The sequence below is a fragment of the SAR202 cluster bacterium genome (assembly GCA_009392515.1).
Taxonomy (GTDB): domain Bacteria; phylum Chloroflexota; class Dehalococcoidia; order Lucifugimonadales; family UBA6952; genus UBA6952.
In genome coordinates this window covers 1-43,568 of sequence record VFGE01000021.1, presented here as the reverse complement: position 1 = coordinate 43,568, position 43,568 = coordinate 1, and the positions used below count along the sequence as shown (strand labels likewise).

At 34.4% G+C, this 43,568-nt stretch carries 43 protein-coding genes and 2 tRNA genes; 20 read left to right on the top strand and 25 right to left on the bottom strand.

Features of this window, described 5'->3' with window-relative positions; genetic code table 11:
- Window positions 1-147 precede the first annotated feature (147 nt).
- The 5 genes from FI695_02440 to FI695_02420 are packed head-to-tail and all read left to right on the top strand — an operon-like array spanning window position 148 to window position 3,498.
- The gene (locus FI695_02440) at window positions 148-1,170 is read left to right on the top strand and encodes a hypothetical protein (GenBank protein MQG50822.1); all 1,023 of its coding nucleotides are present in this window, start codon (window positions 148-150) and stop codon (window positions 1,168-1,170) included.
- A gap of 14 nt (window positions 1,171-1,184) precedes the next feature.
- Window positions 1,185-1,526 (top strand): hypothetical protein, encoded by a 342-nt coding sequence (locus tag FI695_02435; protein MQG50821.1) that lies wholly within the window; start codon window positions 1,185-1,187, stop codon window positions 1,524-1,526.
- On the top strand, window positions 1,516-1,914 hold the full coding sequence (locus tag FI695_02430; GenBank protein ID MQG50820.1) for a HEPN domain-containing protein: 399 nt from the start codon (window positions 1,516-1,518) through the stop codon (window positions 1,912-1,914). Before FI695_02435 ends, FI695_02430 begins: the two co-directional genes overlap by 11 nt.
- Window positions 1,915-1,931: 17 nt before the next feature.
- Window positions 1,932-2,714, top strand: coding sequence for an enoyl-CoA hydratase/isomerase family protein (locus FI695_02425; GenBank protein ID MQG50819.1), 783 nt, complete (start codon window positions 1,932-1,934; stop codon window positions 2,712-2,714).
- Between the two features lie 22 nt (window positions 2,715-2,736).
- The gene (locus tag FI695_02420; GenBank protein ID MQG50818.1) at window positions 2,737-3,498 is read left to right on the top strand and encodes a hypothetical protein; all 762 of its coding nucleotides are present in this window, start codon (window positions 2,737-2,739) and stop codon (window positions 3,496-3,498) included.
- A gap of 17 nt (window positions 3,499-3,515) precedes the next feature.
- On the opposite strand, the gene FI695_02415 is transcribed toward FI695_02420, so the two are convergent.
- From FI695_02415 to FI695_02390, 6 genes are all read right to left on the bottom strand, one after another.
- Window positions 3,516-4,763, bottom strand: a complete 1,248-nt coding sequence (locus FI695_02415) for an MFS transporter (protein MQG50817.1) — start codon at window positions 4,761-4,763, stop codon at window positions 3,516-3,518.
- A 107-nt stretch (window positions 4,764-4,870) separates the two neighbouring features.
- Window positions 4,871-5,992 carry a hypothetical protein gene (locus tag FI695_02410; protein MQG50816.1) on the bottom strand — a complete coding sequence of 374 codons (1,122 nt, stop codon included), beginning with the start codon at window positions 5,990-5,992 and terminating at the stop codon, window positions 4,871-4,873.
- Between the two features lie 279 nt (window positions 5,993-6,271).
- Complete coding sequence (locus FI695_02405) at window positions 6,272-6,973, bottom strand: DUF445 domain-containing protein (GenBank protein ID MQG50815.1); 702 nt, start codon at window positions 6,971-6,973, stop codon at window positions 6,272-6,274.
- 10 nt (window positions 6,974-6,983) lie between these two features.
- Window positions 6,984-7,418 carry an acyl dehydratase gene (locus FI695_02400; protein MQG50814.1) on the bottom strand — a complete coding sequence of 145 codons (435 nt, stop codon included), beginning with the start codon at window positions 7,416-7,418 and terminating at the stop codon, window positions 6,984-6,986.
- A gap of 57 nt (window positions 7,419-7,475) precedes the next feature.
- A complete protein-coding gene (locus tag FI695_02395; GenBank protein ID MQG50813.1) occupies window positions 7,476-8,015 on the bottom strand; it encodes a MaoC family dehydratase in 540 nt (179 codons plus the stop codon).
- A gap of 91 nt (window positions 8,016-8,106) precedes the next feature.
- Window positions 8,107-9,306 carry an MFS transporter gene (locus tag FI695_02390; GenBank protein ID MQG50812.1) on the bottom strand — a complete coding sequence of 400 codons (1,200 nt, stop codon included), beginning with the start codon at window positions 9,304-9,306 and terminating at the stop codon, window positions 8,107-8,109.
- Between the two features lie 285 nt (window positions 9,307-9,591).
- Here FI695_02390 and FI695_02385 point away from each other — a divergent pair, with 285 nt between their 5' ends.
- Entirely contained in the window at window positions 9,592-10,992 is a 1,401-nt protein-coding gene (locus FI695_02385) for a deoxyribodipyrimidine photo-lyase (protein ID MQG50811.1), read from the top strand.
- A gap of 9 nt (window positions 10,993-11,001) precedes the next feature.
- Here FI695_02385 and FI695_02380 read toward each other — a convergent pair.
- Window positions 11,002-11,091, bottom strand: a tRNA-Ser gene (locus tag FI695_02380).
- A gap of 98 nt (window positions 11,092-11,189) precedes the next feature.
- Between FI695_02380 and FI695_02375 the strand changes: the two genes are divergently transcribed.
- Together FI695_02375 and FI695_02370 are read left to right on the top strand one after the other, a co-directional pair.
- Window positions 11,190-11,801: a hypothetical protein gene (locus FI695_02375; GenBank protein ID MQG50810.1), complete on the top strand. Its 612-nt coding sequence runs from the start codon at window positions 11,190-11,192 to the stop codon at window positions 11,799-11,801.
- A 120-nt stretch (window positions 11,802-11,921) separates the two neighbouring features.
- Window positions 11,922-12,128, top strand: a complete 207-nt coding sequence (locus FI695_02370; protein ID MQG50809.1) for a hypothetical protein — start codon at window positions 11,922-11,924, stop codon at window positions 12,126-12,128.
- A gap of 1 nt (window position 12,129) precedes the next feature.
- On the opposite strand, the gene FI695_02365 is transcribed toward FI695_02370, so the two are convergent.
- From FI695_02365 to FI695_02355, 3 genes are read right to left on the bottom strand one after another with little or no spacing between them, the layout of a single operon-like run.
- Window positions 12,130-13,560 (bottom strand): hypothetical protein, encoded by a 1,431-nt coding sequence (locus FI695_02365; GenBank protein ID MQG50808.1) that lies wholly within the window; start codon window positions 13,558-13,560, stop codon window positions 12,130-12,132.
- A gap of 46 nt (window positions 13,561-13,606) precedes the next feature.
- On the bottom strand, window positions 13,607-14,401 hold the full coding sequence (locus FI695_02360) for a hypothetical protein (GenBank protein ID MQG50807.1): 795 nt from the start codon (window positions 14,399-14,401) through the stop codon (window positions 13,607-13,609).
- An 11-nt stretch (window positions 14,402-14,412) separates the two neighbouring features.
- Window positions 14,413-15,660 (bottom strand): glutamate dehydrogenase, encoded by a 1,248-nt coding sequence (locus FI695_02355; protein ID MQG50806.1) that lies wholly within the window; start codon window positions 15,658-15,660, stop codon window positions 14,413-14,415.
- Window positions 15,661-15,779: 119 nt separating this feature from the next.
- On the opposite strand from FI695_02355, the gene FI695_02350 reads away from it, so the two are divergent.
- The gene (locus FI695_02350) at window positions 15,780-17,021 is read left to right on the top strand and encodes an MFS transporter (protein ID MQG50805.1); all 1,242 of its coding nucleotides are present in this window, start codon (window positions 15,780-15,782) and stop codon (window positions 17,019-17,021) included.
- Between the two features lies 1 nt (window position 17,022).
- Here the strand turns inward: FI695_02350 and FI695_02345 are convergent, their stop codons facing one another.
- Window positions 17,023-17,928: an AEC family transporter gene (locus FI695_02345; protein MQG50804.1), complete on the bottom strand. Its 906-nt coding sequence runs from the start codon at window positions 17,926-17,928 to the stop codon at window positions 17,023-17,025.
- A gap of 237 nt (window positions 17,929-18,165) precedes the next feature.
- On the opposite strand from FI695_02345, the gene FI695_02340 reads away from it, so the two are divergent.
- A complete protein-coding gene (locus FI695_02340) occupies window positions 18,166-19,512 on the top strand; it encodes an MmgE/PrpD family protein (protein MQG50803.1) in 1,347 nt (448 codons plus the stop codon).
- Between the two features lie 47 nt (window positions 19,513-19,559).
- On the opposite strand, the gene FI695_02335 is transcribed toward FI695_02340, so the two are convergent.
- On the bottom strand, window positions 19,560-20,555 hold the full coding sequence (locus FI695_02335) for a D-2-hydroxyacid dehydrogenase family protein (GenBank protein ID MQG50802.1): 996 nt from the start codon (window positions 20,553-20,555) through the stop codon (window positions 19,560-19,562).
- A gap of 98 nt (window positions 20,556-20,653) precedes the next feature.
- Between FI695_02335 and FI695_02330 the strand changes: the two genes are divergently transcribed.
- From FI695_02330 to FI695_02315, 4 genes are all read left to right on the top strand, one after another.
- The gene (locus tag FI695_02330; GenBank protein MQG50801.1) at window positions 20,654-22,606 is read left to right on the top strand and encodes a hypothetical protein; all 1,953 of its coding nucleotides are present in this window, start codon (window positions 20,654-20,656) and stop codon (window positions 22,604-22,606) included.
- A gap of 12 nt (window positions 22,607-22,618) precedes the next feature.
- Window positions 22,619-23,143 (top strand): hypothetical protein, encoded by a 525-nt coding sequence (locus tag FI695_02325; protein ID MQG50800.1) that lies wholly within the window; start codon window positions 22,619-22,621, stop codon window positions 23,141-23,143.
- A 23-nt stretch (window positions 23,144-23,166) separates the two neighbouring features.
- Window positions 23,167-23,661 carry a hypothetical protein gene (locus FI695_02320; GenBank protein MQG50799.1) on the top strand — a complete coding sequence of 165 codons (495 nt, stop codon included), beginning with the start codon at window positions 23,167-23,169 and terminating at the stop codon, window positions 23,659-23,661.
- A gap of 101 nt (window positions 23,662-23,762) precedes the next feature.
- A complete protein-coding gene (locus FI695_02315; GenBank protein MQG50798.1) occupies window positions 23,763-24,014 on the top strand; it encodes an RNA-binding protein in 252 nt (83 codons plus the stop codon).
- A gap of 20 nt (window positions 24,015-24,034) precedes the next feature.
- On the opposite strand, the gene FI695_02310 is transcribed toward FI695_02315, so the two are convergent.
- The 5 genes from FI695_02310 to FI695_02290 all read right to left on the bottom strand — a co-directional run bounded on the left by FI695_02310 (window position 24,035) and on the right by FI695_02290 (window position 29,099).
- Window positions 24,035-26,221: a malate synthase G gene (locus tag FI695_02310; protein MQG50797.1), complete on the bottom strand. Its 2,187-nt coding sequence runs from the start codon at window positions 26,219-26,221 to the stop codon at window positions 24,035-24,037.
- A gap of 74 nt (window positions 26,222-26,295) precedes the next feature.
- Window positions 26,296-26,481, bottom strand: coding sequence for a hypothetical protein (locus FI695_02305; GenBank protein ID MQG50796.1), 186 nt, complete (start codon window positions 26,479-26,481; stop codon window positions 26,296-26,298).
- A gap of 5 nt (window positions 26,482-26,486) precedes the next feature.
- A complete protein-coding gene (locus tag FI695_02300; protein ID MQG50795.1) occupies window positions 26,487-26,927 on the bottom strand; it encodes a VOC family protein in 441 nt (146 codons plus the stop codon).
- A gap of 9 nt (window positions 26,928-26,936) precedes the next feature.
- A complete protein-coding gene (locus FI695_02295; GenBank protein ID MQG50794.1) occupies window positions 26,937-27,968 on the bottom strand; it encodes a hypothetical protein in 1,032 nt (343 codons plus the stop codon).
- 18 nt (window positions 27,969-27,986) lie between these two features.
- A complete protein-coding gene (locus FI695_02290) occupies window positions 27,987-29,099 on the bottom strand; it encodes a Gfo/Idh/MocA family oxidoreductase (protein ID MQG50793.1) in 1,113 nt (370 codons plus the stop codon).
- 401 nt (window positions 29,100-29,500) lie between these two features.
- Between FI695_02290 and FI695_02285 the strand changes: the two genes are divergently transcribed.
- Together FI695_02285 and FI695_02280 are read left to right on the top strand one after the other, a co-directional pair.
- Window positions 29,501-30,241 carry an ABC transporter ATP-binding protein gene (locus tag FI695_02285; GenBank protein MQG50792.1) on the top strand — a complete coding sequence of 247 codons (741 nt, stop codon included), beginning with the start codon at window positions 29,501-29,503 and terminating at the stop codon, window positions 30,239-30,241.
- Entirely contained in the window at window positions 30,228-30,956 is a 729-nt protein-coding gene (locus FI695_02280; protein MQG50791.1) for an ABC transporter permease, read from the top strand. Before FI695_02285 ends, FI695_02280 begins: the two co-directional genes overlap by 14 nt.
- 105 nt (window positions 30,957-31,061) lie before the next feature.
- Here the strand turns inward: FI695_02280 and FI695_02275 are convergent, their stop codons facing one another.
- Together FI695_02275 and FI695_02270 are read right to left on the bottom strand one after the other, a co-directional pair.
- Window positions 31,062-31,586 carry a DinB family protein gene (locus tag FI695_02275; GenBank protein ID MQG50790.1) on the bottom strand — a complete coding sequence of 175 codons (525 nt, stop codon included), beginning with the start codon at window positions 31,584-31,586 and terminating at the stop codon, window positions 31,062-31,064.
- A 41-nt stretch (window positions 31,587-31,627) separates the two neighbouring features.
- Window positions 31,628-32,830, bottom strand: a complete 1,203-nt coding sequence (locus FI695_02270) for a PLP-dependent aminotransferase family protein (protein MQG50789.1) — start codon at window positions 32,828-32,830, stop codon at window positions 31,628-31,630.
- A 556-nt stretch (window positions 32,831-33,386) separates the two neighbouring features.
- Between FI695_02270 and FI695_02265 the strand changes: the two genes are divergently transcribed.
- Complete coding sequence (locus FI695_02265) at window positions 33,387-34,205, top strand: hypothetical protein (protein ID MQG50788.1); 819 nt, start codon at window positions 33,387-33,389, stop codon at window positions 34,203-34,205.
- Here the strand turns inward: FI695_02265 and FI695_02260 are convergent.
- From FI695_02260 to FI695_02250, 3 genes are all read right to left on the bottom strand, one after another.
- Window positions 34,189-35,169: a homocysteine S-methyltransferase family protein gene (locus FI695_02260; protein ID MQG50787.1), complete on the bottom strand. Its 981-nt coding sequence runs from the start codon at window positions 35,167-35,169 to the stop codon at window positions 34,189-34,191. The two genes, FI695_02265 and FI695_02260, sit on opposite strands and share 17 nt — an antisense overlap.
- Before the next feature lie 20 nt (window positions 35,170-35,189).
- The gene (locus FI695_02255; GenBank protein ID MQG50786.1) at window positions 35,190-35,465 is read right to left on the bottom strand and encodes a hypothetical protein; all 276 of its coding nucleotides are present in this window, start codon (window positions 35,463-35,465) and stop codon (window positions 35,190-35,192) included.
- Between the two features lie 67 nt (window positions 35,466-35,532).
- A complete protein-coding gene (locus tag FI695_02250) occupies window positions 35,533-35,805 on the bottom strand; it encodes a hypothetical protein (protein MQG50785.1) in 273 nt (90 codons plus the stop codon).
- 662 nt (window positions 35,806-36,467) lie between these two features.
- Between FI695_02250 and FI695_02245 the strand changes: the two genes are divergently transcribed.
- From FI695_02245 to FI695_02235, 3 genes are all read left to right on the top strand, one after another.
- Window positions 36,468-37,445 carry a D-2-hydroxyacid dehydrogenase gene (locus FI695_02245; GenBank protein ID MQG50784.1) on the top strand — a complete coding sequence of 326 codons (978 nt, stop codon included), beginning with the start codon at window positions 36,468-36,470 and terminating at the stop codon, window positions 37,443-37,445.
- 350 nt (window positions 37,446-37,795) lie between these two features.
- Window positions 37,796-38,518, top strand: coding sequence for an SDR family oxidoreductase (locus FI695_02240; protein MQG50783.1), 723 nt, complete (start codon window positions 37,796-37,798; stop codon window positions 38,516-38,518).
- 121 nt (window positions 38,519-38,639) lie between these two features.
- Window positions 38,640-38,714, top strand: a tRNA-Thr gene (locus FI695_02235).
- A gap of 182 nt (window positions 38,715-38,896) precedes the next feature.
- Here FI695_02235 and FI695_02230 read toward each other — a convergent pair.
- From FI695_02230 to FI695_02220, 3 genes are all read right to left on the bottom strand, one after another.
- Entirely contained in the window at window positions 38,897-41,560 is a 2,664-nt protein-coding gene (locus FI695_02230; GenBank protein ID MQG50782.1) for a hypothetical protein, read from the bottom strand.
- 346 nt (window positions 41,561-41,906) lie between these two features.
- Window positions 41,907-42,668, bottom strand: coding sequence for an NAD(P)-dependent oxidoreductase (locus FI695_02225; GenBank protein MQG50781.1), 762 nt, complete (start codon window positions 42,666-42,668; stop codon window positions 41,907-41,909).
- 109 nt (window positions 42,669-42,777) lie between these two features.
- Window positions 42,778-43,137 (bottom strand): hypothetical protein, encoded by a 360-nt coding sequence (locus FI695_02220; protein ID MQG50780.1) that lies wholly within the window; start codon window positions 43,135-43,137, stop codon window positions 42,778-42,780.
- Between the last annotated feature and the right edge of the window lie 431 nt (window positions 43,138-43,568).

Below are 43,568 nucleotides of genomic sequence, written 5' to 3'. Positions count from 1 at the left end.
AATGGAGAGGACTTGGGATATAACATTGATTTTCGAAGTGTATATTCTACTTTATTAGATCAATGGTTGGGCGTGGAGGCAAATCCAATTGTTAATGGATCCTATGAACAACTTAAGCCATTTATTGAATAGCATTTGAGGTGAAATATGGCAATTGCTGATGCTTTATTTAGATGTGGATTTCCTTATATTAAAACTTTAGGTATGAGAAGGGTTACTTCTGGTGTTGTAGATGTTGCCCCAGGTTCGGATAATCTTGTGTATGTTTTACTACGAGCAGATATACCAATCGGTGGGTGTTGTGTTCGTATTCTCAATTGGGAAGATGAAGATTTAGGTACCATAGGATCAACCGGAGTTGGAGACGGTAATTTTCAATGGCCTACGAAATTATTAATTGATAGTGATCAAAATTTGATTATTTCAGATGAAGGTTTAAATCGTATTACTGTAATGAATAAAGATGGTTCTTTTATATCTAAGTGGGGTGAATATGGTTGTGAACAGGGGCAGTTAAATCGACCTTCTGGTATGGCCTTTGATAAAGATGAAAATATTTATGTTGTTGATAGCTTTAATCAGCGAATTCAAAAATTTACAAAAAATGGAGATTTTATTTTGACTTGGGGTGAATATGGTTGTGAACCCGGACAATTAAATCATCCTTGGGGAATAACAGTTCGAGAAGATGGAGATGTTTTTGTATCTGACTGGGGTAATAATCGTATACAACACTTTACAGCTGAAGGAGATTTTATAAAACAGTTTGGTAATTCTAATGATAATGAAGCACAGTTAAATAAACCTGCTGGGATAGCTGTTGACTCTGATGGTGACGTTTATGTTGCTGACAGACAAAATAATCGAGTAGTTATTTTTGATGCCCATGGAAGATATGTACAAAAACTTCTCGGAGATTCTCAGCTTATGGGTATGGCTCGTCAATATGTACGGACTAACCCTGTTGTGTTGAGACTACGCGAAATGACTAGATTAGATGATCAAAAACTTTTTAGGTTTCCAGTTTCGGTAACTTTTGATAATGAGAACAAACTCTGGATTGGTGATTATGGATCACATAGAGTCCAGGTATATCAAAAAGATGCTGAAAGGCTTCAACCAAATGAGTTAGAGCCACCAAGAAATTCACCAAAATTAGTTATAAATTAATACAGCGAGGTATTATGCCTGTCAGGATTGGGTTTGCAGAATATAGGTCGCAACTTTTACGGCAGGAGCTAGAACGTGTGTTAGAAGAACTCCCTGGACTTGGTGCCTTAAAAGTTATTTTATTAGGGGATGTTTTGACAGGAGATGTTAAACCCTCGAGTATTCTTGAATTAATAATTGTTCAAGAAACTGAGGACTGTTATCTTGATAGAATTGATTTTTTTCTTTCGCATCTTCGACCAACTGTTGGGATTGATATATCCGTATATACACCAAATGAGTTTGCTAATATTGAAGGGAAAAACTTATTTCTATCAAAAGCATTAAAAGATGAAGGTTTATTATATGAAGTTTGAACAGGATCGTTGGATAAGACAAGCACAAGCAGATTTAGATTGCGCAAAATCAAATCACCAATCTGGTTTTTATAACTGGGGATGTTTTATATCTCAACAATCAGGAGAAAAAATTTTGACAGCATATCTTTATGGTAAAGGAGCAGAAGATGTTTGGGGTCATTCTCTTGCGGATTTATGCGAAGATGCTACAAATTTTGATACTACATTTGAAATGATAAAATCTGTAGCGGTATTACTTGATAAATATTACTTTCTTACTAGATATCCTTCACAGATACCTAGTGGTATTTCTTCAGATATTTTCACCCAAGATGAGTCTTCTAAGGCAATAGAAATAGCTGAAGAAGTTATTAAGTTTGTAATTGAAAGAATTGAAAATAGTTAAAACATAGGAGGAATTATATGTCAGATGAAGTCTTATATGAAATTGATGGACATGTAGCAATTATTACCTTGAATCGCCCAGAAAAACATAATGCGATGAATCCAGATTTAATTAAATTATTGAGAGAAACATTTAATAAAGCGAATCGTGATCGAAATATACGATCAGTAGTTTTAACTGGTGCAGGAGATAGAGCTTTTTCTGCAGGTGCAGATTTAATTCACATGGCAACTAGAGAATCTGAGGATTTTGGTGAATCTTTTTGGTGGCCTGAACAACCAAGGGGCTGGGCTCCCGAATTTTATAAGCCAGTCGTTGCAGCAATTAATGGATATTGTTATGCAGCAGCTATGAATCTTATGTGCGAGGCAACAGATATACGTATTTGTGCTGATTCCGCTACATTTTGTTATGCTGAAGTGTTGAGGGGGTTTAGTGGTGCTGGACCAGCTTTAGGTTTATTACCAAGGCAAGTACCTTATGCTAAGGCTATGGAATGGTTGATGATGGGTAAAGTTTTTGGGTCAGAAGAGGCTCATTTAGCAGGTTTAATTAATGAAGTCGTACCATTAGATCAGGTTAAAGCACGAGCACTCGAAGTTGCTAAAGAACTTGCCAAATTAGCACCAATTGCTGTGCGGGCTATAAAAGAATCTGTAGTAAATGGTATTTCTATGGATACGCCAAACGCTGTGAAATATGCAAGTACTGTAGGTGTTTTAACTAAATATACAAAAGATGCAATAGAGGGACCAAAGGCTTTTGCCGAAAAAAGAGAGCCTAAATATGAAGGAAGATAAATAATTTTTAAGGGTGGCATTTATGAATATATTTAGAATATTACCAATAACTGTACTTTCGTTATTTGTAATGGGTTGTGGACTCACTACTACTAGTGATTCAGATGGTAATGCCACATTGCCAGCTAGTAATGAAAACAAACAGAATTTTGAAGATCGTGAATATGATAATAGAAGAGGAAATGATCACGAAAAAGCAATAGAAGAAATGCGAGAAGATATTCATCATATATTTGAGAGAATGAATGAATTACATATGCGTTTGGATGAAATGAATCATGGAATGTTTCCGGTAGTACAAGATATGGGACCAATGCCTAATGTTATGCCTCCTATGGGTAATCCTCAAATGAATCGGCCTAATAATATGAATAGAGGACCTAGAGGAGATAATGCTAATAATCTCGAAATGACTATGAAGCAAAGATATGAAAGAGGGATTAGCGCATACAAAGGGAAAAATTATAAAGAGGTTGTAAGTTTGTTTTCGGGTATTATAAATGGTACTGATTTTGATACAACTGAATTTGGCCACACGAGCAAAAAAGCATATTTATATCGTGGATTGGCATATTATGAACGACAAGAATATACAAAAGCATTAGAGGATTTGACAACTTATATAGATTCCAAACCAACAGAAGATATTTGTCTATCTGAAGCACATAAAGGTCGATCATTAGTATATTTAAGTACTGGAAAAGAAACTGAAGCAACTGATGATTTTTCTCAAGCAACTACTCTTTCGAGTGGATTAACAAAAAACCCTTGTTTACTATATTAATTTGATTTTTACTGCAATTATTTTTTAGGCTCTTTAGTAAACAGTAAGGAAATAGCTGAAATAACAGCTATTATGGTAAGTAATGGAAAGACAAGATCGTAACTTTGGGTTAGATCATATATTATGCCTGAACTTAATCCTCCTAATGCCATTCCTGCATTCATAAACAGGTCTCCTACACCTCTGATAGAACCTATTGCGACTCTTCCGAAGTAATTTGGCAGGGTAATAAGTGCTATTGTCCAGGTACCTCCAAGTCCAAATCCAAATATAAGAGCTGCAGAAAATGCCATAGCTGTATTATCAGCAAATAGAAATATTAATGCACCTGTACCAGTAAAAACTGCAGTTAAGCTACCTCGAATGTTTGATTTCATTTTTTCAGAAATAATCCCCCATAATAATCCGCCTAAACCTGTACCTATAGCTAAAACTGTAATTGCAAAAGCAGCTGTCATAGGTTGTAATCCATTGGCGACTAATAATGCAGAAATATGAAAATTTACACTTGTATGTACAAATGATAACAGCAACATATTAGTACATAGGATCCACAGTATCGGTGAAGACAACGATTCTTTTAAGGTCCATGATCCTGAGGTTTCAATATCATTGTATTGTTCATTAGTTGTATTAATAGGATCTGGGTTTATATCGAAGTTTTCGGGTTTAGATATAATAAACAAAAGGGAAGGGATCGCTCCTATTATCCATACTGATATCCCTAACCATAACCATGCTTCTCTCCATCCTACCGTATCAATTAAAAATTGTGAGTATACTGGAATTAATCCCATACCTATAGATGTTGTAAGTATAGATATACCGTTCGCTCTGCCTCTTCTTCGTATAAACCAGCGCGAAATCACTGTTGTACCAGAATTCATAATTGGCGCTACAAAGAGTAAACGAGCGATTCCGAATAAAATATAAAAACTTAGTGGTGTAATCCAATAATTTAAGAATATAAGTGATATACCCATTATTAGTAATGATATAGATAAGACAAATTTGTCACCTTTACGATCAATTATCCATCCACTAATTGGTGCAACTGCAATGGCTATTAATCCAGCTATTGTTGGTGCACCTATAATCAATGTTCTACTCCAACCGAGTTCATTAGCCATTGGTGTCACAAAAACAGATAAAGTTAATGCAGCAGCAGCACATGCTGCAATTGTTGCAAAACCGGATGATAAAAGTATTATCCATCCGTAGTAAAACGGGGTTATCTTAATTAAAAAAGTGCTAAATTGATTCATAAAATAAATGCAATATAATTTTATATTTAATGTATTAATTATTTATATAAATGCAGTAATTTGGTATGAATATTGAAATATAATGCAATATTATATTTTGGAAAATATTAAAACATTCTTCCTTGGGGTTCTAACCCTAGAAAGAATTGTCCTACCGTTTCATAATGAGATAAACGACCTTGAATTTGTTGAGTTATAGCATGTGCGTCTTGAAATTTTCTTTGAATTGGATTCCCTTCAAATATGGAACTTGCTCCACAGATTGTGTACGCCATATTTACAACTTCTGCTGATTGTCTTATAGCGTGTGTACTTGCTAGTCTTAATTCTATACGATCTTTTGTTTCAAGTTTCCCATGCTTTTGTGCATGGCTCCATACATGTTCTGCTTTTTGTAAAACAAAAGCATTTGAAGCCCCCCATAATGCCTCTGCTTGTCCTATCTCACGCTGTGTTGCTGATTGCTCTTGCAGTAATTTTTGTTCTTGAGGAACTTTTGTTTTTGATATTTCAATTGCTTTGTCTAAAGCACCTCTTGCAACACCTAGAGCTACAGATGCAAACCCCGAAGCAAAGAGTAAATTCTTTGGTATTACATAAAGGCCACCTTTTTCTTCAGTTTCATTAAATTCGGGAAATGTATATTTTTCAGGTACAAAGAAGTCGTTAACTTCAAAACTAAAACTTCCTGTTCCTTTTAGTCCATTTACCTGCCAAACATCAAAAAAATTCACATCTTTTTGAGGTATCATCATATTAAGTTTTTTTGTCGGGTCTTTATTTTCAATTGTTGAAATCGCAATAACCCATGTAGCGTGTTGAGACCCACTACTGAAATTCCATCTTCCTGTTAATCTATATCCACCTTCAGTTGGAATTGCATTAGCATATTGTGTTGGGCCATTACATAAAATCGCTCTTTGATCACTCCAAATTTCTTCAGCTAATGTTTTCGGCATAATAGCGGCATTTGTTGATAGAATATTATTCTGATTAAAGCACCACCCCATACTACCATCAGCTTTAGATATTTCTTGTACAAGAGCTAGGTAGTCTAGGTAATCAATTTCTTCACCTTTATATGTTTTTGGTATAAGAAGTCTGAAAAATCCTTTTTGTGCCATTTCATCGATCAATTGATCTGGGATTTTTCTATCTGCATTTATATTCGGGGATTGTTCAGCAATTTTTTGAGTTATTTCATCTACATTTAAATTCGTATTTATCATATTTTACTATCCTGTTTTATTAGTATTTTGTAGCATACTCTTAATTAGATATTTTTCAAGTAGTGTATAATAGAGACTATAAACCACACATCAAATATTAAGATAAATGAATAATCGATCAAAAGATAATAACAAAGATAAGAAAGAAAAGAACAAGGATGAGTTATATGATCCAAATTCAATGGGTTATGAGTCTGCTGAAGTTGGACACTTAATGATTGATCCTGCAAATTATCATGAAGTAAAACCTAAAAGCAAAAATGTTAAATAAATTATTTTTTAAAATAATGAAATAGATGTGTTTAACACACTCGTTATTAAGCCGATAAGGCCCCCAAAAACACCACCCCATACTACAAGCCAACCAAGATGATGTCTTATCATATCTTGTACAATTTGTTTAACCATTTCTGGCGTAAGTTCGTTTAACCGTGTATCAATAATACTTTCGATTTTTTCTAACAAGTTGGTAGTTATATTATCAGTTATGGCATCAGTTTTAAGATTATCTATTACATCGCTGACGACAAGTTTAAGTTTTTCTATGATAGGTTCTTTAAGGACATCTAAAGCACTTTTTCCACCCACTAAAGCGAGCATTCCACCAAATGAAGATTCTACGATTCCATCTTTTAAATGTTCAAATATTTGTTCATAATCAACTTTATTGGCAATATTGTCTGGCGATAAGAGATTTTCATATTCTGCAAAAAAATTATTTACTCTTTCTTCAGTAAAAAACTCTTGTACAATTAATTTTTTTATACCAATTTTAAAATCTTCGAATCGATTTGGTATTACTCCTGATCCATAAATTAGTGGGATCTTTTCAAATAACATATACACAGCAAGCCAATTAGTTATCCCACCAGCTAGTGAAAATAAACCAGTAGTAAATATAATATTGCTATAAAATGGTGAATAATATCCACCCACCATTAGAAGTAAAGCAATTATATTTGTAGATCTATTTTTATTCATATATCAAAATTTAGGATGGGCGTTGAAATGGATAAGGAATTTTATTACCGCCCTTAATTGGTAAAACTGCGGTAGCTTTACCTGGACATGCTTCTACATTATCTTGATTTCTTAACCCTATTTCTAATTCTACAATTCCCATACCGTCTTTTTCGTATTTATCTGTGACTTTCCCCCAAGTTGTAATCAAGTCTCCAGGAACATTCATAGATCTATGCTGAAAACTAATTTTCCACAACCAACCTTCTAAACCTACCCAGTCTTTGACTAATTGGCACATAATTTGTTGCTTCCAACTGCCATTAATTAATACATTTGGAAGTTTTTCATGGTCTAAAGAAAAGGGATGATCATAATGTATACGGTGCCAGTTTTCCTGAGAGGCGCTCCACCTCATTATATGAGCTTGCGTCATTGGACCCTTAATAAGATTTGGAATATCCATACCTACTTCTACGTCATCAAAATAAACCTGTTTATTTGCTGTAGTCACTGTTTTCTCCTATCTTCTAATAGCAGTACTTCGAGAAATTAATAATAACTCTCCCTTATTATTTCGTACTTCTGTTTCACTAATTATAAATACCATTGGGCCTGAGCGCCCTTCTTTTTCAAGTATGTCTACAACTTTTGTTACAGAGGATGTTTTTTCACCTATTTTCATATATTTGAAAAATTCAATTTCATTTCCTCCGTTTAACATACGTGGTATATGTGATAAATCCATTTTTGCTCCAGTGCCGTCAACAGCACTCATAAGTGCATCAAATTCAGGGTTTTTTCTAAAGCCTTCACTTAAATTATCACTAGATCCAAGAGGTCTGCGATTTACACTTAGTGGGAATAATGGAGGACATACTATTCCTTCGTATCGAGTTGTTTTTGCAAACTCTTCATCGTAATATATCGGATCTTCATCCATAATTGCATGAACAAATCTTCTGTGCTCAGATATATTAGCTTCCATGTTTGATTCAACAGGAGTACTTGCCACACCAATATGTGATTTCATTTCGGGTGTAATATTACTTTTTTCAGACATAGTTACTTCTCCTTATATTTTTATTCATGAATCTTACTTATTTGTGTTCCAGAATCATAGACAAGAAAGATTCAAAAAACAAGTAAATTTATTATTTTACATACCATAATTTTCTTAGAAAAAGGGTAACTATTGCTGTAATACATAATCCTATGATTACTTGTATTAACATTGCCGTTGGGGCGCCAAATGTGTTTGAGATAAAACCAGCTGTTAATAACCCTAGGGGCAATCCATAAATTGCTAAAGATCGAACTCCCATTACTCTTCCTCTCATTTTTGCTGGTGTTATTTTTATCAATAAAGTTGCCATAGTTACCATAACATACGATTGAAATATACCTATACTGAAGAGAATCATCATAAATATAGTTACATTAGTCGTAAATAATAACAAAATACCTAATGAATGCCAGAGAAAAGATGATATTAATAAAAATCGTCCACCTCGTTGAAATGTTGTAAATGCAGCTATACTTAGTGATCCTATAAATGCCCCAGTAAAAAGACTTGCAATTAAAGTCCCTAGCCCATCAGGGCCAATATATAGTATTTCTTTAGCAAATACTGTTAGTAATACATCTTTCATAGATAACATTGTGAAGTTTACAATAAAAGCCATAATTAAAAGTCCGCATATAACTTGATTCATTTTTATATACTTACTGACTTTTTTTAAATTTTCCCACATGGAAATTTGATTTGCGCGAGAGTTTGATTTTGGTAAAGTCAGCATATATCCAGATATCATAGAACCTATATACACAGATAAGATTAAAATATATGAAGCAGAAATCCCATAATATTTTAAAAGAAATCCTCCCATGAGTGGACCAAGTATATTCATTAAATCAGTTGTTGATCGAGTTAATCCAATTGCATTAGCATAGAGGTTTGGTTGTATAACATCGGCAGTTAGGACCTCTCTCATAATATTTCTAAATGATCTCGCAAGTCCTGATATAGTGATAATTATGAATAAATGCCATATTTCTAATAGATTAGTGAGCGCAAGAACAAGAAGGATGAACGACATTAAAGCAAATACAAAACGACCAATTAGTAATAAAGCTTTATGATTATACTTGTCCACCCACACTCCATAAAATGGAGATGCAAGTGTGCCTAAAAACCTTAGTGCCGCAAATATACCAAGAAGGGCTGGATTTTCCGTTCGTTCTAGGACTACCCATGCGAGTACAAGCATTTCTGCAATGTCTCCAATTTGAAGAAATGATTCACCAAATAGGAAATAACGAAAGTTTTTTTGTTTGAAAGATTTAAAAAGCATATAAGTAGTTTTATACGATAATTGTGTTCTTGGCTAGTATAAACTAATTTACTCTACAACTTTTTCGGACATTATATTAATATTTTTACTTACTTTTAATGCTACCATAATCATTGTTTTTCAAAATTTCAATTATATTGAAAAGTACTATATAATAAAAGATACAGTGTTATTGGTTTACTTTGATCGTAAAAAGTGGCAAAAATCATAAATATTTACTTTGTTTTTATTAAACCTGTAACCCTTTTCATGCTAACAGTTAATTAATAACCTTTCTTTTTATATATGAGCAAAACAGTTTTATTTTGGTTCAGGAATGATTTACGATTGAATGATAATCCTGGATTATATGAAGCTTCACTTACTGGGTCTGTACTTCCTATTTATATTTATGATTCAAATATCAGTATTGGTGCTGCGAGTAAGTGGTGGTTATATAATTCTCTTCATAAATTGAATCAAAGTCTTAATAATAAGTTATATGTTGTTTCCGGAAATTCTGAATCAATTATACCAGCAGTATGCAAAACACATAATATAGAAAGTGTATATTGGAATCGATCTTATGAACCTTATAGAATTCTCCAAGATGATAAAATACAGAAAACACTCGCAAAATACAATATTTCTACCAATACATACAATGGATCGTTACTATGGGAGCCACAACATATAACAAAGTCTGATGGAACACCATATAAGGTATTTACACCGTATTATAGAAAAGGTTGTTTAGAAAGCGAAATTCCAAGGTACCCATTTCTAATGCCTAACAATTTTGAATTGTTCAAAATAGAAAAAAAATATGATATAGAAGATCTAGGTCTATTACCTTTGGAAAATTGGTATAAAAAATTAGATAATCACTGGGAGATAGGTGAAGTCGCTGCTAAAAATAAAATGCATAATTTTATAAATACAGGTTTAAATGGATATAAAGACCAAAGGAATTATCCATTCAAAAAAAATGTATCACGTTTATCTCCTCATTTACATTTTGGAGAAATTTCTCCAAATCAAATATGGTATGAAGTAGTTGAAAATATTCCTAATAAGGATGTTGATCACTTTTTAAGTGAGTTAGGTTGGAGAGAATTTTCAAATTATCTCCTTTTCCACTTTCCGAATTTGAATGAGATAAATTTCCAGAGAAAATTTGATGATTTTCCTTGGAAATTTAATAATGAATTATTTTCAGCGTGGACCAAAGGAGAAACAGGTTACCCAATTGTTGATGCCGGTATGAGAGAATTATGGCAAACAGGCTATATTCATAACAGAGTAAGAATGATTGTTGCCTCTTTTTTAGTAAAAAATCTTTTAATTCATTGGCATTATGGTCGAGACTGGTTTTGGGATTGTTTAGTTGATGCCGATTTAGCAAATAATAGCGCAAGCTGGCAATGGGTCGCAGGTTCTGGAGCTGATGCTGCTCCATATTTCAGAATATTTAATCCCGTCATACAGGGAGAAAAATTTGATATAAATGGTGAATATACACGTAGATTTGTTCCTGAATTATCATTATTACCAAACAATTATTTGTTTAAACCCTGGGAAGCATCTAAAGAAATTCTAAATAGATCTTCAGTTGAATTAGGTAAAACATATCCTTTTCCAATTGTGGATTTGAGAGAGACTCGAGAAATTGCTTTAAACTCTTACAACGTAATAAGGGGAGTGTAGATAGTCTTATGGCGGAGGGAGTGGGATTCGAACCCACGATACCGTTGCCGATATAACAGTTTTCAAGACTGTCGCATTCGTCCACTCTGCCATCCCTCCAAGACTTAGAGATTGTATCATTTTAAAATGTATTTTCAATAGACAACTTGAAAATCTTTAGTATAATTGCCAAAACATTAATCTATTTAGGTAAAAAAATGAAATCAATAATAATAATAATTACCGCAACTATTTTTTCTTTTGGAGTAGGTTGTAGTCAAGTGGAATCATTAAATTCAGATTCTTCAGACGGTAATTCCGAAACAATAATTGAATTACAAGATCAAGTGAATCAATTACAAAAAGAAAATACACTATTGATGGAAAAATATGAAGAATTGGAGAATAAACTTAATAATTATAATCTTGTAAAAAAACCACCCATTGTAAATCCTAAGCCTGATGAAAAAAATCCTAATCCAGAAAATGGAGAAAAATGTCAACTTACTGGTGGGGAGGTGGTACCTAATGGATGGTCAGGAAAGGATACAGGTTCAAACTATTGCAACCAATGTACTTGTATGAATGGAGCACTAGCTTGTACAAAAATGGCATGTATTCCCGATGGAAATGCAAATAATGAATTTGCTTTTAATGATTTTTGGCAATGGTATAAATCACCAGAAATGGAAGCTCAAGTGATAGTTCGAGGATTTAATGTTCCTTCTCGGGCAGAATATGCATCTATTTTAACTGGAATAGAAAATATCACCTTTGGTGAAGCAAAGAAATGGACTCCTTCATCGAATTGGAACAACCCCTACATATAGTATTTTTGTCCTGAGTAATACAATAAGTTGTATGTTTTCTCAATTAATGTTAGAATCTTCAAAATTCATAATTCAATGTTTCTGTTACTAATTCTATATATAAGGATTTAGGTGGATAGGATGTTAGAACTAAATGAAGAACATGAAATAGTTGATAAAAGTGAAAATGAAGATGAGGACTATATGTCCAAAATTCCAGTTAATGGAATACCGGGATGGGATTTTCCTGAGCTCCATGGTGTAAGTTCTCCAATATTGATCGCCACTACAATTCTACTTGTGATTCTCTCTATAATTTTGGTAGTTATTTCTAACCAAATCACTTAGTCTATGGACGCATCATCCCGCTATTAGTGCCGCCCATCATACTGCCCCCCATCATCATTCCACCCATTCCATTTTTCATCTGCCGAACCATATCGAGAGGCATTCCTATCATGATATTCCAGGAATTACTTTTCATATATTGATTTTCTTCGACAACAAATCCTGCAATACAATTACCGCTTTTATCTCTGACAATCCAAGTGTGAAGAGGAGATGTGCCTTGTACATGATCGCCCGGATTCATACTATTAGCTGGAATTGTTTGATAGAACGTTTCTTGTCCGTTTTGGTCTTTCCAAAATAAATCCGCTTCGATACCCATAGTGCCAATAAATAAATTAACTGGACCACTGCCTGGTAAATCTTGCGATGGTCTATTTACTACATTGTTACAATTTCGAGGTTCTAACATGAATTTCGTTGGATCATCCATGAATGCTTGATCTGGAATAACTGCCGGCATTGCGCGCCCCATCATGCTGCCCCCCATCATACTGCCTCCCATCATGTTCCCACTCATATTAGGCATAGGTTGATTAGGCATTCCTGAGTTAGAGGGCATTCCTGAGTTAGAGGGCATTCTGTTTACATTTGAATTTGTTCTATTGTTTTGTGAAGAATATCCCTGTTGGCTATTTGAAGATTGCATACTGGAGCCTTTGTTTTGTTGCTCGGATTCATGTAAGTCAAATACTTCTTTTATAAAGCCTTTTTTAACTGGAGTCGTTACGAAAGTGTTTTTCCCGGCATTCATAACAATGCCTATCATTCTGCCACAAATATCGACTACTGGGCTTCCTTCAAAAGAAGGTGAAACGCGACCGTCCATAATCCAGTCTTTGGATCCAGTCATTTTCCTTTCCCCTTCTTCAATAAATATAGCTTCTTCAAGTTCAAATCTATTAATTGTTTCGTATGCTGCTGTATAAATTACTTCATTTTGCTCTAATGGAATTGTATCAGTATCTCTGAGAACTAAGGGTTTTATTTGGGTGTCACTTGATTGAAAAACCAAACCTGCTCTACCTTCGTTATCATTTACATGAAGATAATGTGGTTGTTCTACAGCTCCACCAAAAAACATTCCTTGAACTCCAGTACCTGGACCAAAACGTCTTGAGCTTGTTACAACTATTTTCTTGTCATCTTCAACATCAATATTTACCACTGCACCAGATAGAGGCTTAGGTGGTGAGTTTGGGTCTTCTTGGGGGTTTTTCTTTAAATTTCCATCAAGAATTGAAATACCGGCTTGAAGAAATTCGTCTGGGTTTTGAAGCTCATTACCTTCGCATCCTTCAGGAATAGGTGTAACAAATTCTTCTTCTTCTTCATCTCCTCCTCCACCGCATGCAGCAGAAAATACGAGGAGAGTAGAAAGAAAAGCAACAATTACAAAAATATTTTTATTTCGTATTTCTGATAAGAACATGCCTTACTTTATCATTTATCTGTAAGGTGATGCAAGATAGAAAGAATTAATACCAAAGTATTCCGGTAAAATCTGTTTGGAATAAGATATCAGATCCTAGCGCACAACCAAGGGCAATGCTAAGCACTCCAGCAATAGAAATTATCACATTGCTAGTTGTTTCAGACTTTGTTGATGCAACAAAAGGTGCTGATACAATTATTGTGAATATCGCCATAGAAATCATCGTTCCTATAGAAAATAACAACAGAAATGTAATACCTGTCATAAAATCAGGAGTTGTAGGTAGAATAGCAAGCATTACTGCAGCACTTCCTGCTAATCCATGAATAAATCCTATAACATATGATTTGAGCCTAAAAAAAGGAATGAATATAGGGAAAGGTCCGTGTGCATTCGCATCATGTGCATCATTTATTTGTTCATTATGAGTATGTGAACCATGGATGTGTTTATGTTCTTCTTGATCGTGCTCATTATAGTGGTCATGTACATGAAATTCTCCTTTGGAAATTTTCCAAAAGACTTGTAAGCCAAGAAAAATTAACATTATTGCCACGCCAAATTCAAAATAGGTCGCAACAGATTCATATAAATCTAATGCTGCTTCTTTTACAAGTAATATAATAATTCCTAGTATGAGAAGAGGGGTAGAATGACCAAGTCCCCATGAAACACCTACCCATAAGCCTTTAACAAGACTTTGATAATCGCGAGCCATAGTTGAGACAGCTACTATATGATCTCCGTCAGTAGAGTGTCTTAATCCTATTATTAAACCTAATAATAACGCAGAACCTAAACCAGTAAGCGGTACAGTGTCTGCAATAAATTGAAACATATTAATAATTGTTATTTATCTAAGAACCCTCTCAGTTTACTAGCTTCTACAACTTTTGCAATACCTAAAATAAAAGCTGCTTTTCTGTAAGGTATATTTTCTTTATACGATAATTCTTTTACTTGTGTGAAGGCATTAATTATTATAGTTTGTAATTCATTCGATATTCTTTCTTCAGTCCATTTGTGTTGGTATAAATTTTGAGTCCATTCGAAATAAGAGACTATTACTCCACCTGCATTTGCTAAGATGTCAGGGACAATGGTCACATTTTTATCTAAAAGGATTTTGTCTGCTTCCGGGGTAATCGGATGATTTGCTGCTTCAATAATATAATTGGTTTTAATATTTGCAACATTTTTTTCGTTGATGACTCGATCAATTGCAGCAGGTATTAAAAAGTCGCATTCTAACTCCAATAAATCAGCATTTGTTATAGGGTCTGAATCAGGGAAATTTTGAATAGATTTATTCTCGTTGAGATAGTTTTTTAATTCGTCAATATTAATACCTGAACTTGAATAAATTCCCCCATTTACATCACTAATTGCAATAATTTTAAATCCACGCTTAAATGCAAAAAATGCAGTCCATAAACCAACATTTCCTGAACCTTGGATAGCGAGTGTTGTTTTAGAAACATCAATATTTAAATCTGTGGCAATCTGGTCTAAGAGGAGAAATACTCCTAATCCTGTAGCGGATTCTCGTCCAACTGATCCTCCAAGTTGAACCGGTTTCCCTGTAACAATCCCTGGAGTATATCCATAAGTTTGACCATAAGCGTCCATCATCCATGCCATAGTTTGAGCATTGGTTCCTAAATCTGGAGCCGGTATATCTCTGTTTACACCAAGGATGTGGCTAATATTATGAGTATATCGTCGTGTGATTCTGTTTAGTTCAGTATTACTGAGTTCTAGAGGATTACATTGAACACCACCTTTAGCACCACCAAATGGAATTTCTACTAAAGCAGTTTTCCATGTCATTAGGCTTGCCAAAGATTCAACTTCATTAATATCCGCTTCAGGATGATATCTTACACCACCTTTGTATGGGCCTCTAGCAGCGTTATGTTGCACACGGTACCCTGAGAAAACTTTAAGCTCTCCAGAGTCCATAGTTATTGGTATAGAAACTTTGAGCTCTCTCCACGGGTTTTTTAATAAGTCTCTTGTTCCTGAGTCAAGTTTGAGGAAGGTAGCAGCAGAATCAAAAAATTCATTAACTTCATCTATTGTCGTTAGTTCAGACATGATTATTACCTTTGCAATATCATATACTATTTCAATTTTCTTGTATATTTTGAAAACTTAATCTATGGTTGATGAGTTAATATTCAAAGAAATTAAGATTTATGGAACCGTGAAAATTTATGATACTACTAGTTCACCTAAAAAATCGTTCAACAATCTTATTTTCAGCCTTAAATAATAGAAATTATCGATGGTATTGGTTTGCTGCTTTTTTTTCTTCTATGAGCACGGGTGTAAATTTAATTACCCAAGGTTGGCTAGTTTTAGAGATGACAAATGATCCATTATGGGTAGGAATATTAGCAGGTATAAATGGTATAGCTCAAATCTCTTTTGGTACTTTGGGCGGTGTAATTGTTGATAGGTGGAATAAAAGAATAACAATTATAATTCTTCAAATCTTTTCAGGAATAATAGGTTTAATCCTCTCTCTATTGTTAATATATAACCATTTAGATTTATGGCATTTAGCCATTGCGGCAATGTTTAATGGTATTTTGCAATCAGTTCGTATTCCTACAGGAAATTCGATAGTTTTTTCAATAGTAGGCTCCAAATCCATTTTAAATGCTCTTGCTTCCCAATTAATTGGATTTAATACTTCAAGAATGATTGGGTCTATTCTAGCTGGTACAGTTATATCTGTATTTGGTACTGAGTATTCTTATTTACTAGTAATGTTGAGTAGTTTAACTGCTGCTATACTTTTTTTCTTTATGGGAGGTAGTTACGAATCTATAGTTACGAAAGATTCTTTTTGGAAATCTCTTATTGAGGGGATTAAATTTTCTTGGAATGATAAAACCATTTTATTATTACTATTAATTAGTGCTTTAATTGAGCTTTTCGGATTTTCATTTTTTATAATGTTGCCGATTATTGCTAAAGAAATTTTAGGCTTGAATGCTCAAGGATTAGGTTATTTATCAGCAGCAAATGCTTTAGGTTCTACTATAAGTACGATATTGGTTGCATCTCTTGGTGATTTTAAATATAAACCGCATTTATTATTAGTTAGTGCGCTTTGTGTAGGTGTGTCACTTACTGTATTTGCATTTACAGAATTTATAATTCTATCTTTTATACTTTCGTTTATTATTGGAGCGTTTTTAATGTCTTACGATGCATCGATGGGCTCTTTATTGCAGTTGTTGTGTACAAATGAAATTCGTGGTCGTGTATTAGGAATATATGGTTTAACTTTTGGTTTTACCACATTAGGGGGATTTTTCTTAGGTGCTATTTCGAGTTTATTTTCTCCAGCAATGGCATTGGGAATTTCTGGGATATCGATTGTAACGACTATTCCATTTGTTCAGTCTAGAATCAGAAAAAACACGAGATTTTATACTGAATCATAATTTAATTCGTTAGATAATAAATAAGTATAGTAAGACTGATCATACTCAATAATGTGCTAGTAATAACTGAGTTGGCGACATACTGGCCTTTTGTTCCAAATTCTGTAGCAAGTAATACAGTAAAGACAGCAGTTGGCATTGCAGCCATAACTATTAATGTGTTTTGGGCGGTACCAGTTACGTTAAATGCAATGGTGATTATTGCTACAATTGGGATAGAAAAAATCAATCTTGTTATATTTACAAGTACCAAGTCTTTTATATTTATTTCTTTTAACCCATTAGATAATTGATATCCCAGTAATAATAGCATGCATGGTATTGCTGCATCAGCCATCATATCAATAGGACGATATAAATTTGATGGTATTGAAAAATTTATGAATCGTATAAATAATGCTATCGGTACGGCATATAATGTTGGTAACTTTAGTACCTGTATTAGAGGCTCTTTCCAACCAATAGTTTGACCTCTAGCAACTATTAATGTTCCTAATGGCCAGCTTATAATTCCTTGAGCAACAAAGATTATTAAAGCTACACTTAATCCTTCTTCTCCAAATGCTAAAAAAGATATAGGAATACCCATATTTCCGGCATTTGGAAAAGTAGAGGCTAGAACAAAGCTACTTTTTGCATCTTTTGCCATTTTAGATATGTTTGCGATTACAAAACCTAAAACTAGCATAACTAAACTACAGGTTATTGAAATCGTTACAATTTTTATTGAGACATTTGTTGGAAGATCTGCATTTATTATTCCGTCTATAACAAGACATGGACTTAGTATGTAAAGCAAAGCTGGAGAAAGAAAACCTAGTGGACTAGGTCGAAGTTTTTGTAGGGCAACCCCAAAAGATGCAACTAATAATATTGGCAATATTATGTTATAGAAAACTGAGATCATAATTTGTTTGGTAATTTACATAAATAAACACACATGTTAAATGCTTTATGACTCAATATCAAATTACATATTAATTATATAAGAAAATACTTTTTTTATTTATTCTGTTTTATTGTTACGTTAAGTGATAATTAGAAGTAATAATTTTACGAATAATTAATATTGACTTTCCATTGCAATAGGTTTATGTTCATCAAACAAAATCGTTGATGGATATTTATTTTATTAGGAGGGATTATGGGTACTACACAAAGTTTGGCAAATTGGGTTGTTTCTGCTCAATCAGGCGATATTCCTGAAAAGGCTTATGAACAAGCTAAAAAATCAATTTTAGATTACTTAGGGACTACAATACAGGGTTCAACTACTCCTTTAGGTAGAATTATGGTTGATTATTCTCGAGAGCAAGGCGGTAATTCTCAAGCAAGGATTATTGCAACTGACATTGTAACTACGAGTGCAAATGCAGCATTTGCAAATGGTGCAATGGGGCATGCGGAAGATTTTGACGATCTAGGCGGAGTTGGTGGCCATCCAGCAGTAGCTTTAACACCTACTGTTTTGGCACTAGGAGAAGAATTAAACAAATCTGGTAAGGAGATGTTGTCTGCATGGGCGGTAGGATATGAAGTTGGTACAAGATTAAGTGCAAATTTACATCCAGATAGAGACTGGCATCCAACTGCAATTTTTGGAACAATGGCATCTGCTGTAGCTGCAAGTAAATTATTAGGTCTTGATGAATGGAAAACACGTATGGCGTTAGGTATTGCAGGTTCAGAAGCAGCAGGTTTGAGACGAAATTTTGGAACTATGACAAAGCCGTTTCATCCAGGTAATGCAGGAAGAAGTGGTGTTGTTGCGGCTAAACTAGCTTCAAGAGGATATACTTCTGATCCAGATATTATTGAAGGCCGACAAGGATATGCTGATAATTTTGGGGGACCTAAGTGTAATCTTCCAGCTGTTTCACAATTTTTGGGAGATTTCTACTTCTTGGCATCACAAGGTACAAGAATTAAACCATGGCCATGTTGCGGTGGTAATCATCAGACTTTGACTGGATTACTTGACTTGATTCATAAGTATGAAATCAATCCAGATGATATTAATACAGTAGAACATATTGGACCTGGAGTCCCAGGTTTAGGTGCACTTATTAGAAGTGAAGTAGGTGAAGGTCTGGAAGGAAAATTCTGTTTAGAATACAACATTGGAGCAGCAATTATTGATAAAAAAGTCGATTTGAATACTTTTACAGATGCTAGGTCGGATGAAGGTGATATTCAAGAATTTATGAAAAAGGTAACTCGTTCCCAAAATCCAGATGTTACCCTAAGACATACACACATTGAAGATGGTGACCCTACTGCAAGAATCCGAATAAAGATGAAAAATGGCCAAGATCATGATGTAGAACTTGGTGTAGCACATCATCTTACTGGTTCTGAAGTTACGGATAAATTCAAAATTACTGCCGGTCATATATTTGGCGACTCTGAAATAAATCAAGTAATAGATATAGTTGGTTCTTTGGAGACCTTAGATAGTGCTCGCACATTGATGGATTTAGTAACTTTATAGTTGAGCTAAGATTATTTATAAAAATACCCTCTTTATAGAGGGTATTTTTATTTACTAAAGTATTCCTTTAAAACAGTAGGATTCAGTACTCTTTTGGGGTTATGGTTTAGAAAAGCTAATACATTTTCAATAATACCTTCAGTATAAATTTCATAAGCTTCTTTGGTTACATAGCCTATATGGGGTGTAATTAGAGTATTAGGTGTTGAAAATAAAGGGTGATTAGTTGGTAGTGGCTCAATATCAAAGGTATCAATAGCAGCACCTGAAATTTTCTTTTTATTTAAGGCATTAATTAACGATTTTTCATCAATTATTGGTCCACGGGAGGTATTAATAAGATATGAAGATGGTTTCATAAGAGATATTTCTTTTTCGCCAATAAGCCCTCTAGTTCGCTCGCTTAGTTTGAGATGTACAGATATTACATCAGAGTCTGTAAATAAGGTTTTTTTATCTACATATTTTACACCATGCTGCCTTGCTATTTGTTGTGTAAGATTTTCACTCCATGCAATGATATTCATACCAAAAGCAGTACCTACTTGAGCGACAAGTTTTCCAATATGTCCTAAACCTAATAAACCAAGTGTTTTACCAGTTAATGCTGGGCCTACTATTGTTCCCCACATACCGTTACGTGCTAATCTGTCTTCAGTATGGATACCTCTCATTAAACTGATTATAAGCCCCCACGTTAGGTCAACTGGACCTTCGCCAGCACCTAGTGTACCTGATACAACAATATTATTATTGGTAGCAGTATCAAGGTCAAATGAAGCGTTACGACCTCCAGTAGTGATTAATAATTTAAGATTTGGTAATGAATTTAGTACTGTTTTTGGAAATGCTGTTCTTTCTCTTATACCTACAATTATATGGTAATCATACATAGCGTTAATGAGTTCTTGTTCATCTACAATATGTTTAGTAAGAATAGTAAGTTTAACGAATGAAGGAAGTCTTTTATCAATTTCCATCTTGCTAAAAAAATCATGGTAGTCGTCAAGTATTACCATATTTAATTGTTCATTAGTTTGCATATCTACAATATAAATGAGTAATTCTATTGTATCAATATTTGTGCATATGTATTATGTAGATAAATTTTCAATCGTGAAGGAAGGGTAGGATTTTTACTATGGTAGCCACTAGATTTGAAATCATTTCTCGTAAACCAATTGGAGATGATTCTTCTTATAAGGATATAGGTCAATACGAATTTATTACTGGTCGATTATATTATTCAGTGGACCCAAAGCATCCAGACAGTCAGTTAATAACTGATATTGACTTAATTCCTACAAATAATGAAGGAAAAGTCGAATTTTCATCCGATATACAGTTGTTAAAACCAATAACTATGAAATCAGATTCAAATTTATTCTTTGATGTTGTGAACAGGGGAAATCGCACTGTTTTAGCATTTAACAATGCCGAACAAAGAGTTTCAAATGAGGACCCTCATTTAGGAAATGGTTTTCTTATGAAAAAAGGTACTGTGGTAGTATTCTGCGGCTGGCAAACAGACGTACCGGAAGGAAGAATTAGGCTTCATGTACCAGAAGCATTAGACGAAAATGGTGGTCAGTTAATTGGTCAAACTTATCAACAGTTTGATCTTGGTGAAGACTCTTATGAATTATTGCTTTCTGATAGACAACATAACCCCTTACCTACAGCAAATCTAGATGATGAAAATGCTATTTTGATTGAACGTGATTGGCCAGATGGTCCGATTACAAATATACCAAGAAATGAATGGTCTTTTGCAAGATGGGCAGATGGAGAAGAGGTACGGGATGCCAATTATATATGTTTGCCTAATGGGTTTAAGTCAGGAAAAGTTTACGAGATTATATATAATACTGTTGGTGCTCCTGTTATTGGTTTAGGATTTTTAGCAATGAGAGACTGTTCTAGTTTTTTTCGATATGCTACAACAGAACAAGGCAATCCTTGTGCCAGTAATATTACCAAAGCTTATGCTTTTGGAGCCTCACAAAGTGGAAGATTCGTTAGAGAGTTTGCATACTTAGGGTTGAACTTAGATGAGGAAAATAGAATTGTATATGATGGTTTGCTGCCTCACACAGGAAGCTCACGTTTGGGCGAATTTAACATGAGGTTTGGTCAACCTTCAAGTAACCATATGAGAAATGTTGGCAATGTAAAAGCTCTTGCATATGTAGAAACTCTAGACCCCATTTCTAATATAAGAGATAGTTTATTATCGAGGTTAGAATCTAAAAATGCGATGCCCAAGATAATAGCAACAAATTCGGATGTTGAATACTGGTGGAGTGGAGCCTCATTATCTCATACCGATGCTACAGGATCTATTGATGTAGACCCTCCAGAAAATGTTCGAGTGTATTTATTTTCAGGAACGAAACACGGTGCTGGTTCTCTCCCACTTACTACTACTCCAGCACCTGAAGCATTAAGACAAAAACATTTTTCCAATACAATTGATTATCGACCTTTGCAAAGAGCAGTGTATGATAATTTAGATAAATGGGTAAGAGAAGGGACCCAACCACCTGACAGTAAATACCCCAGAATTGATGAAAAGACTGCAGTTACTAGAGAAAGTCTTATGGAATCTTTTGAAAGAGTACCTAAGATAGGTTTTTTAAAGGCCTTACCAGTAAGACAACGATTATCATATGGAGACAATGTTGATAAAGGTATACATGTATATCCTGCAGTAGAAGGAGAACCGTTCGGAACTTTAGTATCAGCACTAGATGACGACTGTAATGAAATTTCTGGAGTCAGACTTCCTGATTTAGAGGTGCCATTAGGAACTCATACTGGTTGGGCACTACGACATGCAGATATAGGTGGAGAGGGGCATTTTATGCCACTCCAGGGTTCTGTCATTCCGTTTCCAAGAACAGACACCGAGAAAGAACAAGATGGAGATCCGAGAATTTCTATAGAAAAAAGATATTTATCAAAAAATGATTATTTAGCAAAGATAAGAAGTTCTGCTGAGTCTTTAGCTAATGAAAGATATATATTGCCCGAAGACATCGAAGGTATAGTAAATGGTGCTAGCGAAAGATGGGAAGCGATACAGTCTCAATAGTAAAAATTCATTATGACAATTGAAGAAATAATCATTGTAATATTTCGAACACTTGGTGCCTTTCCTGTCCTAATTAATCCTTTTTGGGGAGCATTGCTAGTAATCATTATAGATTTTTCTGATCTTTTTTTGATGAACTACCTAGATTTAGGTGGTGTAAGTAATTATCAACTATTAGATAAATTTCTCGATTTCATCTATATGATGACCTTTTTATTAGTTTTGTTTCGATTTAATACTCAGGTCAAAAAAATAGGTATTATCTTATTTTCATATCGCATAATTGGTATGATTCTGTTTGAGATTTTTCATAAACGATGGATTTTATTTCTATTTCCCAACTTTTTTGAATTTTGGATTATTGTCATTGCTTTTTTTCGTTTATATAAGAACGATTTACAAATAACTAAGAAAAATGTAGGGTTCATAATAATTCCTATTATGAGTATTAAATTACTGCAAGAGTATGTATTACATGTGAATAAGATTTTAGACAATTATACTTTGATAGAGGTTATTGAAAAGATAACTTTGTAAAGATAAACGAAAGGTTTTTATATATGGATAATTCTTTGATAGGTATTCAGGGTTTAGTGGAGACATATTTAAAAGATTATAATATTGCACATGAAATTATAGAAATAGATCCAGATTTCGCGGATACAGCAGCGTTTTGTGATAAATATAATTATCCTATTGAAAATAGCGGGAACACCATTATTGTCGCTTCTAAAAAAGAACCCAAATCTTATGTTGCATGTCTAGTGCTCGCTTCATATAAACTTGATGTTAATAAAAGAGTTAAAAAATTAATGGAGGTTTCTAAAGTATCTTTTGCTTCTGCTGAAGATACAAAAAACTTGACAGGGATGATGATTGGAGGAGTTACAATTTTTGGGTTACCGGACAATTTACCCATTTATTTGGATGATAAATTGTTTGGATTAGATTATTTGATTGTTGGATCAGGGAGTCGTTCAACAAAAGTTAAAATAAATCCAGAAGAGTTGAAGAAAATTCCTAATACAATAGTAATTTCTGATCTATCTTATTAAAAGCTTAACTTGAATCTAATTGAATTATTATGCATATCTGTTATAGTAGTTAAGATATATTTGGAAGACTGGATTTGAAAAGATCCAAATTAGGAGAAAGAATGAATATTTATTGCGCTAATCTACCATATAGAAGTCGAGATGAGGATTTAGCCTCTCTTTTCAGCGAATATGGTGAAGTTGTTTCAGCTAAAATTATTTTAGATCGAGAAACAAATCGGTCACGTGGTTTTGGTTTTGTTGAGATGAGTTCAGATGAAGACGCTAAGAAAGCCATCGAAGAACTTAATGGTCATGAATTTGATGGCAGATCACTTGTCGTTAACGAAGCTCGTCCTAGAGCACAACAGTAATACGTATTAATTAATAGTAATTAATTTCTATTTTTTACCTCAGCCCTTTTCGAATGGAGAACAGGTTCTGTGTATCCGTTTGTCGTTTCTCTACCCAAAAAGACTAAATCTAACGCTGCTTGGAATTCAATACTTGAATCATAGTCATTGGACATTGGAATATAGTTACTATCGTCTTTGTTTTGTTCATCAACGATTTTTGCCATTTTCTTAAATACTGTCACTACTTCTTCTTGGCTTGTAATATTGTGATATAACCAGTTCGAAATGTGTTGGCTAGAAATTCTAAGTGTGGCTCTGTCTTCCATTAAGCCAATATTATTTATGTCAGGAATTTTTGAACAACCAATTCCTTGGCCGACCCATCTTGAGACATAACCTAGTATTCCTTGAGCATTATTTTCTAATTCTTGAAGGATTTCTTGTTCAGAAAGTTTCTTATCCATAAGGGGTGGAGTTAATATATCATTCAAATTGATAGAATCTCTTGTTGAAATATCTTTTTGAATTTGATTTACATTAACCATATGATAATGAATTGCATGGAGTGCTGCAGCAGTAGGAGAAGGTACCCATGCTGTATTAGCACCAGATTCAGGATGAGATATTTTTGCTGACATCATTGCTTTCATTTCATCGGGCATAGCCCACATGCCTTTACCAATTTGAGCTGTGCCAACAAGGCCTGATTCAATCCCTATGTCAACGTTTTGATCTTCGTAAGCTTTTATCCAGGGTTGATTTCGTATTTCACCTTTTGGCAAAACTGGTCCTGCTTCCATACTAGTATGTATTTCATCACCTGTACGGTCTAAAAATCCAGTATTAATAAATATTACTCGTTCTCGTGCTTCATATATACATTGCTTAAGGTTAACCGTTGTTCTTCTTTCTTCATCCATAATTCCAATTTTGAGGGTATTTTTTTGTAACCCTAGTGCTTCTTCTATTCTTTCAAACAATTTTACTGTAAAGGCAACTTCTTCAGGGCCATGCATTTTAGGTTTAACGATATACATACTTTTAGTTCTACTGTTGGAATATTTCGTTTTACCTTGTATATCATGGAGAGCTGCAAGAGATGTGATCATTGCATCAAGAAAGCCTTCGGGTATTTCTTCTCCACTTTGATTTATAACAGCATTAGTATACATATGAATACCAACGTTTCTTACTAGTAATAAACTTCTACCATGGAGAGTTAAATCTTTACCATTGGGTGTTTTAAAATTCTTGTCAGGATTAAGAGTACGGTTAATAATTTTGCCGTCTTTTTCTAAAGTTGAAGTGCAAGTGCCTTTCATTAATTCAGTCCAATTTCTATAAGCTACAACTTTATCATAAACATCTACAGCAGCAACTGAGTCTTCAAAATCTTGTATTGTAGTTATTGCAGATTCAATCAGCACATCTTTGATTCCTGCTGAATGTTGTATCCCGATAGGGTGGCTTCGATCAATTTGAATTTCTATATGTAGATTGTTGTTTTTGAGTAATATACTAGTCAATTTTCCTTGATCGTTTTGTATATAACCAACAAAGTTTGAAGGATTTAATAAACTTGTTTCTTGTTCATTGCTAAGTGTTATAACAAGTTCTTTGGATGTATCATTACCTTTTAGAGAAAAGTTTGAAACATGTGCAAAACTTGAATTTTTTAAACCAAATATTGTGTCAAGAAAAATTGAACAATAAGCAACAACTTTTGCACCTCTATGAGGGTTATAGTTTGCACCTTTTTGACCATTATTTTCTTCTGAGATAATGTCTGTACCATATAACGAGTCATACAAACTCCACCATCTAGCATTGGCAGCATTGATTGCAAATCTAGCATTATCAACAGGTACCACAAGTTGTGGTCCTGCAATAGATGAAATTTCTTCATCCACATCAGTTGTCGTGATTTGAAAATCGGGAGCATCTGGAGCTAAATAACCAATAGTTTTCAAAAATGCTTTATATTCTTCAACATCGAATTTTTTTGTTTTTTGATCTTCATGCCAAGAATTAATATTATTTTGTATGTCTGTTCGTTTATTTAGCAAGGAACGATTATTAGGTTCTAAATCATTAATGATAGATGCGAAGGAAGACCAAAAATGATTTGTATTTATTCCTGTTTCTGGAATAATTTCTTGCTCAACTAAATCATACAACGGCTTTGCTATTTTTATATTTTCGATATCAATATATTGCAAGTTCATAGCTTTCTCTTTTTATTTATTTGGGACAATTAATTTCTTAGACTATACCAGTCTTATTTCTTAAGCTCAATCATTTAGATAAGTTTTTTATTACAATCTATACATTGTGTAATTATATTCACATCGTACTTATTGGCTTTTAGTTCTGATAGGAAAACACCTTGGGGAAATTTTGTTATGTCAGAACTATATGCTTTTTCAGCACATTGTCGGCAAAGTATCCCTCCACCTGGTTTGCTCCAAACTAAAGTTTCTTCCATATATATTACTGATCTTCTCCAATGAATTCTAACCAGTTGCCTTCAGGGTCTTGCGCATAACATACTCCACGTTTTTTCCCTTCAGCATTAAAAGTATATTTAGGTTCGGTTACAAATTTTATATTTTTTTTAGATAGGGCTTGGTATATTTCAGATATACTATCCACATTAAAGCAAATATGAGAGGCTCCCAATTGGTTTCGGTTTAAATGGCCAGGTGGACTTTTAGGGTTTATAAAATAGACTAGTTCAACTAAATGCTCTCCACCAGCACCTACAAAAACTAATTTTCTTTTTGCATCAGGAAATCCTGTATGATCTCCAGTTGGAGGTGCTATGCTATCAACTTCTCTTTCTATTTTTAAACCTAAAATATCACAATAAAAGGATTTCATCTTTTCTATATCTTCTACTATAAATCCACTGTGATTCAGTCCTGTTATCATATTTATTCCTTAATTGATTAGTTCAAGTTTTTGCATGGATCGTAATATTTTGGGTGGGTCCATTCTGCTACCATAATCTGTATATGCAACCTCTGCGACATAAATATCACCCTTTGAATCTACTGCAATTCCGTGAGGAGAGAAAAATCTACCTGCTTGTTCTCCATAGCTTTCTCTACCGACCCTTGCAATTAATTCTCCTTTAGTGTTTAAGATACTAACTCTTGGACCTAAATCCATACCTATGTCGTTAGTTCCTATTCCACAAAAATATTCTCCAACATACACAATATCAGTGTTATTTTCATTTTTAATACTTAAAGCTGCCGCCCTAGAAAGGTTACCAAATTGCGTTTCATATTTCCCGTTTGAATCAAAGATCTGTATTCTGTGATTTTCTCGGTCTGCTATATATAACCAACCTTCGCTATCTATTGCTATATCGTGAACTATATTAAATTGGCCGTCACTGGTTCCAGATTCTCCCCAAGAAAATAAGAGTTTCCCATCGGGAGTGTATTTATGTACTCTGGCATTGGAATACCCATCAGTAACGTATATATCTCCATTATTTGGATCTATTGCCACTTTGGTTGGTCGATTAAATGGTATTCCACTCATTTTAGGAGCGGGCTCGTTTGGAGTACCAAGCATCATTAACAATTTTCCTTCAGGAGTATATTTTCTAACTGTACTGTCTCCATTATCTACAAGGAAAATATTTCCATCAGGAGCAACAGTGACAGAATGTGGATTAGAAAATAGACCTTCACCCCAAGTATTTATAATTTTGCCAGTTGGGTCCATAATAATAACTGGGCATGTACCTCGATTAAATATCCATACATTATCAGAGTGATCAACAGCGACAGAAGTTGCTTCTTTGTAAGTCCACCCTTCAGGTAACTGTCCCCAATCTTTACCAGAGAGTTTATATTTGTATTTTCCTTCTCCTAGTATTACAGATTCACTATTTCCGTTATCTCCAATATGACCTTCGGTTCTTAAACCAAACTCCCAGTCGTTGCCTTGATTAGTCATACAATCTCCTATTTTCGGTTAATTTATTTCTGAAATTTTTACTTTTCTATTTTCACTGTTTGAAATGTTAATAGCTTCAATTAGTTTATGTCGTATTAATGCATCATTAAAATCTGGAGTTGGCTTTGTCCCTTCAGTAACATTTTTACCAAAATCTATCCACATTTGTGCTACATTAAAAGATGGAGTATTAAATGTTGTTTCAGGTGCTGTAATCAAATTACTAGGAATATCCATAACTGCTAATTGTTTGTCTTCTTTTTGCCCCCCAAATAAAGTCATACCTCCCATTTGAGCAGAGCCATCTGTTTCTAAAACTAACGTACCATCTTTACCATATATTTCCATTTTCATACCACTTCCAAGGTACGGGATACTAGCAGTATGAGCTGAGACAATTGCTCCATTTGATAGAGTTCCATTTATAGCGATGTTATCAGGTGAAGTAACATCAACATATTTGTTTGTATCAGTTTCATACCATTGCGGTATTTGTGTTGTGACGGTTGCTGCGAGCTCTTCGAATTCACCTAGGCTCATACATAATGCATCTATTGCATGACCAAATGAAATAGTTAAAGTATTAGCCCCGAGAGTTATGTCTTTTTGCCACGTTCTATCTGAAGGTCTGGTTAAAACACCTGAGTTTATTACTTTTAAATTGACTGATAAAACTTCTCCTATAAATCCATCAGAAATGAGTTTTTGAATATATAAATGCTGTGGTGATTGCCTAGCTTGTAATCCTACTAATGTTGGAACATTTTGTGATGCTGCAAGTTCCGCCATGTCTCTAGCCTGACTTAAGTTTGAACCAAGAGGCCATTCGGTATACACTGGTTTTTTTGCTCGTAAAGCATCCATTGTTAGATCATAATGTAATGGTACTCTCGTTATTACTCCTACCATGTCTATATCAGGATTTGATAGTAATTCATGGTGGTTCCAGTACGCTAAAGGGACATCATATTTTTCTGCAGAAATTTTTGCAGTATTTTCATGAGCTGTGCATATTGCTGCGAGTTCTATATTTGGTAATGATTTTAATGCAGGGATATGTGCTCTTGGTGACCATCCATAGGATACGTTAGCGCCTATTAACCCTACCTGAAGTTTTTTACCTGTCACCATTTTTCTTCCTCCTGAATAGATAAGTAACTATAGTTTTATCTTCCCACTCTAATCCCGTATATTTTCCTACTTCAAATACTTTCGCAAACCCAAAGGCTACTAATACTATAGGTACAATTAATCCAATTAGCCAAACAAGATTTACGGTTCTTATTCCGTCTATACGGTGGGGATAATAATAAAAGGAGAACATCCATATTATCAATAATATAGAGCCTACAATTAGTAACAAATTACCAATTATTATTTTATGTTTGGATTTAGTTGACACAGTATTTGTTTTTTATAAAATCACAGGGTATTATTTTTATAAATTATATACTAATTCTTATTATTTTTTATATTAAAATTGGGCTATAAAAAAGCAATATTTATTGCCTAAGTTGGAAGAAGCCACAAATATAATTACCGCAAATATTGATAAAATTACTTTTAATTATGGAAAGAGAAAAGTATTCGATAATTTTTCTTTGCAAATTCCACATGGTCTAAGCCTTGGTTTATTAGGCGGTAACGGTTCCGGTAAGACTACATTAATGAAATTAATTGCAGGATTAGAAAAACCAAATTCAGGAAGTATTAGTATTTTTGGTGTTGATTCAATACACAGCGTGCGATCAAAAATTGGGTACATGCCGCAGCAAAATACGCTTTATAGTGATTTATCTGTATCTAGTAATATCGATTTTTTTGCCTGTATGTATGGATTGCATAACAAAATTATCCGTAGCGAATCAATTGATGAAGTTCTCAATACTGTAGGTTTATATGAAAGAAAAAAAGATGCTGTTTCAACACTCAGTGGAGGTATGCAAAGAAGAGTTAGTTTAGCATGTGTATTAGTCCATAAGCCTGATTTATTATTATTGGATGAACCCACAGTTGGATTAGACCCAGATGTAAGAGTTATGTTTTGGGAGTATTTTCAACAACTTACTGATCAAGGAATAACTTTGTTTATTACAAGTCATACTATGGATGATGCTATGCATTGTGACCGTTTAGTATTTATAAAAAACGGTAATATTATTGCAGAAGATTCACCACAAGGGCTGATAAAGGCTACTGGAAATACTACCGCAACTCTTGAAGATTCTTTTATTTATTTTAATTCACTGGATAAAAATAATGACCTTCAATAGAACAGTCGCTATTTCAAAAAGAATTGTTAAACAGATTTTTCTGGATCATAGATCTTTAGCTATGATTTTTGTTGCACCACTTGTTGTTATGTCTTTAGTAGGAGCTAGTTTTAATAAAAATCCTCAACTTTTAAATTTCGTTGCACCTGCTTTAATTTGTACTTTTGTATTGTTCTTCACATTTATTCTAACTGGGATAAGTTTTTTAAGAGAGCGAGCATTGGGGACGTTAGATAGATTATTAACAACACCCGTGAGTCGTGCTGATATCATGTTGGGGTATTCGATAAGTTTTTTCTTTTTTGCATTTATTCAATCAAATATTATTCTCTTCTTCACAATATTTATTCTGGATATTTCGTATCAAGGTGGGATATGGAATATGTTTATAGTTGTAATACTGATGGCAATAGTGGCTGTTAATTTAGGTGTTTTTATATCTACATTTGCTAAAAATGAATTTCAAGTCATTCAATTTATCCCACTTTTACTAGCACCTCAAATATTTTTGTCTGGAGTTATCCAACCAGTTGAAAATTTACCAAATCTTTTACAAAACGTATCTAAAGTGCTTCCTCTAACTTATGCTGTAGAAGGATTACGTTCAATTATGATAGATGGGTCAAATCTTTCAGGCATTATCAATCAAATAGCTACATTGATCATATTTGCATGTGTATTTGTCATTCTGGCTACTTTAACGATTAAAAGATAATCATATGCCTATAACTGAGAAAAGCTAATAGCCCGAAAAAAAATATTATTCCTAAAAAAACGAGAAGCATACAGCCAGACTCTGCAAATTTCATTCTTATCCTTTTTATATTACTAATCCGCCTAATCCTACTAAGCCTCTTGCGTGTTCAATTTCACCAACATGCCGATAACCATGAGTCAAACATATATTAAATAAACCCCTCCACAAAGTCATTGGCGGTAGTGGTTTGATTATTATTTCACGTTCATGAAGCTCTTTAACATCTATATTATCAAGTAAATTTTCTGTAGATTGCCAAACCTTATTTTGATAGTCTTTCCATATTGAAATATTAGAAATCTTTACCTCTTTAGCTTCTTCATGGGACATACCTGTACCTTGGGAAGTTCTATGTAAGTCAAAAATTTCATTATATTTATGTTCTAACCATATAGTGTTTTCTTTTTTTATTACGTAATTAATTATATTATCTTCTGTTCTTACATAGTGCCAAAGAGAAAAAAAAGCACTTACACCTCCCTCATGAGGCCAGTAATTCCATTGCTCAAGGCTCATATCGCTCAGAGCTTTATCCAAGAGATTGTGCATTCCTCTTAAACCAGATTTTACTATTTGTATTTCATTCATAATTATATATTTTGTATTTTTAGTATTATGTGAGTTAAGTTTTATGATTCGAAGAATCCTTCTTCATTGAAAACTTCAGAAAGTATAGAGATTCCTTCAGTAATTTCTTCAGCAGAGTTGTGTGTATATGTTAGTCTCAAAAAGTTTTCACCGGATCTATCGGCTCTAAAAATTTGCCCTGGGTTATAAGACACGCCTCTGGCTAGAGCTTTGTCATAAACATCCCAAGTATTACATCCTTTGGGAAGTTCTACCCATATAATCATTCCTCCAGAAGGCGTACTCCATTTACATGAATCTGGAAAGTAAGTTTCTAAAGATCTAAGCATAGCATCTCTTTTGCTTTGTAGTGATTTAGCTACACCTTCAACATATGAGTTTTTATTTTTTCGTAAATATTCATTAACTACCATGGAAGCAAGGTGGCTTGGTGCTGTTCCAAAACCCACTCTCGATAGTGTTTCTCTCGCTTCTTCAGGGAACATTGTAAAACCTAATCGCAATGCACACCCAATAAGTTTAGTATACGCAGAAATGTAAAATACATTTTCTCCTCCGTCCATACCTATCATTGCTGGAGGAAGTTTTTCACCATCTATAAGAAAGTCTGCATAGGATTCATTTTCTATAATTGGAATATTGTACTTGTTTGAGATTTCTATCATCTCATCTCTTCTTTTATGTGAAAGCGTTACACCTGTTGGGTTATGGTAGATTGGAATGGTGTAAATAAACTTAGGTTTGATACCAGAGTTGACTTTTTTTAGTATTGCTTCTTCTAGTGCTTGTGTATTCATTCCGTGTTCATCCATTTTTACATGGATTGGTTTTGCGCCTTTGCGTAAAAACATATTTAAACTACCATGATAGGAAAATTCCTCCATCATTACGAAATCGCCGTCGTCAATAAAGGCGTCAACTAATGTTTGTATAGATCCTCCAGCACCACTAGAAAGAAAAATATTCTCTTGGTTTAATTTAATATTACCCCTATTTGCTTTTAGGTCATTTGCTATGAATTCTCTAAGACCTTCATGGCCTAGTGTTGGGGGATAAGTTGCTAGATCCCTTCCTTCTGCCGGGATGACCTTTGATGCACTATATGCAAAATCATCAAGTTCCATAGCTTCAGGATCAGTATATGTAACAGAGAAAATATATTTTGCATCTTGGGCAGGAGTAGGCATGATTATAGTTTTGGGAATAGATTTTGAAGCGAGTTCATTGAAATTTATTGAATTCATTTCGTGCTCCCTCTAAGTCTCGACAAAAATTACTTGTGGAGTTAAATTATTTTATGCAGTATAGCATCAAATTTATCCGAATGGTATTATAGGTTTCATAAAGTTTAGTAAGGTTTGTGTACATGATCAGGCTTCATATTTTTGTTATCATCCTCTCGGTAATTGGTGTTTATTTTACAAAAAATATACTAAATGAAATATTTCCTAAGAGTAAACTGACTTCATTTTTTAACTTAATGTACTTTTCGAGTAAAGGGTTTTTGCCTGTATTACTTTATGCAGGGATCTTTTGGGTAATATTATTTTTTGCTTATGGAGAATCACCTTATTAGTTGTTATGAGTAAAAATAGTTTATATCTTATATTTGAATCTTTTTTTTGGGTTTTAACCCTTTATTTCATTTATGACTTTTCAAGGCCGACAGAACTAGGATTATTATTCGCGTTTTTAATCGGTCAATTTTTTATATTGCCATGTGTATGGTTTGCTTTGTTTTTTCGTAGAAAACGAAAAGAACTAAATATGTAACTATCAAATGTTTAAATGAGTATAATAATGAATAGAAAGCAACTTTTTGAGTTCGAAGATTTTCATTGGTTTCCAAACTGGATAAGGATAGCAACAACAAATTTACTTGCTGTATTACAAAGATTTTTAGGTATTAAAGAGATTTTACTTGATTTAATAATTGACTTTAAAAATATGAATGATATCGACCAAATTATTGATATTGGATCTGGTTCTGGCGGTGTTATGATTAATGTTATTGATGAACTTAATTCACGTACAAAAACAAAAAAAGTAAAGTTGTTACTTACAGATTTGTATCCTGATGAAAAAGTAGTAAATAAAATTAATAATCAAAACAACCCTTATATTGAATACCATAGAGAAAAACTTGATGCAGAAAACTTGTATCAAACTCCCAAAGGTCTCAAAACTTTAATTAACTGTTTTCATCACATAAATCCCAGTAAGGCAACTAAGCTTCTTAAGTCGTGCCAAGAAAACAATGAAACTATACTAATATATGAGATGGGTACTAATTTTTTACCTTTTATTGTTTGGTTACTTATATTACCTCTATCATTATCAGTAAACTTTATATCTGCCTTAATATTGACACCTTTTTGTAAATCATTAACTTTTAGGCAACTAATATTTACTTATTTAATTCCAATAATTCCAGTTTGTTATGCTTGGGATGGACAAGCATCTCTTGCAAGAATATACACAGAACAAGATATCAAATCGTTATTAATAGCATTAGAAAAATCATCATATAACTGGACTATTAAACCCGGTATTAGTAAAAATGGAAAAAAATTAGGCTATTGTATTATTGGATATCCCTTAGCTAGTGGCGATCACTAATAACATCACCTAATTCATATACCAAAGCACGGATGTGTTCTATAGTCGTTCCACAGCAGCCACCTATTATTTGAACACCTTTATTAACCCAATCATGACAATGCCTGGCAAACACAGAAGGCTCTATTTCTTGACTGACACCCTTTCTGACTTGAGAAGAAGTTTCTGGGTATGCCATGACAGGCCCTTGCCAATAATCAAATAATGTATTGAGACCTGCGTTTGTCGTTTCGACTGTGCTGTGCATAAGACCCATAACTTGTGGTTCGAACAATAACATGGCTTCTATAAGATTATTATAAGAAATGTTTTCTACCGATGAAACATGATTACGTGAAAGTCTATTTTCAGGTTCTTCCATAAGTGAATCCCATGCACTGACATTACCATTTGGTAGTAGCGTGCAACTCGTACCAATCCATACAGGTAAACCAGTTTCAACTGCTGCAGTTAAAGCTCTGGTAGAGCGATCAATATCTCTCATCATTTCCATAAGTATTATATCAACACCAGAATTGGCTAGGGTCTGTGCTAGTTCTCTATAGTTATCTAATTCTTGTTCTGGTGTCGGAAGATATCGTAGATCAGGACTGACAGTACCTGGAATCCAGGCAACCATATTAGACATTGATCCTGCAATTGCTATTGGCCTATTTGCTCCTACATTTTCTACAGCTTCTTTTGCTAATTCGACAGCTTTTGTTGTTATAGCGACCGATTCTTCGGCAAGGTCAGCTCCTGCTAAACAATGGCGACTTGTGGAAAAAGTATTAGCTGTTATTATATCTGCGCCTGCACGAATATACTCTTCGTGAACTTGTCGGACAATTTTAGGGTGAGTTTTATTAGCAACACCACACCATGCAGAAGAGTTCATAACCCCACCTAATCTTGCGATTTCGCTACCTGTTGCTCCATCTAGAATAATGATATCCTTATTATTAAGTTTTTTCTCAAGAATCATAACTTCATCCTTATGTACATCTAGAGAGTTGATGAAAGTCTACTTATTTGGGATAAATGATCTTTTATATAACAATATCCGAATAAGTAGGTTACGAAACGAAGACACCCTTCATATTCAATATATTGTTTTTTTGGTAATATTTGATACTTCTTAAAATAAGTTAACAGTTCGCTATTAACAATTTGATTAATTTGGTCTAAACGAAAACGTATTGTTACATAAAAGTGTTTACTATTTGCATTGATATTATCGAATTCTGAAAGCATTCTTTTGGCTTTTAGTATTATTTCCATTTTTGTCTCGTTTTAATGAACTTTACTATAAAACTAGAGTAATGATGCTTTTATAAATTAACTGATTTTAATCTTTTAAGAAGGTTATTATTGGAGGACCTTGAACTCCCGCGCTTTGCATACGTTCCTGCTGTGCTGGAGATGCAAAAAATGCTGCAAATTCTTCTTTAGACGGTGCTGTAGCGATACCAACTGATTGATTTGGATTGTCTAAACCTTGATAAATTACTGCTTCAATACCAGCTTCTTGTCTAGCATTTTTAGCACCATCACTATTAAAAGTATTAGAAAATACTTCAAAATCTTCTACTTCCAAAAATACAACTACTTTAACACTCATACACTTCCTCACATCCTTTATTTTTTAAAAGATTATTATAGCAATTAAAAACATCTATTACGATCTTGTTAGACAATAAATTATAATCAATTAGTACAAATATATAAGAAAAGAAGATTCTGAGATTAATACATGCTCTGATATACAATCTTATTAATTTTAAATTTGCACAACCAGAATTATTGAACAATTATATTTATAGGTTGTAAAATCATAGAATGGAAACACTCTTAACAGCTGGTGGGATATTTATAATATATAAAATTGTTAAAGCCTTAATCATACTTTGGCTATTTAAAAAATATAAAGTTCAAATTTTAGGATTTTGTAGGAAACATTTTAGTTTTCTTTTTAATAAAAATTAAACTGTTTCAAAGAAGCCCACATTCACGTTTATGATGGGCACAAGTGTGGAAATGTTATCATTCAAGTTATTTAATACTATTTTCAGCCACCGTAGCTCAGGGGTAGAGCAACTGTAAACAAAGGAGAATAATTATGCTAGATAGCCAGATATTCGACAATGCACTTGTATCACAAATATTAGCAGTGATGCTCCTATTTATAGTTTATTGTATGGGTTTAGTTGTAAAGAAATTATTTCTTCGTTTAAGAAATATAATAAAGAACAAATAAACCCTTTTTAGAAATGAGGAGTCATCATGCAAAAGCAGATAAATCTTGTCATCCATGGGGTGGTATCAGCTGACGAGATTCCGGGTATTGACCGGATTGCAGGCGATATCCGAATTAACTGTGCCCCGGACCTGGAAAGCCTGCAGGCTTTCCTGCCCCAGGCAGAAGTGCTTCTGAGTTCGAATTTCCGAGCAAAAGACCTACAGCAAACCTGGCACCTGACAGAGCGACTTCGCTGGGTTCAGGTGCGTGGTGTCGGTGTTGATGCGATGCTGTTCCCAGAATTCGTAGCCAGCGATGTTCAACTCACCAACGTCCGTGGTGTGTTCGACCGGGCGATGGCGGAGTACACGCTAGGATTGATCCTGGCATTTGCCAAGCGACTGCCCGAGACATTTACTGCCCAGACTCAGCATCGCTGGTCATATCGATTGACGGAACAGACACTGGGGCAGAAGGTACTCGTGGTTGGTGTGGGCAGCGTCGGCCGAACAATTGGACGCTTGCTAAAACAAGCTGGCTTTAAAGTCTCAGGGGTGGGCCGTAGCGCACGTGATAGCGATCCTGACTTTGAACAGGTCTACGCAGTAGATACCTTGGTACAGTCACTGGAAACAGCGGACTATGTGGTGCTGATCACGCCCCTGACAGATCAGACCCGCGGGCTTTTTGGCGCGAGTGAATTTTCTGCCATGAAATCAACTGCCCGGTTTATCAATCTGGGTCGTGGCGAGTTGGTTGATGAAGAAGCGCTGATCGCAGCGCTTACTTCAGGTGCCATCGCAGGTGCCGGACTGGATGTGTTCTTAAACGAGCCGCTACCTGAAAACAGTCCATTCTGGGCCCTTGAGAACGTCATTGTTTCGCCACACATGTCGGGTGATTATCATGGGTTCAAAGAAACGGCGGCGGAAGTTTTTCTCGATAATTTTGAGCGCTATCGACAAGGGCGTCAACTAGTGAACCGGATCGACAAAACACTGGGATTCGTCAATACACATTAACCTAAGAAAAAGCATGACTAGGCTAACACCACGGAATCCTCTGGTACTGCCACATACTAACTTCACAGGTAACAAAAGAATCTATAATAATACATACAGCCCAAATCACTAAAAACAACCAAGTAGACATTGCAAGGTAGCCTTTGATAATCTCTTTATCAATTTTCTGATATCTTGTTCTACTGTACAACATCATTGATGTTGTAATAGTAAGAGATATAATTACTGCAATAATTGTTAATCCTAATAGTGTCTGGCATAGTACCTAAGATACCGACATTTATAATACAATCATCTTATAATATCTACCGATGAGGTAAAGTTACTTTTAATATAAATTGAGGGGCATTATGAAAATATTACTTACTGGAGCAACTGGTGCAACTGGTAAACATTTGGTTCACCAACTCCTGGAAGCTGATCACGAGGTTCAGGCTATCGTTCGAAGTGCTGAAAAGTTCACAAAGGAAACTAGAAACCACAAGAATTTATCCATAACCACATCCACTATTTTAGATATGAGTGAAGAGGAACTAATCACACACATTGAATGGTGTGATGTAATTGTATCCACATTAGGACATAATCTTACTTTTAAAGGTATGTTTGGAAATCCAAGACGACTTGTAACAAATTCTATAAAAAGATTATGTCAGGTCATTGAAAATAAAAGAATCAATAAATCTGTCAAGATGATTTTGATGAATACCGTTGGTTGTAAAAACGAGGACTTAAAAGAGAAGTCTTCTTTTTCTGAAAGTTGTGTTTTTTTTATACTACGTTACCTACTTCCTCCAGTCTCGGATAATGAAAAAGCTGTAGGTTATTTAAGGACTACAATTGGCCAAAATCATCCAAACATAGAATGGGTTGTGGTACGTCCTGATAGCTTAACTAATGAAGAAAAAACAAGCACATATACTACTCATCCATCTCCTACTCATACATTATTCAAGCCTGCAAAAACTAGTAGAATTAATGTGGCTCATTTTATATCAGAACTTATATCACAGCAATCTTTATGGTCTGAATGGAAAGGACAAATGCCTGTAATCTATAATAGTGAAAATTAGAATTCACACCCTGACCATGTACCCTGTGATACAATCTTGGCATTATGATTACCTTTGTAGTTTTGTGATTAATTCTAATCATTGATAATAGGGTAATTTAGGTTTAAAATCGGTACTTTCAGCCACCGTAGCTCAGGGGTAGAGCAACGGTTTCGTAAACCGTAGGTCATGAGTTCAATTCTCATCGGTGGCTCCATGATTTTGAACCTAAAAATAGCCTCTAAGCGTTAACTCAAAGGCTCTTAAAATCAAAATGACTGCTTAAATGACTGCGTAGAGCTTCAAGAATGGGTCAAAAGTGGGAAGTCTTTTATAGCATCTCGCTGCATATTAGGAGTAAGAGCGGAGTAAATATCCATTAGCGAGTAGTGAGGAGGGTTAATCAAAGAGTTTATACCGAAATATGCCATGTCCTTCAGTACCAGCAAAAAGATATTGTCCATTTGGTGAAAATATTATCACTTGTACTACTCCTGTATCTAATTCTTGGTTAATTCGTTGCCAAGACTCGCCTCCATCTTGGCTCAACAGCACACCACTATTCCAATCGGCGATAGCAATGATCTTCGTATCTATTGGGTTAATTGCAATATCAATTGCGTGTGCGTGGTCACGTTTCGAGGTATTGATCGCCTCAGTACGCCAAAGTGTTTCTTCCCAACTTGATCCACCATCAATGGATTTATAAACACCATGAACATTGGTACCTAGAAATATCTCTTGGTCGTTTTGAGGATTAATTGCAATACTCATCGCGTGTTTACGTTGAATCATTTTAGAATGTTCCATATCTTCCATGTCTATTCTTTGACCATCCTCATTAACACACGTATGCCCACAATCATCCCATGACATACCCGCTGGTAACTTACCTGTAAGATGTTCCCAAAATTCACCACCATCAACTGTATAGTACAACCCATCAAACAATGAATTGATATAGACTACGTCTTCATTCTGACTACTAACAGTAATATCTGATATATTACGGCTGTAGTCTTCATTGGGTAGCCCATTATTGATTGGGAACCAGGATATTCCTCCATCAACAGATTTGTACATTCCTGGTGACTGTTCAATTTCGTCTAATTGATGAGGATCATGTCCTTTAATGTTTGATTGAATATAACCAGCATACAATACCGTTGGATTTGAGACTGCTTCCTCGACAATATGTATCCCAAACGCTTCTTCAAATAAAGAATGTTCTATGTTTACTAATCCTGTAGCTATTTCCCAGTCATTGCCTAGATTGCTTGAGTAATAAAGACGCCCATTATTAGCATCAGTTGCAATAAGGGTTTGATTGGTATCATCGTGCGATAAGAATTTAATAGCTAGACCATCTCCTAGACTCTTGGATTTGCCATATTGAATACCCTGCCAGGTCTCGCCAAAGTCATCAGAAAGGTGTATTTGACTTCGCCCATTTGCAGCTAAACAACCAGTACGGCTAACAGAAATGCCAAATATGTTTGCACCCGAATAACCGTTACTCCATTCGATCCAAGTTTTTCCACCATCTTCAGTTTTAAAAACACCACCACCATAATTGTTAATGAATACAATATTAGGATTAGTCTTACTTACTACCATATCAATGGGATTCCCTGGCTTTATTCCTGGGGGTCCCCAATGCTCTTGTATGCTCCATGTTTCTCCCTGATCTGTCGAACGAAGAAATTCATTTTCTCCTGCAACATAAACAATGTTTTTATCAGACTCAGCAAATGCGACCGCGCCGAACATCCCTAATCCTGAATAAAGAGGTGATACATCCTGCCAAGAAGCTCCTCCATCTATAGATTTATAAATCGCTCCTGGGTAATCGCGAAGAAAGTTATCGACGTCGTTTCCGCTTGCAATGATGATTAGTTTTTCATCAAATGGACTCTGGTCTGCTCCACCAAAATGCATGGACCGTTTTGGGTTAATCCCCTGATTACTTTCATACCAGTTTTTGCCCCCGTCATTTGATTTAAAGACTCCTACCCCAAGTCCGCTTGGCATGGCATCGTCAGAAATCTCTCCATATTCTTTTTCTGCTGCTGTGTCAGGTTCACGGTCGAATAGTCCTGTAGTAACGAGTAATTCTTCAGTGTCATTCGAATTCGTAAAAAAAAGCCATCTAGTTAAATTTGCAAAATCACCAACCAGTTCAAATTGCTCACCTCCATCAGTAGATTTAAATACAAATCCTCGAGTACGATTAAATTGGAATCCATCTATTTGTGTGTCCACGTCACCCATGACATAAACGACATCTGAATTTCCTGGTTCAACTTCAATCATTCTGACGTTTAATTGCAACTCGGAAGTATCATCTTCTTCATCTGAATTTTGTGTTTTTTGTTGCGGAATAATTTTATTTGAGTCTAAGCCATTATGTTTTGATTCCCAAGACTGTCCTCCATTGTATGATTTATAGAGACCCCCGTTATCTTGCAGGCCTATCCATATAATATCTTCATCATTCGGATCTATTCTAAGGGCAAAGACAGGAATATTATCTAATGAAGGCCCGACTCGAAAATCAATAACCCCTTCCCCTTCTCCATTAGATTGAGTCCAATTTTGGCCTCCATCCGTACTTTTTTGTATTCCTGACCACGCATCAGTAAAGTACATTATATTTGGTTTATCATGTCTATATCGTACGTTATATCCCAAACCTCCAATTGGTCCTTTAGTCTTTACCCATGTATTGAGAGAGTCGTTTGTACTCGATACACACTGCAAAGTAAAGTTACCAGCTTGGCTTGATTCAATATTATTCTGATTGTTGACCTTTTCCTCATCTGAAGTGTTTATTTTTATTGTATTTTTTGGTTGAGTAGAATCAGATGCCTTTGGTTGTGGAGTTTGTGTAGATTCTAGTTTTGGTGTTTCATCTAATCTCGCAGTTATTCCAGAATCAATTGTTGCATGTACTTCAATAGTAGCCTCTGGTGTTTGAATAGAAACCTCTGGTGCTTCGGTAGTAGAACCGCCACAAGAAATTAGTACTATTAATACTATATTTGTAATAATAAAATTCTTCATAAATTACTCTCTTTGCGTGGGATTATAGCATATCCCCATAAGTGGTCGGTATATCAACAGTATTAAGCTGTTATAAAGAGCTATAAACAGGAAGGTTTGATTCCTATATGCTAGGTTTGGTGCCTACAGTAGGCCATGAGTTCAGTTCTCATCGGTGGCTCCATGTCTTTTTATTTTGTAACAACTTTCCTATGATATAATTCATCGCAATTAAAACGGAGAATTTTCATGCGTACATATCTAAAGGTTTTTGGGGTAGTATTTCAAATAGTAGTAGTTATTTTACTTATAAATCAATTTGTTTTATAGAAATAAAGCCCACTTTTTACTTTTTGGTCAATAGTATTTAACGCCATATTTCAGCATTGTCTTGGGGTTTGTAACCGATATCTGACTCCGAATTCTGAATATCCCAAAATCTCCATTTATTATTTGAAACACCATAATAAATTCCGTATTTTAAAGTTAATGGGGCTTCAATACATTTTCTAAACAGCTGAACAAGGTCTGAGTGACTGATAAGGGTAGCAAATTGTCTATGATTTATTGGTTTCCCTTCAGCATTTAGAGTTCCAATTCGAACAGATAAAGAACTTAATCCATATTGGTCCGAATAAAATTTTCCTGCAGCTTCGCCAAATACTTTTGCAATTCCATAAGGTCCGTCAGGCCTAACTGGCATATCTGTGGATATTAATGGGATTTGGTTAGATTTCAGCCCTGCATAATCACCTTCAATAATTTGGCTATAGGGCCAGTCAAATTCATGCATGCCAGTAGCATGGTTTGAACTTGCGAATATAACTCTTTTTACCCCACACTCTTTCGCAGCTTCGAGAACATTTGAAGTACATTTTAAATTGATATCATGAATAACATCCCATTTACTATATTGGTCAGGATTACTGGCAAGATCTATGACCATATCAATACCTGAAAATGCCGGCATAATATTGTTAAGAATCGTACAATCTGCTTTTATGGTAGGTACGTAAACTGAATCTTGTAAATCTAATCCCGTTACTTCATATTCATCTTTCAAAGCAACGGCTAACACAGAACCCACCAATCCAGATACTCCTGTGATTAATATCTTTTTTTTCACCATTTCAAATGTTCCACAATATGGGGACTTGTGAGATTTCCCTGATGTATTTTAAAAATGTAATTATACTTTTCTGTTGCGTCTATTAAAAACCTCCTAGAAAAATATCCATTCATTTTTGATCACTATCTTTAGTTTTAATTAAAGTATCTATATCCTTAAGGCAATATTCGACCATTTCTTGAAGTTCTTCTAGCATTAGCATACTTTCATTTTCTGATTCAGTTTCTTCATCGTAACTCAGCATGCTTCGTAGCTGCTCTAAAGGTTTATTCATGCTTTTGGCATTAGAGCACATAATCATAATTCCATGTACTAGAGAGTTAAGTTCCAATGCTTTTTCTTGGGCTTCATCTAGAGCGTACCAGATCATATTAGATTCCTGTTCAGCACCTTCACATTGAGTGTATTCATTTAATAGATCTTTGATTTCTCGTTCGTCTAAACTATAAGGATTTTCATTCATTGCCATGTAACACCTCTCTTCTGTAAGGGATTATATCAAGGGTTACAAAATGAATGCAATTTGAATACAAAATATTTATCCTTGATTTGTCTCCATGATACTCTATGTAGTTGCTTTTCGTAGAAAATAACCTAGAAATGACAGATTTGTGCCTAATATGTCCTATAATTAGTAATTTAGATTAAAACTTGAAAAATAATTATTAATTTAGTAGAATCTCTTTTCATATATATAATAGCGGTGAAAGTATGAGTTTTTTGGAAGAAAAATCAGAAAGAAATAGATTTGAAAGAAAATTAGATGAATATAACCACACGATGGAATTCATCAGGACATTGGTGCCAATTGCAGTTCTAATTATACAAGTGGTTATATTAGTAAAGTTATTCTAATTATTAATACAAGAAATATTTTTGGTTAATTTTTGTGATTTATTT

Coding starts and splice junctions, on each gene's coding strand:
- FI695_02440 (MQG50822.1), top strand. CDS start 148: ATGGCAATTGCTGATGCTTTATTTAGATGTGGATTTCCTTATATTAAA.
- FI695_02435 (MQG50821.1), top strand. CDS start 1,185: ATGCCTGTCAGGATTGGGTTTGCAGAATATAGGTCGCAACTTTTACGG.
- FI695_02430 (MQG50820.1), top strand. CDS start 1,516: ATGAAGTTTGAACAGGATCGTTGGATAAGACAAGCACAAGCAGATTTA.
- FI695_02425 (MQG50819.1), top strand. CDS start 1,932: ATGTCAGATGAAGTCTTATATGAAATTGATGGACATGTAGCAATTATT.
- FI695_02420 (MQG50818.1), top strand. CDS start 2,737: ATGAATATATTTAGAATATTACCAATAACTGTACTTTCGTTATTTGTA.
- FI695_02415 (MQG50817.1), bottom strand. CDS start 4,763: ATGAATCAATTTAGCACTTTTTTAATTAAGATAACCCCGTTTTACTAC.
- FI695_02410 (MQG50816.1), bottom strand. CDS start 5,992: ATGATAAATACGAATTTAAATGTAGATGAAATAACTCAAAAAATTGCT.
- FI695_02405 (MQG50815.1), bottom strand. CDS start 6,973: ATGAATAAAAATAGATCTACAAATATAATTGCTTTACTTCTAATGGTG.
- FI695_02400 (MQG50814.1), bottom strand. CDS start 7,418: ATGGATATTCCAAATCTTATTAAGGGTCCAATGACGCAAGCTCATATA.
- FI695_02395 (MQG50813.1), bottom strand. CDS start 8,015: ATGTCTGAAAAAAGTAATATTACACCCGAAATGAAATCACATATTGGT.
- FI695_02390 (MQG50812.1), bottom strand. CDS start 9,306: ATGCTTTTTAAATCTTTCAAACAAAAAAACTTTCGTTATTTCCTATTT.
- FI695_02385 (MQG50811.1), top strand. CDS start 9,592: ATGAGCAAAACAGTTTTATTTTGGTTCAGGAATGATTTACGATTGAAT.
- FI695_02375 (MQG50810.1), top strand. CDS start 11,190: ATGAAATCAATAATAATAATAATTACCGCAACTATTTTTTCTTTTGGA.
- FI695_02370 (MQG50809.1), top strand. CDS start 11,922: ATGTTAGAACTAAATGAAGAACATGAAATAGTTGATAAAAGTGAAAAT.
- FI695_02365 (MQG50808.1), bottom strand. CDS start 13,560: ATGTTCTTATCAGAAATACGAAATAAAAATATTTTTGTAATTGTTGCT.
- FI695_02360 (MQG50807.1), bottom strand. CDS start 14,401: ATGTTTCAATTTATTGCAGACACTGTACCGCTTACTGGTTTAGGTTCT.
- FI695_02355 (MQG50806.1), bottom strand. CDS start 15,660: ATGTCTGAACTAACGACAATAGATGAAGTTAATGAATTTTTTGATTCT.
- FI695_02350 (MQG50805.1), top strand. CDS start 15,780: ATGATACTACTAGTTCACCTAAAAAATCGTTCAACAATCTTATTTTCA.
- FI695_02345 (MQG50804.1), bottom strand. CDS start 17,928: ATGATCTCAGTTTTCTATAACATAATATTGCCAATATTATTAGTTGCA.
- FI695_02340 (MQG50803.1), top strand. CDS start 18,166: ATGGGTACTACACAAAGTTTGGCAAATTGGGTTGTTTCTGCTCAATCA.
- FI695_02335 (MQG50802.1), bottom strand. CDS start 20,555: ATGCAAACTAATGAACAATTAAATATGGTAATACTTGACGACTACCAT.
- FI695_02330 (MQG50801.1), top strand. CDS start 20,654: ATGGTAGCCACTAGATTTGAAATCATTTCTCGTAAACCAATTGGAGAT.
- FI695_02325 (MQG50800.1), top strand. CDS start 22,619: ATGACAATTGAAGAAATAATCATTGTAATATTTCGAACACTTGGTGCC.
- FI695_02320 (MQG50799.1), top strand. CDS start 23,167: ATGGATAATTCTTTGATAGGTATTCAGGGTTTAGTGGAGACATATTTA.
- FI695_02315 (MQG50798.1), top strand. CDS start 23,763: ATGAATATTTATTGCGCTAATCTACCATATAGAAGTCGAGATGAGGAT.
- FI695_02310 (MQG50797.1), bottom strand. CDS start 26,221: ATGAACTTGCAATATATTGATATCGAAAATATAAAAATAGCAAAGCCG.
- FI695_02305 (MQG50796.1), bottom strand. CDS start 26,481: ATGGAAGAAACTTTAGTTTGGAGCAAACCAGGTGGAGGGATACTTTGC.
- FI695_02300 (MQG50795.1), bottom strand. CDS start 26,927: ATGATAACAGGACTGAATCACAGTGGATTTATAGTAGAAGATATAGAA.
- FI695_02295 (MQG50794.1), bottom strand. CDS start 27,968: ATGACTAATCAAGGCAACGACTGGGAGTTTGGTTTAAGAACCGAAGGT.
- FI695_02290 (MQG50793.1), bottom strand. CDS start 29,099: ATGGTGACAGGTAAAAAACTTCAGGTAGGGTTAATAGGCGCTAACGTA.
- FI695_02280 (MQG50791.1), top strand. CDS start 30,228: ATGACCTTCAATAGAACAGTCGCTATTTCAAAAAGAATTGTTAAACAG.
- FI695_02275 (MQG50790.1), bottom strand. CDS start 31,586: ATGAATGAAATACAAATAGTAAAATCTGGTTTAAGAGGAATGCACAAT.
- FI695_02270 (MQG50789.1), bottom strand. CDS start 32,830: ATGAATTCAATAAATTTCAATGAACTCGCTTCAAAATCTATTCCCAAA.
- FI695_02265 (MQG50788.1), top strand. CDS start 33,387: ATGAATAGAAAGCAACTTTTTGAGTTCGAAGATTTTCATTGGTTTCCA.
- FI695_02260 (MQG50787.1), bottom strand. CDS start 35,169: ATGATTCTTGAGAAAAAACTTAATAATAAGGATATCATTATTCTAGAT.
- FI695_02255 (MQG50786.1), bottom strand. CDS start 35,465: ATGGAAATAATACTAAAAGCCAAAAGAATGCTTTCAGAATTCGATAAT.
- FI695_02250 (MQG50785.1), bottom strand. CDS start 35,805: ATGAGTGTTAAAGTAGTTGTATTTTTGGAAGTAGAAGATTTTGAAGTA.
- FI695_02245 (MQG50784.1), top strand. CDS start 36,468: ATGCAAAAGCAGATAAATCTTGTCATCCATGGGGTGGTATCAGCTGAC.
- FI695_02240 (MQG50783.1), top strand. CDS start 37,796: ATGAAAATATTACTTACTGGAGCAACTGGTGCAACTGGTAAACATTTG.
- FI695_02230 (MQG50782.1), bottom strand. CDS start 41,560: ATGAAGAATTTTATTATTACAAATATAGTATTAATAGTACTAATTTCT.
- FI695_02225 (MQG50781.1), bottom strand. CDS start 42,668: ATGGTGAAAAAAAAGATATTAATCACAGGAGTATCTGGATTGGTGGGT.
- FI695_02220 (MQG50780.1), bottom strand. CDS start 43,137: ATGGCAATGAATGAAAATCCTTATAGTTTAGACGAACGAGAAATCAAA.